We start from the raw sequence: 55,063 nt of genomic DNA, 5'->3' as shown, positions 1-55,063 counted from the left end.
GACAGGCTCTCGGCGCTGTCCATCATCTGGTTCAGGTAGTCGCGCCGCTGTTCCTCGGAGATGTCGGGCTGCTGCGCGAGCCGGCCCAGCCCGAGCAGGCCGTTGAGCGGCGTGCGGATCTCGTGGCTGGTGTTGGCCAGGAAGGCGCTTTTGGCGCGGCTGGCGGCCTGGGCTTCGTCCTTGGCATGGGCGAGCTGGTCTTCCACGCGGCGACGCTCGGTGACGTCTTCGATGATCCAGATGGTGCCGCCGCGGCTGGGGTGGGCGGGGTCGACGGCCTGGGCCATCAGGCGGGCCAGGAAGGTCGAGCCGTCACGGCGGCGCATGGTGCGCTCGGTCTCGACCTGGCCGCCGGCCGCCAGGCGCGGGCCGAGGTCGCGGCCGACGGCCTGCCACTCCTCCACCGTTGGCCAGACGACGCTGCCGTGCTGGCCGATCAGCGCGCCGCGCTCCCAGCCGAACATGGCCTCCACGCGCGGGTTGGCCAGCACGAACTGCTGGTCCCGCGTCAGCGTGATGCCGATGGAGGCGTTCTCCAGGATGGCACCGTGCACGAGGCGTGTGCGCTCGCTTTCCGACACGTCGCGTGCGTACAGCACCAGATAGTTCTGCCCGTCCATCTCGAAGGGCGCGACCGAGACCAGCATCGAGACGGCGCCGCCGTCCTTGCGGCGGAAGCTGATGGGCACGTTGCTGGCGATGCCGTCGCGGCGGATGGCCTCGCGGATCGCGCTGCGGTCCGCCGGGTTGTGCCAGATGCCGATCTCGTCGGCCGTGCGGCCCAGCACCTCGGAGCTGGCCCAGCCGGTCAGGCTCTCGAAGGCCCTGTTGACCATCGCATAGCGCCCGCTCTCGGCCTCGGTCAGCGTGATGACGTCGGGGCTGGTGGCCACCAGGTGCGACAGCAGGCCCTCGCTGCGGCGCAGCGCGTCCTGCGCGCGGCTCTGCTCGGTCTGGTCGGTGAAGAAGGTCAGCGTGGCCGGGCCGCTGGCCGTCTCGACGCGCACGCTGGTCGCCTGCACGAGGCGTCGGCGGCGCGACAGCGTGCGCAGGCGGTACTCGGCCATCGGCTGCATCGCGCCCGGCGCCAGGCCTTCCAGGCGGGCGGCCTGCTGGCGGGCGGTCTCGTCGTCGCCCGGCTCGTAGTGGCTGAACAGGTCCTGCCCGATCATGCTGGAGCGCTGTGCATAGCCGAACATGGCCATCGCTGCCGGGTTGGCGTCGACGACACGCCCCCAGCGGTGCAGCACCAGCGGGCTGGGCGAGCGGCGGAACAGCTCGCGGTAGCGCGTCTCGGTGGCGTGCACGGTCTGCTCGGCCGCCACCTCCTGCGTCACGTCCCGGCCCACGCCCCAGTAGCCGCGGAAGTTGCCCTGTACATCGAAGCGCGGCTCGCCGCTGATGGACACCCAACGCGTGCCGCCGTCGGTGCCGATGCGGCGCGCGACGATGCCGTGGAAGGGCCGGTGCGATTCGAGGTCGGCGCGGTGGGCGTCGAGCTCGTCGTCCGAAATGCCCAGGCCGCCGATCTCCCACGGCGTCTTGCCCAGGCGCGCGCTCAGGTCCAGGCCCGAGCTGCCGGGCCGCTCCTCGGCCACATGGGTGAAGCGGAACTCGCGGTCCATCTCCCAGTACCAGTCCACCGCCATGCCGAGCAGGCCACGGAAGCGCGCCGTGCGCTCGTCGGCCTCCGCCAGCGAGCGCTTGACCATCTTCAACAGCCCGATGCCGGCCACCAGGCCCGAGCCCAGCAGCGCGAACTGCAGCGTGGCGCGCAGCGCCAGGCTGGCCGAGGCGCCCGAATGCGTGGCCCAGCCCAGCGCCTCGGCGGCGCCCAGGCCCAGCAACGCCAGGCTGGCCAGCGCCGTCAGCACGGCGCCGGTGACGAGGCCCAGCAGGCCGGTCGCGAAGGCGATGACCAGGCTCATCGCCGGCAGGCTCAGCGACCACAGGCCCAGGTCGCGCGACACCGCGACGACGACCGGCAGCGCCAGCACCAGCGTCAGCATGGCCAGCGAGACCAGGAACTGCTCCTGGCGGCGCGGCCCGCGCGAGATCGAGATGAGGCGCAGCAGCGCGAGCGCCGCGATCAACAACGCCAGCGCCGGCGGCACCCAGCCGCCCGCCCACTCATGCGGCTGGCGGGTGAACCACAGCAGCAGCGCGACCGGCACCAGGATCGGCGCGCAGGCCAGCATGAACACGCGCGATGCATGCCAGCGCATGCTGCTCTGCAGGCGCAGGCGCTGCTGCTCGGGCGGCGCTGCATGGCCGACCAGGCTGCTGAGGTCGTCGTCGGCGCGCGGCATGTCAGCGCCGCCCGGCCGCCCGCAGGGGCTGCAACACCGCCTCGGGAGCCAGCGAGCGGCGTGCGACTGCGCGTGTGTACTGGCTCATGCTCAGGCCAGGCTTGCTCGGGTGGCCTCGGCGACGGCGCGCGCACGCGCGGCGAAGTCGGCGCCGTGCCCGGCATAGAGGACGGCGCGCGAGGAGTTGACGATGAGCGGCGCGCTGCGGCCCGCCGCCTGCACGACGGCCGCGGCATCACCGCCCTGCGCGCCCACGCCCGGCACCAGCAGCGGCAACGTCGGCGCGAGTTCTCGCACGCGGGCGATCTCGGCCGGGTAGGTGGCGCCGACGACGAGGCCCAGCTGGCCGTTGCGGTTCCACTGTGTCTCGGCGAGGTGCGCCAGGTGCTCGAACAGGCGCGGCTGCCCGGGCACGTCGGCCAGGCGCTGCATCTGCCAGTCGTCGCCGCCAGGGTTGGACGTGCGGCACAGCAGGATGACGCCCTTGCCTTCGTAGGCCAGATAGGGCTCGACTGAGTCGAAGCCCATGAAGGGCGACAGCGTCACGGCGTCGGCCTGGTAGCGCTCGAAGGCCTCGCGGGCGTACTGCTCGGCGGTGGAGCCGATGTCGCCACGCTTGGCGTCGAGGATGACGGGCACACCGGGTGCGACCTCGTGGACGTGGGCGATCAGCCGTTCCAGCTGCGCTTCCGCGCGATGGGCGGCGAAATAGGCGATCTGCGGCTTGAAGGCGCAGACCAGGTCCTTGGTGGCGTCGACGATGGCCGCGCAGAAATCGAAGATCCGGGACGCGTCGCCGGCCCAGGCGCCCGGCAGCTTGGCCGGCTCGGGGTCGAGGCCTACGCAGAGGCGGGAGTGGGAGCAGGCTTGCAGCTGGGCGATGAAAGTCATGGCGGGCGATTGTCGGGGTTGGCTCGCGCCCAGGGCATTGCCGGATGCCCTCGGACGCGGGCGTTCAGACGGACACCATCTGCCCGTTCAGCACGAATTCGGCAAAGGCAGCGGCAGGCAGCGGCCGACTGAACAGGTAGCCCTGCACGGCCTCGCAGCCGTGGCGGCGCAGGAAGTCGAGCTGGCCCGCCGTCTCGACGCCTTCGGCCAGCGTCTGCAGGCCCAGGGCGCCGGCCATGCGGATGACGGCGTCGACGATGGCGCGGTCTTCGGCGTCCTCGGTCAGGTCGCGCACGAAGGACTGATCGATCTTGAGCTTGCCGACGCGGAACTTCTTCAGGTAGCTCAGCGACGAGTAGCCGGTGCCGAAGTCGTCGATGGACAGGCGCACGCCGCGCGCATGCAGGTCGTTCATCACGGTGATGGCCACCGCCGGGTTGTCCATCGCGGCGCCTTCGGTCAGCTCCAGCTCCAGGCGCTCGGCCGGCATGCCGAGTTCGCCCAGCACGCGCGCGACGAGCTCGGGCAGGTCGTCGTGGCGGAACTGCACGGCCGACAGGTTGACGGCCATGGTCAGCTCGGGCAGGCCGGCGGCGTCCCAGCGACGCAGCTGCGACAGCGCCTCGCGCAGCACCCATTCGCCGATCGGCAGGATGAGACCGGTGGCCTCGGCGATGGGAATGAACTCGGCCGGCGACACCCAGCCCAGCTCCGGGTGGTGCCAGCGCAGCAGGGCTTCGGCACCGAGGATGCGCGCCGCGCCGCCGGCGCCGTATTCGCCATCGCCGCCATCGGCGTCGAGTGCGAACTGCGGCTGATAGTGCAGGCTGAGCTGATCGCGCTCCAGCGCTCGGCGCAGCGCGTTCTCCAGCTGCAGTGCGCGCGCCGACTGAGCCTGCATCTCGCTGGTGAAGAAGCGATAGGCGTTGCGGCCATCCTTCTTGGCGCGGTACATGGCCGCATCGGCGCACTTGAACAGCATGTCGAAGTCGTCGCCGTCGGTCGGGAACATCGCGATGCCCATGGACGGCGTCACCGTCAGCTCCTGCTGGTCGACCTGGAACGGCGCGCTGGCCAGGGCCATCAGCTTGGTGGCGAGGTGGGCAGCACCGGCGATGTCGGTCAGCGGCAGCACCAGGACGAATTCATCGCCGCCGGTGCGCGCCACCGTGTCCTGCTCGCGCACCGCCCCGCGCAGGCGGGCGGCGAGCTGCGTCAGCAGCGTGTCGCCGATGCGGTGGCCGAGCGAGTCGTTGACGTTCTTGAAATGGTCCAGGTCGAGGAAGAGCACGGCCAGCGGCTCGTCGCCGCGGCGGGCGATGTCGATGGCCTGGCTGGCGCGGTCGGCCAGCAGGTGGCGGTTGGGCAGGCCGGTCAGCGCGTCGAACATGGCCAGCCGCTGGGCGCGCGCCTCCGCGGCCTGCTGCTCGGCGACCTTCAGCTCCAGCGCGGCGACGGTCTGGCTGAGCTGCTCGGTGCGCTGCGCCACCAGCGCCTCCAGTTGCGCCTTGGCCTGCACCAGCTCCAGCTCGGCCTGCTTGCGCGCCGAGATGTCCTGCGTGATCCAGATCGAGCCACGCGACAGATCGCTGCGGTCGATGGCCTTGCTGCGCACTTCGCACCAGACGGGCGTGCCGTCCTTGCGGCCCAGCAGCATCTCGGCATGGAAGGCGTCGCCGCGAGCGAGCGGCGCATAGCACTGGTCCCCGGCGGCCTTCCAGGCTTCGTCGGACAGGTACCAGACGCGTGACAGCTGGCCGTCCAGCTCGCCAGGCTCGTAGCCGAACAGCTGCTCGAAGGCGCGGTTGCAGCGCGTCACGCGGCGGCCGCGCAGGAAGACGATGCCGACCATCGCATGGTCGAAGATCAGCTGCTGCTCGGCATGCAGGTCGTACAGCGCGGCGTCGGCCAGCTTGCGCTCGTGGATGTCGTCGACGATCCAGATCGAGCCGGCGGCCGGGTCGTCGGCATGGACGAGGCGGCCGGTCAGGTGGGCCCAGAACAGCTCGCCGTTCTGGCGCCGCATCAGTTGCTCGCCGCGAAAGGTTTCGCCGGTGGCCAGCACCGGATAGGCGCGGGCGCCCAGGCTGCGCGCGGCGTCCTCGGTTTCGTAGAGCCCGGCGCTCGGGGTGCCGGCGGCGGCCTCCGGGCTGTCGAAGCCGAAGATCTCGGCGTAGCGCTGGTTGCAGCGCACCACCATGCGCGACTTCACGAACACGATGCCCACGCCGGCATTGGCCAGGATGACGTCCAGCTCGCGCAAGACCTGGCTGAGCGCGGGTGTGTCGCTGGGGTCGGGCGCGGGGCTCATGAAGGGCGGGTGGGGCGGCGGGCGGGCGTGGCGCTGGGAGTTCCGGGCATGAACCGGTTATTGTCTTGTTTCATGCACATCCTGGACACCGAACGCTTGGCGCTGCGTGAATTCACACCGCAAGACGCGCCCTTCCTGCTGCGCCTGGTCAACGAGCCGGGCTGGCTTCGCAACATCAATGACCCCGGCGTGCGCAGCGTCGACGACGCGCTGGCTTGGGCCCAGGGCCGGCTCTTCAAGGCCTACCGCGAGCTGGGCCACGGCTTCTGGGCGCTGCAGCGCCGTGAGGACGGCGTGCTCGTCGGCATGTGCGGCCTGTTCAAGCGCCCGGCACTGCCCGAGCCCGACCTGGGCTACGCGCTGTTGGCCGAGCACGAGGGCCGCGGCTATGCGCTGGAGGCGGCGCACGCCTGCGTGGCGCATGCCAGGAGCGCGCTGGGCTGGCGCACGTTGATGGCCATCACGGCCATCGACAACCCGCGCAGCACCGGCCTGCTCGCCAAGCTGGGCTTCATCGAGCAGGGCCAGGAGATGCTGGAGGGCTACAACGAGCCCTCGCGCGTGTTCCGCCTGGTGCTTTAGGTCAGCGGGCGGCGCCGCGCTGATGCCACACCGGGCTGCCCCGAAGGCGGCTTAGATGCGCCGTGCCAGGTCTTGCGCCAGGCCGGTGTAGCTGCCCGGGCTCAGCTTCAGCAGGCGGGCCTTCTCGCCCTTGGGCAGGTCCAGCCCCTCGATGAAGGTCTGCAGCGACTCGCGCGTGATCGCCTTGCCGCGGGTCAGCTCCTTGAGCTGCTCGTAGGGGTTGGGCAGGCCGTAGCGGCGCATGACGGTCTGGATGGGCTCGGCCAGCACTTCCCAGGCGGCGTCGAGGTCGTCGGCCAGCGCGGCCTCGTTGACCTCCAGCTTGCCCAGGCCCTTGGCCAGCGAGTCGTAGCCCAGCAGCGCGTAGCCCAGGCCCACGCCCATGTTGCGCAGCACCGTGGAGTCGGTCAGGTCGCGCTGCCAGCGGCTCACCGGCAGCTTCTGCGAGAGGTGGGTCAGCACCGCGCTGGCCAGGCCGAAGTTGCCTTCCGCGTTCTCGAAGTCGATGGGGTTGACCTTGTGCGGCATCGTCGAGCTGCCGATCTCGCCCGCCTTGGTGCGCTGCTTGAAGTAACCCAGCGAGATGTAGCCCCAGACGTCGCGGGCCCAGTCGATCAGGATGGTGTTGGCGCGGGTGAACGCGTCGAACAGCTCGGCCATGTAGTCGTGCGGCTCGATCTGGATGGTGTACGGGTTGAACGTCAGCTTGAGCTGCTTCTCGATGACGGTCTTGGAGAACTGCTCCCAGTCGTGCTTGGGCCAGGCCGACAGGTGGGCGTTGAAGTTGCCGACTGCGCCGTTCATCTTGGCCAGCGGCTTCACGGCCGCGATGCGAGCACGCGCCGTGACCAGGCGGGCGACGACGTTGGCGATCTCCTTGCCCACCGTCGTCGGGCTGGCCGTCTGGCCATGCGTGCGGCTCAGCATCGGTACCGCGGCGAACTGGTGCGCCATCTTGCGCAGCGTCGCGACGATGCCGTCCAGCGCCGGCAGCATGACCTCGTCGCGTGCGGCCTTCAGCATCAGCGCATGGCTGGTGTTGTTGATGTCCTCGCTGGTGCAGGCGAAGTGCACGAACTCCGACGCTGCCAGCAGTTCGGGCTGGCCTTCGAAGCTGCGCTTGATCCAGTACTCCACGGCCTTCACGTCGTGGTTGGTCGTGCGCTCGATGGCCTTGATCTCTTCCGCATCGGCCTCGGAGAACTTCTTCACGAGCCGGCGCAGGCGCGAGCGCGCGGCGGACGACAGCGGCTTGAACTCCTTGAAGCCGGCGTCCGACAGCGCGATGAACCACTCCACCTCGACCTGCACGCGGCGGTGCATCAGCCCGTACTCGGACAGCAGCGGGCGCAACGCGGCGACCTTGGCGGCATAGCGGCCGTCCAGCGGCGAGAGGGCGCTGATGGCGGAGTATTCGGACGTGGTCATGGCGGGCCGGCGGGTCGTGGAAAACCCGCGATTCTAGTTTTGGGGTGCGGCCGGCCCTTCGGCCTTGAAGAAGGCGATGCGCTCGCTGTCGGCAGGGTGGGCGCGGAACGCAATCGCCAGCGGGCTCTCGGCGGACTCGCCGTACCTCTTGCGAATGCGCTCGAAAAAGACCGCCATGCGGGCCGGATCGACGCCACTGCGGCGCGCCAGCTCGCGGGCGAAGGCGTCGGCCTCGCGCTCGTGGTCGCGCCGGTAGCCGTTGGTGGCCAGCACCAGCGGCAGACCGTTCAGGAAGCTGGAGTAGTCGCCCAGCCACAACGCAGCTGCCGCGGCCACCACGCCGGCGCGAACGCCCGTCCGCATGCCATGGCGGTGCTGCACGTGGCCGGCCTCATGGGCCAGGATGGTCAGCACCGTGTCGGGCTCATCCTTCAGCAGCTCGATCAGTTCGTCCGTCACGCACATCTGGCCGCCGGGCAACGCAAAGGCGTTGGGGCCCAGCAATGCCGTCGTGCGGCGGAAGTGCAGCTGCCAGTGCTCAGGCACGGCCATGCCTGAGGCACGCCCGCTGGCCAGCATGCGGGAAAAGCGCTCGCGCCAGGCCTGCTGCTCGGCCTCGCTGAGCTGGCTGGGCCGCAGCCACTGCTTGTCGACCATCACCATGACCTGATCGCCAATGGGCTGCTCGGCGCTGAGCGGGATGCGCTCGACGAGCCGATCGCTCGCCCACGGCAGGCCCCACCGCCAGCCCGCCGCGAACAAGGTGGTGACAAGGGCCAGCGCGATCAGCGCCAGCTTCCAGCTGAGCTGCCAGCGCTCGATGAGCCCCGGCCGGTGTCCGGTGGCATCGGCCCAGGCGTCGAAGGCGGCAGCATCGGGAAAGCTGAGCACGCCGCCGCCCTCCAGCACCATCAGCCGCCGGCCGTGCCGCAGCCGTTCCGGCCATTGCACGCGGTGCAGCGGCAGCTGCTGGCCGCCGAAGTGCAGCTGGCCGTCCTGAAGCCGCACCTCGACGGGCTGCGCGAGGCCTTGCTGGCCGTCGAACCAGTGGGCGAAAAGGAAAGCGGCTGCGCTCATAGCCCGACGTCCATGCCAAAGAAGTCGCCCGCGACGTCGCCGGAGGCGTCGGCGTGCCGGCCGGCACGCGAGGCCGTCCAGGTCGCGGGGTCGGTGCTGCTGGCTATGCGCACGGCCTGCAATCGCAAGCGCGTCGTCGCCATCGCCGCGAATGGCCGGTACAGGCCCAGCGTGAGGACGATCAACAGCCAGTTCCTGAGGTTCAGCCGGGTCAGGCCCGTCAACTCGCTGTGGAAGCGCAGCGAGGCACTGCGGGTGTTGCCCCAGACGAGGTTCTGGATGCGCGCCGCGTAATAGGGCAACAGGCCGCCGGCGCCGAACAGGTAGAGCAGGCCGACACAAGCCAGTCCGAAGTAGCTTCGGGCGCTCTTCGCTTCGACACCACCAAAGTGAGCCAGGACCAGCAGGCAACCCGTGACGATGGCCGCCGCCACTATCGCCAGCAGGAACATCGCCACCCCGGCCATGACCGTTTTGAATCCGATGAAGTAGACCGACCGCGTGCGCAGCACGATCTCGCTGCGCTCGCCGGCGACGCGGTAGCCCCGGTGCTGGTAGCGCTTGAGAAGCACGGTGGACCACGGCGCCATCAGGCACAGCAGAGCCAGCGTCACCGCGAACCAGAACTGGCTGTTGACACCAGGATCACTGCTGGGGCCCTGCCCGTCGGGCACCAGGGCCGTCAGCACTGCCATCGGGATGTACACAGGCAGGTGAGCGAGATAGGCGCCGGTGAGCGAGCCCTCAAACCCGAAGCGCAGCCCACGCCAGCTCGTGTTGCCGAGGCGGAACTGCATCGATGCCCGCCACAGCGCCGGCCACACGACGCACAGCAGCACGAATGCCGGCAATGCCGCCGCGGGCGCGAACTCGCCGGCCAAGGTGTAGGCCAGCATCAGCACGGCCAGCAACACGAAGCCGCGGAACATCTTCCCGGCATCGCCGTGGAAGGCCAGCGCCTCCCCGTCGATCAGGGTGTTGGCGTAGAGATAGCGGATGCGCCGGATCTTGGCGAACGGCAGATAGAGCCCGCAGCTCAGCAGGATGAGCAACAGATTGATTGCCCAGATGCGGAAGTATTCGCTGCCGGAGCCGGTGAAGCGGACCTCCAGAACACGCGCCACAGGCTCGGCGTTCGGCGTGGGCTGATCGGCCGTCGTCGGGACGGCTGCGGCGGTGTTCATGGAAACTCCCTGAGTGAAGACGCCGCCGTCTGCTGCGGTGGCTGCCCGCGACTGTGGCATGGCCGCCAGCTCAGCCCGCGAAGTGATTGTTCACCGTTGACTGAAGAAGGCCACGCGCTCCGCGTCGGCGGGGTGGGTGGAGATCGCGATGGCCACCGGGCTGTCGCCCACGCCCGCGTGCTTCTTGGCCAGGCGCTCGAAGAACACCGCCATGCGCGAGGTGTCGGCGCCGCCCGCACGGGCCAGCGTGCGGCCATAAAGATCAGCCTCGCGCTCGTTGTCGCGCGAATAGGCGTTGCTCGCCAGCACGGCCGGCGCGGCGGCCAGCAGGGTCGAAAAGTCACCGACGACGACCGAGGCGACGACGCTGATCGCGCCCGCCCGCAGCACCAGCCGCAGGCCGTGCCGGTGCTGCACATGGCCGAGTTCATGCGCCAGCACCGTCATCACCGCGTCGGGCTCGTCGGCCAGCAGTTCCAGCAGCGCGTCGGTGATGACGATGTCGCCGCCCGGCAGTGCAAAGGCGTTCGGGCCGAGCGCCTTGCCGCCGTCGCGGAAATGGATTTCGAAGCGCTCGGGCACAGCCACGCCGCCCTCGCGGCGCGCGCGCTGCAGCATGCCGCTCCAGCGGTCCTGCCAGGCACGCTGCTGCGCTGGCGTCAGGCGGCTGGGCTCGAGCCACTCGCCGTCCAGGCTGCCCAGCAGATGCTCGCCCAGCGCCTGCTCGACGCGGCCCGGCAGCGCGTCGACCAGGTTGTCCACCGCCCAGGGCAGGCCCCAGCGATAGCCGGCAGCCAGGGCGGCCACCAGCAAGACCAGCGACAGCAGTGCCAGCCGCCAGCTCTGCTGCCACCGCACGACGGCGCTGTCGCCTTGTCCGGACGCGCGTGCCCAGGTGTCGAAGGCCGCCGCGTCGGCGAAGCTCAACAGGCCGCCGCCGGGCAGCAGGACCTGGCGCTGGCCGTGGCGCTGGCGCTCCGGCCAGGTCAGGCCGGCCAGCGGCGCGCTGTGGTCGCCGAAGTGCAGCGTCTTGCCGTCCAGCCAGACCTCCACCGGGCGCGCCCGGCCGCTGCGGCCGTCGAACCAGTCGCCGTTCAGCCGCGGTGCCTCCGCCATCACAGCCCCATGTCGATGCCGAAGAAGTCGCCGGCGATGTCGCCGGTCGCGTCCGCGTGCCCGGCGCGGGCGGCGGCCACCCAGTCGGCCGGGTCTTCATCGCAGCCGATGCGGACGGCCTCCAGCCGCAGTTGCGCGGTGGCGACCGCGGCGAACGGGCGGTACAGGCTCAACGTCAGCGCGGTCAGCAGCCAGTTCTTCAGCGTCAGGGCGAACAGGCTGCGGAACTTCAGCGTGCTCCTGAAGCCCAGCGCCTGGCTGCGCGTGCCGTTCCACGCCAGGTTCTGCATGCGCGCGGCGCCGTAGGGCATGACGACGGCGAACATCAGCAGGTAGCCCAGGCCGACGCCGATGCCGAGCGCCACCGTGCCCAGCAGCGCGCGGTTCGGGCCGCCCATGCCGCGCGCGAGGCCGACGGCCGCCGCCGCCAGCACACCCGTCAGGAGCATTGGCAGCAGCGCCATGCCGGCGGTCTTGAGCGCCAGCAGGTAGACCTTGGCCGTCGACAGCTTCACGCGGCCGTCCTGGCCGGCGATGCCATAGCCGTTGTGCTGGTAGCGCTTGAACAGCGCGAAGGACCAGGGCGCGAACAGCGTCATGCAAAGCGCGCCGACGCCGTACAACAAGACTGCGGGCGTGAACCCTGCCGCGGCGGTCGCAGCGGTGTCACGGCCGATCAGCAACCCGCCGCCGACGAGGGCGATGGCGGGCAGGTAGCTCGGGGCACTGGCCAGGTAGGCGTCCGTGAGCGAGCCGTCGAAGCGCATGCGCAGGCCGCGCCAGCTGGTGTTGCCCAGGCGGAACTGCAGCGAGGCACGCCACAGCGCCGGCCACACGGCGCACAAGATCAGGAAGGCGACGAAGGCCGCCGTGGACGAGAAGTGCCCCGCGGCGCTGTAGGTGCCCATCAGCACGATGAGCAGCAGGAAGCCGCGGAACATCTTCCACGGGTCGCCGTGGAAGCTCAGCGCCTGGCCGTCGACCAGGGTGTTCGCATAGAAATAACGGATGCGCCGCGCCTTGGCGAAGGGCAGGTACAGGCCCAGCGTGACGAGGATGAGCAGCAGGTTGACCGACCAGATGCGGAAGTACTCGCTGCCCGAACCCGTGAAGCGGATTTGGAGGACACGCGGCGCAGGTGGCAAAGGGGTGCAAGCCACGGCAGGGGCGGCGGGGACGGCAGGAACTGCGTCTGGGTCGTGCATGGGATCTCCCTGAATGATGGCCGCCGTCTGCTGCGGCGGGCCGGGCAGCACTCTGGCGGCGCGCCGCGCCGCTGGCAAGCCCCGTCTGGGGTGGCCTGTCGGCCCCAGCCGACAGGCCTTTTTCACGGCCGGCCCGCAGAGGGCCGCTCGCTAGAATCGTTTCGACCTGTGACCCGTGTTTGCCCCTATGACCGCGATGAAGTTGATCGGTTCGCTCACCAGCCCTTACGTGCGCAAGGTGCGCATCGTGATGGCCGAGAAGAAGCTCGATTACCAATTGGTGCTTGAAGATGTCTGGGGTAGCGATGCGATCCTGAAGATGAACCCGCTGGGCAAGGTGCCCTGCCTCGTCATGGAGGGCCAGGACTCGATCACCGGCGCCGTGTTCGATTCGCGCGTCATCGTCGAGTACATGGACACGCTCTCACCGGTGGGCCGGCTCATCCCCGAGCGCGGCCGCGAGCGCTGCGAGGTGCGCACCTGGGAAGCGCTGGCCGACGGCATCATGGACGCCGGCATCCTCGCGCGCATGGAGCGCGCCTGGGCGCACCGCCCGGCGGAACAGCGCAGCCCCGCCTGGATCGCCCGCCAGATGGGCAAGGTCAATGCCGCGCTGGCTGCCATGAGCCAGGGTTTGGCCGAGAAGCCCTGGTGCTCGGGCAACCATTTCTCGCTGGCCGACATCGCGGTGGGCTGCGCGCTGGGCTGGCTGGAGTTCCGATTCCCCGAGATCACCTGGCGCGAGACCTATCCCAACCTGGCCCGCCACATGGACAAGCTCTCGCAACGCCAGAGCTTCGCCGATACCGTCCCGGTGGCCTGAGCACCGCGGGACGGCCTCTCAGGCGATCAGCAGTTCGCGCGAGCGCACGTGCAGCAGGCGCACCACGCGCCAGATGCGGCGCTCGATCTCCGCCAGGTCCAGCTTCCACAGCGTCACGATCTCGGCCAGCAGCAGGCCCTGCGCCAGCAGCGTCAGCAGATGGCGGCTGGCCTGGTCGATCTGCCGCCCGGCGGGGCTGGCGTCGCGCGCGGCCGGGGCCAGGCTGGCGATGGCCAGGGGGCTGCGCTCGATGCCGAAGGCGGCCAGCGCCTGCCGGGCGAGCAACGGGCTGAACGCCGCGCGGCGGTCATGCAAACGCTGCAAGGCCTCGACGAGGCCAGTGCCGCTGCCGTTGTCGACGTGATAGGCGTTGGCGCCGGCGCTGAGGGCGGCGAAAAGCTGCAGGTCGTCGGCCGTCGGCGTCAGCAGCAGCAATTGCGGACGCACCGGCAGGCGGCCGAGTTCGTGGGCGACGCGCATCGCATGGGTGTCCGCCAGGCGCAGGTCGCTGGCGACGATGTCAGGCGCGAGCGTGGCGATTTCATCGAGGGCATCCGTCAGGTGGCTGCCGCTGCCGGCCAGTTCGATGCCCGCCGCCTGCAGCAGCTGCGAGCGCGTGCGCTGCAGCATGGGTTCGCTGAGACGGAGGAGGTAGACGGTGGGCATGTGCTGGCGATGTAACCGCCAAGATTGTGCGCGTTTTGACCCCGCATCCCCCTAACTTGAAACCGTCACCCCCCGCGTCCAGGCGGTGCAAACGGGCCCCTCGTCCAAGGTGTCGCTTGGCCGCGCATCAAGCCGGCCGCTTGGGTGCGCGCGGCGCTCGGCCCGCCACGATCAGGGCGAGCGCGCGATGCTGCCCTGGGGCGCGAAGCTGTGCGCGCTGGCCAGCGGCCAGTAGATCCGGAAGGTGTTGTGCGGCATCTCGCCGCGCAGCAGCGCGCCGGGCTCGACAAAGGGCAGCAGGTTGGCCAGCAGCCGCACCTCGTGCTTGTCCAGCCGGTGCACGATGTGCTGGGCCGTGATCTCCTGCGGGTGGCACAGCCCGGCGGCCTCGACCAGTTCCTTCAGCGCCTTCAGCGTGCCCTGGTGGAAGTTGGCGACGCGATGGGCCTTGTCGGGCACGTTGATGGCGCGCTGGCGCAGCGCATCCTGTGTCGTCACCCCGGTGGGGCAATGGCCTGTGTGGCAGGCCTGCGCCTGGATGCAGCCGAGCGCGAACATGAAGCCGCGCGCGGAGTTGCACCAGTCCGCGCCCAGCGCCATCAGCCGCACGATGTCGAAGGCGCTGGTGATCTTGCCGGCGCAGCCGAGCTTGATCGTGTCGCGCAGGCCCAAGCCGACCAGCGTGTTGTGCACCAGCAGCAACCCCTCCTGCACCGGCGCGCCGACATGGTTGGTGAACTCCAGCGGCGCCGCGCCCGTGCCACCCTCGGCGCCGTCGACGACGATGAAGTCCGGCGTGATGCCGGTCTCCAGCATCGCCTTGGCCACCGCAAACCACTCCCAGGGGTGGCCGATGCAGAGCTTGAAGCCGGTGGGCTTGCCGCCCGAGAGGTCGCGCAGCTGCTGGATGAACTGCATCATTTCGACGGGCGTCGAGAAGGCGCTGTGGCGGGCCGGCGAGATGCAGTCCACACCCTCCGGCACGCCGCGCGCGGCGGCGATCTCAGCCGTGACCTTGGGGCCGGGCAGCACGCCGCCGTGGCCGGGCTTGGCGCCCTGGCTGAGCTTGAGCTCGATCATCTTGACCTGCGGGTCGGCCGCGTTGGCCTGGAAGCGCTCGACGCTGAAGCTGCCGTCGTCGTTGCGGCAGCCGAAATAACCCGAGCCGATCTCCCAGATGAGGTCGCCGCCGTTGGCGCGGTGGTGCACGCTGATCGAGCCCTCGCCGGTGTCGTGCGCGAAACCGCCCAGCTTGGCGCCCTTGTTCAGCGCCAGGATGGCGTTGGCCGACAGCGCGCCGAAGCTCATCGCCGAGATGTTGAAGACGCTGGCCGAATAGGGCTGCGCCCGGCCCGCGCCGATGGTGATGCGGAAGTCGTGGCTGGTCAGGTGGGTGGGCATCAGCGAGTGGTTGATCCACTCGTAGCCACGCGCGCCGGTGTCGAGCTGCGTGCCGAAGGGCCGCTGGTCGGGGGCGCCCTTGGCGCGCTGGTAGACGATGGAACGCTGCGCGCGCGAGAACGGCGCGGCGTCGTTGTCGCCTTCGACGAAGTACTGGCGGATCTCCGGCCGGATGAACTCCAGCAGGAAGCGCAGGTGCCCGATGACGGGGTAGTTGCGCAGGATGGAGTGGTGCTGCTGGCGCGAGTCGCGCAGGCCCAGCAGGGCCAGCGCCAGGAAGACCACCATCAGCACCGCGTCGCCGAGGCCCGCCGTCCAGCGGATGGCGAAGAACAGCGCGAGCAGCCCGCACAGCAGCCAGGTCAGGTATCGCAGCGGGAAGTGCTCGTTGATGCGACGGGTCCAGCGCGGCCAAGCAAGCATGAGCGTCCTCTCCTCCGTGACCGGCGCATGCTAAGCCCGCTGGCCCGCACAATCGACGCGCGTCAACCCTCAAGGTTCTGTCGATGAAGTCTTTGTTCTCAAAACTCGGCTGGCTGTTCTCCAAGGCCTGGTGGCTGCTCGACGGCACGCGCCGCGCGCTGATGAATCTCTTCGTGCTGCTGCTGATCGTCATCGTCGTCACCGCGGTGATGACCCGCGGCCCGAAGCCATTGGCCGACAAGACCACGCTGGTGCTCAAGCTCGACGGCAACCTCGTCGAGCAGTTCTCCGGCAGCCCGCGCGAGCAGCTGATGGCCCAGGCCCAGGGCCGGGGCGTGCCCAGGCAGACGCGGCTGCGCGACGTGCTGGCCGCGCTGGAGCAGGCCGCCCGCGACGACCAGATCAGCGCCGTGCTGCTGGATGTCGACGAGCTGGGCGGCGCGGGCCTGGCCGGCCTGCACGAGGTGGCCGCCGCGCTGCAGCGCTTCAAGAAGAGCGGCAAGCCGGTGCTGGCCTATGCCGACAGCTACAGCCAGCGCGGTTACTTCATCGCCGCGCAGGCCGACGAGGTCTACCTGCACCCGATGGGCATGGCCATGCTGGAGGGCTTCGGCCGCTGGCGCACCTATTACAAGGACGCGCTGGACCGCATCGGCGTGACGGCCCACGTCATCAAGGCCGGTACCTACAAGAGCTTTGGCGAGACCTACACCGCCAACGGCCCGAGCCCCGCGACGCTGGAGTCGGAGGGCCTGGTCTATGGCGAGCTGTGGACGGGCTTCACGGCCGCCATCGAGGCCGCACGCAAGCTGGAGGCCGGCAGCATCGCCAAGGACATCGAGGCGCTGCCGCAGCGCCTCGCCGCCGTGAAGGGCGACCCGGCCCAGCTGGCGCTGCAGGCCAAGCTCGTCGACGGCCTGAAGACGCGCGACCAGATGCGCGAGCTGCTGATTGGCAAGGGCGCCAAGGACGAGCAGAGCAAGAGCTTCCGCCAGGTGGGCCTGGGCGACTACCTGGCCTACGTGAAGGATGCCGGTGCGCCGACGAAGCTGCAGCCGGGCATCGGCATCGTCGTGGCCGAAGGCGAGATCGTCGACGGCGAGGCCGGCCCGGGCCGCATCGGCGGCGACTCGACGGCGCGGCTGATCCGCAAGGCGCGCGAGGACGAGGCCATCAAGGCCGTCGTGCTGCGCGTGAACTCGCCCGGCGGCAGCGCCTTCGCCTCCGAGATCCTGCGCCGCGAGCTGGAGCTGACGCGCCAGGCCGGCAAGCCGGTCGTCGTCTCCATGGGCGACGTGGCGGCCTCGGGCGGCTACTGGATCTCGATGAGCAGCGACGCCGTCATCGCCGATGCCGGCACCGTGACCGGCAGCATCGGCGTGTTCGGCATGCTGCCGACGGCCGAAGGGCTGATGGACAAGCTGTCGCTGCACACCGGCGGCGTGCGCACCACCTGGCTGGCCGGCGGCTACGACGCGCGCCGCCCGCTGGACCCGCGGCTGCAAGCCACCGTGCAGGCCAGCATCGACCATGTCTATGCCCGCTTCACGGGACTGGCCGCGCAGGCGCGCAAGAGCACGCCGGACAAGATCGACGCCGTCGCCCAGGGCCGCATCTGGACCGGCGCGCAGGCCAAGGAGCGCGGCCTGGTCGACCGCATCGGCAGCTTCGACGACGCCGTGCAGGCGGCAGTGCAACTGGCCAAGCTGGAGGTCAAGGCCGGCGAGAAGCCGCGCCTGGCCTACGTGGAGCGCGACCTGAGCCGCCGCGAAAGGCTGCTGGCGTCGTTGACCGACGTGATGGCGCCGTCACTCGTGCAGGCGCTGGGCCTGGATGCGCTGCCGGCACCTGCCGTCGAGGAACTGGCGACGCTGCGGGAGCTGGCGAAGCAGTCGGCGCAGGGTCGCTGGGAACGCGCCGCCGCCGTGCACTGCCTGTGCGGCGCGCCGTAGTTCAGTACACCGGATCGGGCAGCTTTTCCTTGGCGACGACGCGCTGCGTCGCCTCGCGCTCGAAGACCCGCTTCAGATACGCGCCCAGCGCCGGCCGCGTCTTGGCCGGGTTGGCCTGCATGCGCGTCCAGCGGCACAGCATGAAGGCCAGCGGGTCGACGGCCGTGTACTGCTCGCCCAGGAACCATGGGCCGCCGTGGCGGACGAGCTCGGCGTCCATCTGGTCCAGCATCGGCGCGACCTGCGCCTCGGCGCGCGCCTTCACCTCGTCGGCGTTTGTCGCCATCCGGTCCGGGTAGAAGTAGTGGATCAGCATGGCCTGCAGCGTGTTCGTCAGCCAGACCATCCACTTGTAGTACTGCGCCCGCTCGGGCGTGCCGGGCGCCGGCGCAAAGCCGGGGTGGCAGTCGGCCAGGTGCATCAGGATGGCGGCCGTCTCGTACAGCACCAGGTCGCCGTCGACCAGCGTCGGGATCAACCCGTTGGGATTGAGCTTCAGGTAGGCCGGCGACTTGTGCTCGTTGTTGGCGCGGTCCACCTGGCGCAGCGTGTAGGGAATGCCCATTTCCTCAAGCAGGATGTGGGGCGCGAAGCTGGCGTTGCTGGGGTAGTAGTGCAGTTCGATCATGGGCGTGCGGCGGCGACAACGGAGCAACGAACTTTACGTGGGCGCAATGCCGCCGCAGTGCACGCGGCGCAGTCTGGCGCCGTTGGGAATGCCTCCCGGCTTCTGGTCGAAGACATGAAGACTTTGTTTCATACCACCGCTGCGGCCCTGCTCGCGCTGTGCGCCACCCTGCCCGCCCATGCCGACGTGCGCGTCCGCGCCAACATCGGCATGGTGTTCGACAACCGCTACCACCACGACCACTACTACCCGGCGCCGGGCTACGTGGCGCCGCGCGTGCCCCATGGGGCCATCGTCGTCGGCGCCGGCCCGGGCCGCTACTGGTTCCACGGCGGCGTCTGGTACCGGCCGTATGGCGGCAGCTACCGCGTCGTGCAGCCGTCCGTCGGCATCGTCATCCCGCTGCTGCCGCCGTCCTATGTGACGCTGACGCTGGGTGGGCTGCCGTACTACTACGCCAACGGCGTGTACTACCGGCCGGTGCCGGAAGGCTATGTCGTCACCGCGCCGCCGCCCGAGGCCGCGACGGCCCAGGTCATGCCGGCCCCGCCGCCCCCGCCGCCGAAGGCCGACCCGGTCATCTACCCGCGCAACGGCCAGTCGCCCGAGCAGCTGGAAACCGACCGTCGCGACTGCAACCGCTGGGCGACGACGCAGCCGAATGCGCAGGCGGACAGCAGTGTGTTCAACCGCGCCGTGGACGCCTGCATGGACGGGCGCGGGTACACGATGAAGTGAGGATCAGACCGCGCAGCCGGGCTCGGCACGAGCGCCGGCCGCGCGGTACCGCACCGCCGTCATCTCCGCCAGGATGCTCAGCGCGATCTCCGGCGGCGTGCGCGCGCCGATGTCCAGGCCCACGGGGCCGTGCAGGCGGTCGAGCTGCTCGTCGGTCAGCCCGAAATGCTCGGCCAGCCGCGCCCGCCGCTTGGCCTGGTTGACGCGCGAGCCGATGGCGCCGACGTAGAAGGCTGCGCCGCGCAAAGCCTCCATCAGCGCGAGGTCGTCGAGCTTGGGGTCGTGCGTCAGCGCGACGATGGCCGTCGCGCCGTCGGGCTTGAAGGCCATCACGACGTCGTCCGGCATGTCGCGCGTCAGCGTGACGCCTTGGAGCGCGAAGCCGTCGGCGTACTCGGAGCGCGGGTCGCACACGGTCACGCCGTAGCCCAGCGCCAGCGCCATCTGCGCGAGGTAGTCGGTCATCTGCCCGGCGCCGATGACGAGCAGCCGCCACTGCGGGCCGTGGTGGCTGATGAGCTGCATGTCGGACAGCCGCAGCATGTCGGCGCCAGGTTCGGCATCGGCCAGCGTGACGGCGCCGGTGGCCAGGTCCAGCGTGCGGCGCACCCGCTCGCCGCGCGTCAGCCGGGCCAGCAATTCATCGATGCCCGACTGCGGCCCCAGCGGCTCCAGCATCAGCTCCAGCGTGCCGCCGCAGGGCAGGCCGAAGCGGCGGGCCTCCTCGGCGCCAACGCCGTAGCGCAGCGGTGTCGGCTTGTCGATCGCCAGGCTGCCGGCGCGCAGTTGGGCGACGAGGTCGTCCTCGATGCAGCCGCCCGACACCGAGCCCGCAATCAGCCCGTCATCGCGCACCGCCACCAGCGACCCCACCGGCCGCGGCGCGGAGCCCCAGGTGCGCGTGATCGTGCCGAGCACGACGCCGCGCGACTCGGCGCGCCAGCCGGCCGCCGTGCGCAGCACGCTCAGGTCGAGGTTGTCCATGGACCGTGTGTTCCCAGCTTGAATTTCCGCGAGGGTAGCCGTCAATCACAAGGCCCGCCTGCAGGGGGGCAATGCCTGACGACGACGCCCCGCTCAGAAGCTGGACCCCGGCTGCTTCAGGAACTCCAGCTCTTCGGCCGTGGAGGCGCGGCCGAGGATGGCGTTGCGGTGCGGGTAGCGGCCGAAGCGGTCGACGATGGCCTTGTGCCTCAGCTCGAAGTCGTGCGTGCCCTGCGGCGCCCTGTCCTTCATGAGCGGCTCGCCCACGGCGTGGATGGCGGCGGATTCGCTGTGCATGTAGGGCATGTAGAGGAAGGGCCGCTGCTCGAACTGCAGCTGCAGGTCGGCGCCGGCGGCGACCGCCTCCTGCGCCAGCGCCAGCGCCAGCGGGTCGGCCGCAAAGGCCAGCGGCGTGCCCCGGTGGATGTTGCGGGCGAACTGGTCCAGCACGATGACCTCGGCGAGCCGCCCCTCGGGCGTGGCGCGCCAGGCGAACAGCTCGCAGCGCTTGGCCTGCTCGTGCAGCGCGCCGAAGCGGGTGCGAACCAGCGCGTCGAACGCCGGGTCGACCTTCCACCACTGGGCGGGCTGGATCTCCTGGAACCAGAAGGCGAGGACGGAGCCCGGCATGGCGCTCAGCCTTTGCGCCCGAAGGCCAGCAGCAGGCCGCCCACCGCAATCGCGCCTACGCCCAGCCACACCGGCAGGTTCACCGTCTCCTTCTCCTTGGCCGACACCTCCAGCGGGCCCAGTTTCACGACGGTGCTGTCCTTGGTGTAGCTGAAGCTGCCCATGGCCAGGGCGGCGGCGCCGGCGACAAGGAGCAGCACGCCGACGATCTTGGTGAAGTTCATGTCAAGCCTTCCAAATGGAGTTGAAGGCGCAGCTTAGGGCCTCACCAGGCGTAACTCGCCCCCAGCAACCCGTAGTTCACGCCACCCTGCGGGCCGCGGCTGCGGCCGATGCCCGGTGTCAGCGTCCAGCCCGCGCCGGCATGGATCGCCGCCTTCACCTGCGCGCTGCGCAACGTGCCGCCGTCGTGCAGGCGGTCCTGCATGACCTCGCCGTTGAGCGCCACCTGCTCGCTGACGCGGTAGGTCGCGCCCAGCTGGTGGCTGCGGTCCAGCGCGGCCTCGTCGCGGTTGATGGCCGTGACGCGGTTCTGCTGCAGCAGCGGCACGCCGGCCAGCAAGCCGCCGTTGCTGCTGGTTGTCTGCGTGGTCGTGGTGTAGCGGTTGTGCATCGTCGCGCCGTAGACGCTCAAGCGCGGCGTCACCGCGACCGCGCCGTGCACGCCCACGCCGTGGCCGCGAAGGCGCTGCTCGACCGGCGTGGCCACGCCCGCGCCGCTGGCCGCCAGCGTGCCGCGTGCCTTGGCATGGCGCTTCACCGCGTCGACACCGACGTTGACGCCGCCCACCGGCCGCCAGTCCGCCGCGGCGGCCCAGTCGGTCTGGCGCAGCGCATCGCCGTCGCGGCGCTGGCTGGCGTTCAGGCTCGCCTGCCAGGCCTTGCCCGCCACGCCCGCGCCGACCGAAACCTGCCCGGGCTTGTAGCGGTTGCCACTGGCCGCGTCGCGGCTGCGCGACTGGCCCACGCCGGCCTGCACCCATGCGTGCTGGCCCACCGGCAGGCTGAGCGCGGCGGCGGCGCTCTGGTTGCGTTGGCCGTCGCGCTGCACGGCCACGTTGACGGCGCGCTTGTCGGCATTGGGTGCGGCGTCTTCGGCGTGGGCGAGGCCGGCCATCAGCAAGGCGGCAACGGCGAGAGTGGGTTTGTTCATGAGCGGGCTCCGTGTCGGTGCTGAGGGTCGAAGCGACCCTGTCAACCCGACAACGCCGGCTGCACCGCGTTTCTTCCCGGGCAGATGTAAGCAGACGCAGGCGGCCGCTTTCGGCGTTGGCTGGAAGCCGTCCTACAGGCCAGCGGCGCGGCGTCCGCTGCATCCCGTCCCAGTGGCTGCATAGATTCCGGTTTCGGCGGTGCGCATCCGGCGCTACCGCTTCCGTTGAAAGGACCAGCCATGAAGATCTCGAAACTTGCTTCCCTCGTCGTCATCGGCGCCCTGGCGGCCCCGCTGGCCAGCCATGCAGCGGACAACAAGCCCGAGGGCACGACCAAGACCTGGGTCAAGGACTCGGTGGTGACGACCAAGATCAAGACCCAGCTGGCTGCCAGCAAGGTCTCGTCGCTGGCCACCGTGCACGTCGACACCGACGCGAACGGCTGGGTGCAGCTGACTGGCAAGGTCGCCAGCCAGGCCGAGAAGGACCGCGCCGAGAGCATCGCCAAGGCGGTGGAAGGCGTGAAGTCGGTCGACAACCAGCTGACCATCAGCCCGAAGTAATCGCACCGAAGTCATTGCGCCCCCCGGCCATGCGCTCGCGCTGCCCGCCAGGCCCCGCCGCCTCGCGGGCAGCGCCTTCTGAAGTGGGCCGTCCAACGGCGTCGCCGCCAGAATCGCCGCATGAACCTCACCGGCCAGCAGACCCTGCCCGTGTCTCAGGCCGACGCCTGGGCGGCACTCAACGACACCGCGATCCTGCAGGCCGCCGTGCCCGGCTGCGAGGCCATCACGCCCACGGGCCGGCATGCCTTCGACGTGCGGATGGCCGTGTCCATCGGGCCGGTGAAGGCGCGGTTCAAGGCCAAGCTGCGGCTGGCCGACCTGGATCCGCCGAAGGGCTACCGCCTGCGCTTCGAAGGCTCGGGGGGCGCAGCCGGCCACGGCAAGGGTCAGGCACTGGTGGCGCTGCGGCCCCTGTCCGCGCACCGCACGCAGCTCAGCTACGACGTGACGGCCAGCATGGGCGGCAAGTTCGCACAGATCGGCGCTGGCCTCGTCGACCTCGTGGCGCAGAAGCTGGCCGAGGACTTCTTCGCGCGCTTGCAGGCGGCACTGGCCGAGCTGCATCCGCGCCCTGCGGCAGCACCCGCGCCGGCACCCGCTGCGTTGTCGCCGGACCGGCTGCAGCGGCTGCGCGGCTGGCTGCGCCGGCTGTTCGCCTGAACCGGCTTTGCAACATCGGCGCGGCGCTTGGTGACAGCCTGCAACGCGGGCGGGTTCACGCGCAAAACCGGTCGGTACAATTTCACGTGTCCGAAGCAACGGGCCTGCTCATGCGCAGGCCCGTTCTTTTTGTGCCATGAAAAAACTGCCCCTACGTCCACTTCGCCCGCTCGGGGCGGCAGGGCGGCGCTGACATGTCCACGCCGTCCCGTCGCCTGCCGCACATCGACGCCCTCAAGGCCGTCGCAGCCCAGGTCATCGTGCTGCACCACCTCGTCAGCTACGGCCCGATCTCCCGCGCCGCCCACGAGGCACTCCCGCAACTGGCCGGCCTGATGCACGAGTACGGCCGCATGGCGGTGCAGGTCTTCCTCGTCGTCGCCGGCTACCTCAGCGCGCGCGGCCTGTCGCCGCGCGGCGGCGCACTGCAGGCCGCCGTGCCGCAGCTGCTGTGGCGGCGCTACCTGCGCCTGGTGCTGCCCTTTCTCGCCGCGCTGGCGCTGACGCTGGGCGCCTGCGGCCTCGTCGCCTCGTCCTGGCCCGAACTGGTGCCGGCCGACATCAGCGCCGGCCAGCTGTTCGCGCATGCGCTGCTGCTGCACGACGTGCTGGGCTACGAGGCGCTGACCGTGGGCGCCTGGTATGTCGCCATCGACCTGCAGCTGTTCGCGCTGCTCGTGGGCCTGCTGTGGCTGGCGCGGCGCGGCTGGCGGCATCCCGGCCGCCTCGTCGTCGGCCCGCTGCTGGTGGCCGGCGTCGCGCTGGCCTCGGCCTTCGTCTTCAACCTCGACCCGGCGCTGGACGCCTGGGCGCCGTACTTCTTCGCCGCCTATGGCCTGGGCGCGCTGGTGCACTGGCTGACGCTGTGGCGCCATGGCCGTGCCGGGCTGGTGCTGCTGGCCGCGGCCATCTGCATGGCCTTGATGTTCGCGTGGCGCGACCGCCTGGCGCTGGCCCTGGCCACCGCGCTGTGGCTGGCCTGGGCCGAGGCGCGCCGGGCGCAGGGCCGCTCGGCGCTGCCGGCGTCCTGGAATCCCACGCTGGCCGCGTGGGCCACGCCGTCCTATGCGCTGTTCCTGCTGCACTTCCCGGTGCTGCTGCTGACGAATGCGCTGCTGGCCAACGCGGCGGATGCGACGCCCGAGATGGGCCTGCTGCTGCTCGTCGTGACCTGGGCGCTGGCGAACTGGCTGGCCCTGCCCTTCCACCGCTGGGTGGAGGCCCCGGCTTCGCGCTTCGACCCGCTGGCCTGGCTGCCGCGGCCGCGCACCGCCTGACCCCGACGTTCCTTCAGGGCTCGCGCCGCGGGCCGTGGACAGGCTTCAGATGCCCACGCGCTGCCGGCGCGGCCGTGGCGGACTGGGCGGCTTCAGAAAGTCCGGACAGGATGCCGCACTGGTCCGCGGGCCGTGCGGCGCCGCAGCGCTGGCGCAGTTCCTTGAGCTGGCGCTCCAGCGAGCGCAGCTCCTTGATGCGCCGGGCCACATGCCCGATGTGCTCGTCGAGCAGCGCGTTCACGTCGCCGCAGTCCTCGGCCGGCCGGTCCTTGAACCGCAGCAGCACGCGCACCTCGTCGAGCGACATGTCCAAGCTGCGGCAGAAGCGGATGAACTGCAGCCGCTCCAGGTGCTGCCCTTCGTAGAGCCGGAAGTTGCCCGCCGAGCGCGCCGGCGGCGGCAGCAGGCCCTCGCGCTCGTAGAAGCGGATGGTGTCGATCGCCGTCTCGGTGGCGCTGGCCAGCTCGCCGATCTTCATGGCCGGGCCTTGCCGAAGTCGGCGTTGAGCAGGCGCAGGCCGTTGGCCACGACCAGCAGGCTGGCGCCCATGTCGGCGAAGACCGCCATCCACATCGTCGCGGCCCCGAACACCGCGAGCACGAAGAACACCGCCTTCACGGCCAGCGCGAACGCGATGTTCTGCCACAGCACGGCGTGGGTGCGGCGGGACAGCCGGATCACCATCGGGATGCGCCGCAGGTCGTCGTTCATGATGACCACGTCGGCCGCCTCCATCGCCGTGTCCGTGCCGGCGCCGCCCATCGCGAAGCCGATGTCGGCGCGGGCCAGCGCGGGCGCGTCGTTGATGCCGTCGCCGGTCATGCCGGTGGGGCCGAAGCGCTGCTGCAGCGCCTGCACCGCCTCGAGCTTGTCCTCGGGCAGCAGTTGGGCGCGCACCTCGCCGATGCCCGCCTGCGCGGCGATGCTCTGCGCCGTGGCGGCGTTGTCGCCGGTCAGCATGACGGGCGTGACGCCCAGCGCCACCAGCTCCGCGACGGCCTCCCGCGACGAGGGCTTGAGGGTGTCGGCGACGGCGAACAGCGCGATGGCGCCTTGCGCGTCCGCCAGCAATGTGACGGTGCGGCCCTGCGCCTCGTGGCGGTCCAGCGCGGCCTGCAGCGCGGCACTGCCCTGGCCACGTTCCTCGATGAGGCGCTGGTTGCCCAGCACAAAGGTCTCGCCGCCCACCACGCCCTGCACGCCGCGTCCGGCCAGCGCCGTGAACTGATCGACCTCGGCGGGCGCGGCGTCCAGCCCCGCGGCGATGGCCCGGGAAACCGGATGGTCGGAGCGGCCGGCGAGGCTGGCGGCCAGGCGTTGGGCCGCGGCGGACTCGCCGCGCAGCACCTGCTGGTCGACAAGGCGTGGCTTGCCTTCGGTGATGGTGCCGGTCTTGTCGAGGGCCAGCGCCTTCAGCCTGCGGGCGTCTTCCAGGTAGGTGCCGCCCTTGATCAGGATGCCGCGCCGGGCGGCCGCGGCCAGCGCGCTGACGACGCTGACGGGCGTGGCGATCACCAGCGCGCAGGGGCAGGCGATGACGAGCAGCACCAGCGCCTTGTAGAGGCCTTGCAGCCAGGTCGCGTCCGACAGCAAGGGCAGCAGCACGGCCACCGCCACGGCCAGCACGAAGACCGCCGGCGTGTAGACGGCCGCGAAGCGGTCGACGAAGCGCTGCGTCGGCGCGCGCGAGCCTTGCGCCTGCTCGACCGCATGGATGATGCGCGCCAGCGTCGTGTTCGCGGCCACGGCGGTGACGCGGAACTCCAGCTCGCCGGTCGCGTTGATGGTGCCGGCGAACACCGTGTCGCCCATCGCCTTCTCGACCGGGATGCTCTCGCCGGTCACCGGTGCCTGGTCGACCGCGCTGCTGCCGCGCGTGACGGTGCCGTCCAGCGGCACGCGCTCGCCAGGGCGGATGCGCACGACGGCGCCGGCCGCGACGGCCGCGGCGGGCTGCGGCGCCCAGCTGCCGTCGGGCTGCTGCACGATGGCCTCTTCCGGCGCCAGCGCCATCAGGCCCTTGATCGCGTTGCGCGCCCGGTCGACCGAGCGCGCCTCGATCAGCTCGGCAATCGCATAAAGCGCCATCACCATGGCCGCTTCCGGCCACTGGCCGATGAGGAAGGCGCCGGTCACGGCCACCGTCATCAGCGCATTGATGTTGAGCCGCGCATGGCGCAGCGCCGCCAGGCCCTTGGTGTAGGTTTCGACGCCGGCCAGGCCAATGGCGGCGACGGCCAGCACCATGCCCAGCGCCTGGCTGCCGCGCCCACCGGGCAGCAGGAACTCGACCGCCTCGGCGGCGATCGCGAGCAGCAGCGCCAGGCCCAGGCGGCCCGCACCGGCGCCAATGCCGTGCTCGTGCTCGTGCAGATGCGGCGCCGCCGCGGTCGTGGCCTCCACGGGCTCGGGCTTGAAGCCGGCCTTGCGGATCGCGTCGAGCGCCTGCGGCAGCACCGCGTCCGGCGCCGCGATGGTCAGCCGCCGTGCGCCGAGCTGGAAACCCAGCGACGCGATGCCGCCGATGGGCTCCAGCGCGCGGCGGATCTCGGCCTCCTCGGCGGCGCAGTCCATCGTGGCGATGCGGTAGGTGTGGCCGCCGGCCGGCGGCGTGGCGGCGGCCGGCGCCTCGGCGCCGGCGCAGCTGCCGCAAACGCTGCCGGAGCAGGCAGCCTCGCGCGGCGGGGTGTCGTGGAGATGAGCCATGCAGGCATTGGAAACCCTGTAGCCGCTCCAGTGTCAAGCGCACCGCGTCAACACCGGGGCCGGGCGGCCGGACCCCGTGCTAATGTGGCGCGCCTCCCGAGAAGCGCCCCATGACCAGCCCACCCAACGCCGTGACGCCGAGCCGCGAGCAACTGCTGCACAACCTCTACGAAGCCGCCGAGCTGGAGCACAACCTGATGTGCACCTACCTCTATGCGGCCTTCAGCCTGAAGCAGGGCGAGGCCGAGGGCCTGCGCGCCGACGAGGCGGCGGCGGTGGAGCGCTGGCGGCGCGAGATCACGGCGGTGGCCGTCGAGGAGATGGGCCACCTCGTGGCGGTGTGGAACATCACCGCGGCGCTGGGCGGCGCGCCGCGCTTCGGCCGCGGCAACTTCCCGCTCGACCCGGGCCACCTGCCCGCCCGCGTCGTCGTCAAGCTGGCGCCATTCAGCGACGCGACGCTGCAGCACTTCATCTACCTGGAGCGTCCGGAGGGCAGCGCCGAGACGGACGGCGAGGGCTTCGCCACCGAGCGGCTGTTCACCCGCGGCTCGGCCGCGCCGCGCGTCACGCCGATGGCGCGCGACTACGACACCGTGGGCCATTTCTACACCACGCTGAGCGCCGACCTGCAGGCCTTCGTCGCCGCGCATGGCGAGGCCGCCAGCTTCTGCGGCGAACGCGGCCTGCAGATGGGGCCGAGCGAACTCAACCTCGGCGGCGCCCGCCCGGTGCTGTGCTCCAAGACGGCGCTGGCCGCCTTCGACGCCATCGTGCGGCAAGGCGAAGGCGCGCCGAGCGACAGCGAGAGCTCGCACTACCAGCGCTTTGCCGCCATCCGCACGGAGCTGGCCCGGCTGCGCGCCGCCAACGCCGGCTTCCAGCCCGCCTGGCCGGCAGCCACCAACCCCGTGCTGCGCCGCCCGCCGAAGCCGGAAGGCCGCGTCTGGCTGGAGAACCCGGCCGCCGCGGCGACGGTGGACGTCGCCAACGCCAGCTACGGCCTGATGCTGCGCCTGCTGGCGCAAAGCTACCTGCTGCCCAGCCCGTCGACCGAGAAGGGCTTGCATGTCGACCTGGCGCTGGGCCTGATGCGCGCCTTCACGCCGCTGGCCGAGCATGCCGCCCGGCTGCCCGCCGGCCCCAGCAACCCGGACTGCCATGCCGGCGTGAGTTTCACGACGCTGCGCGACGCCGCCGCCATGCCGCCGGGCCCGGCCGCGCGCCGCTTCGTCATCGAGCGCCTGGGCGAGCTGGCCGACGCCGCGGCCGCGCTGCACGCGGGCGAGCAGGCCGAGCGCACCGGCCGCGCGGCCCGCCAGCTGCAGACGCTGCGCGAGCGCGCCGGGCGCGGGCTGGACCTGGACGCTCCCGTGAGCGCACCCGCCGTGGCCGCGGCGCCGCCGCCCGCGCCACCGCTACCAGCCGCCGCGGTCAGCGACGGCATCGAGGTCGTGCAGGGCGACAAGCTTGAGTTGCGCTTCGAGGCGCAGCGCTGCATCCATGCGCGCTTTTGCGTGACGGGCGCGCCCAAGGTCTTCCTGGCCAATGTGCAGGGGCCGTGGCTGCACCCGGACGCGATGCCGGTCGAGCGCCTCGTCGACATCGCGCACGCCTGCCCGTCCGGCGCCATCCAGTACCGCCGCAAGGACGGCGCGGCCGACGAGGCGCCGCCGCCGGTCAACCTGCTGTCGGTGCGCGAGCACGGCCCCTACGCCATCCGCGGCGCGCTGGTGCTGCGCGGCCAGGCGCTGGGCACGCGGGCGACGCTATGCCGCTGTGGCGCGAGCAGGAACAAGCCGTTCTGCGACGGCAGCCACCATGACGCCCACTTCGACGCTACCGGCGAGCCCGAGACCGGCATGCTGGGCCTGCCGACCGACATGCCGCCCACGCGCGACGGCCGCATCGACATCGAGCCCGAACCCAACGGCCCGCTGCAGCTGCGCGGCGCCATCGAGGTGCTGAGCGGCACCGGCCGCATGGTCTGCCGCGTCTCGCAGGCGCGGCTGTGCCGCTGCGGCGGCAGCGCCACCAAACCCTTCTGTGACGGCACCCACACCCGCAATGGCTTCAGCGCCGACTGACCCCGGCGACACCGGCGCGGCGCTGCGCCGCATGGCGGCGCGCACGCTGGTCTGGATCGTCGTCATCGTGGGCGGCGTGGCTGCGGCCATCGGCGCCACCGAGACCGCGCTGGGCCTGCGCGCGCTGTGGGCCAGCCAGCGGCTGAACATCGGCATCGCGCTGCTCGCCGTCGGCGCCCTGGCCGCGCTGCTGTGCCGTACCGGCCGCCCGCGGCTGGCGACGACGCTGGTGCTCGGCGGCACGCTGGCGGCCCTGGTCGTGCATGCGGCCTACATCGGCCTGGGCGTGCACACGCTGATTCTGGCGGCCGGTGCGCTGCTGATCGCGCTGGCCGGCGGCGTGGCCGGCAACGCGGCGGCCGCGCTGCTCGCGGTGCTGTATCTCGCGGCCATCGCCGGCCTGGGGGCGATGGAAGCGCAGGGCCTGCTGCCGGGCATGAAGGCGCCCGTGCTGCCCCAGCTGCAGGACCGCGTCGTGGCGCATGTGCTGATCGCCGTCGGCGGCCTGGCGTCGGCGCTGCTGCTCAACCGCATCCTCGGCGCCGCGCTGGCCCGTGCCATCAGCGAGGAGGTGCGGCTGGCGCGCCTCGTGCAGGCCTCGCACAACTGGGCCTGGGAGGCCGACGCCAACTTCCACGTCACGTCGCTGTCCGACGAGTTCGAGGCGCTGTCCGGCCACAAGCGCGACGATTACCTGCGCATGGGCCAGGAAGGCGGCGCGATGCTGGTGCGCGATGCCGACTACCAGGCCCTGCTGGAGGACATTCGCGAGAAGCGCGCCTACCGCGACCGCATCAACGGCTTTCGCGCGCCCGACGGCCGGCTGCTGTGGACGCTGAGCTCCGGCGAGCCGGTCTTCGACGCCGCCGGCCGCCACACCGGCTGGCGCGGCGTCAGCCACAACATCACCGGCGAGCGCCTGGCGCTGCAGCAGCACCAGCGCACCGCCAGCATGCTGGACAAGCTGCTGCGCGCCAGCCCCGATGCGATCTGCGTCGCGCGCATCGACGATGGCCGCATCCGCTTCGTCAACTCGGGCTTCTGCACGCTGGTCGGCCGCGATCGCGACGACCTGATCGGCCGCTCGGGCCGCGAGCTGGGCCTGTGGCCCGACAGCAGCGAGCCCCGGCGCCTCGCCGCCGAGCTGGCCGTCACCGGCATCGCACGCGACTTCCGCTCCGCCATCCTCGTGCGCGGCGAATGGCGCGACCTGCTCGTCTCGGCCGCGTCGCTGGACTGGGACGGCGAGCCCGCGACCATGCTGATCGGGCGCGACATCACCGAGCGCGAGCGCGCCCGCATCGAGGCCGACGCCATCCTGGAGCACGCCAGCGTCGGCATCGCGCTGACGCGCGGCGAGCACTTCGAGCGTGTCAACCACCACTGGCAGCAGATCTTCGGCGGCACCGATCCCCGGCTGGCCGACGGCAGCGCCGGCCTGCCGCCGGCACAGGAGATCGCGAGCGCCGCCCAGGCCTTCGAGCGCGAGTTCATCCGCCCCGACGGCCGGCGCATCACCGTGCGCTTCAATGCCCGCGGGCTGCCGGCGCTGAGCGGCCGCAGCGAGCGCGACGCCGACCGGGCGACGCTGTGGGTGGCCGAGGACGTCACCGAGCACCGCCGCCAGCAGGGCGAGCTGCAGGCGGCCAAGCAGCAGGCCGAGAGCGCCAGCCACGCCAAGAGCGCCTTCCTGGCGACGATGAGCCATGAGATCCGCACGCCGCTGAACGGCGTGCTGGGGCTGGCGCGGCTGCTGCAGCAGGCCGGGCCGGACGATGCGCAGCGCGAGAAGTACCTCGCCCATCTCGTCGGCGCCGCCGAGTCGCTCAACGAGATCGTCTCCAACGTGCTGGACCTGTCCAAGATCGAGGCAGGTCATCTGGAGCTGGAGCACATCGAGTTCGACCTGCATGCGCTGGCGCAGGCGAGCTTCGAGGGCTGCGCCGCGCTGGGCCGCGAGCGCGGCCTGGACATGCAGGTCGACATCGCGCCGGACGTGCCCCGCCTCGTCCTCGGCGACCCGTTGCGGGTGCGGCAGATCCTCGCCAACTTCCTGGTCAACGCGCTGAAGTTCACCGAGCGCGGCCACATCCGCCTGAGCCTCGCGCCGGCCGGCGCGGGGCGCGTGCGGCTGGCCGTGCAGGACAGCGGCATCGGCGTGCCGAAGGCGCTGCAGGCGCGGCTGTTCAACCCCTTCGCGCAGGCCGACGACTCGACGACGCGCCGCTTCGGCGGCACGGGCCTGGGCCTGTCCATCTGCCGCGAGCTGGCCGCGCGCATGGACGGCACCGTCGGCGTGGACAGCGACGGCGCGACCGGCTCCACCTTCTGGGCCGAGCTGGCGCTGCCCAAGGCGCTGACCATCGACGACACGGCCACGCGGCGGCGCATCCCGATCCCGCCGCGCCACCCGCTGGCCGGCCAGCGCCTGCTGGTCGCCGAGGACAACCCGGTCAACCGCCTCATCATCGCGGCGCTGCTGCAACGCCTGGGTGCGGAGGTGATCGAGGCCGAGGATGGCGAGGAGGCCGTCGCGATCGCCCGCGCCGAAGGCCACCGCCTGGACGGCGTGCTGATGGACCTGCACATGCCCAAGGTCGACGGCCTGGAAGCCACCGCGCTGCTGCGCGCCGACCCGGCGACGGCCAAGCTGCCCATCCACGCCTTCACCGCCGCAGTGCTCGACCAGGAGCGCCAGGCGGCGCTTGCCGCCGGCATGAACGGCTTCATCGCCAAGCCGGTGGCCGAGGCCGAGGTCATCCGCGTCCTCGGACGGGTGTGAAGCCCCTCGCCCAAACTCACCCCGCTGAACGCGGGTGCGCTTGGTCGGTCCCGCGGGGACGGCGATGCATGCGGCATTGAGCCGCACGCATTCGCCAAAGGCGGGCCGGCTTGGGGCGGCCCGGCGCTCGGCCCGCGAAAACCTTGTCATTGAGGAGATCACCATGCCCATCCGCATCGTTCAGCTCGGCAGCCCACGCGCGAAGGACGAAGGCACGCGCATCGGCACCGTGCGCCGCCCGCCGCGCGGCGTGCCCAAGGCGGAGTTCGCCAAGCGCGACTACTACGACGTCTGGTTCCCCAACCTCGCGCCCAGCCTTGAGACGATGAAGCTGGGCCAGGCGGCCGAGACGGACGCCGAATGGAAGGCCTTCACGAAGAAGTACCGCGCCGAGATGGCGGTGCCGGAGGCCCAGCATGCGCTGGCGCTGCTGGCCACGCTGTCGGCGCAGACCCACTTCTCGGTGGGCTGCTACTGCGAGGACGAGGCGAGATGCCACCGCGCCATCCTGCGCACGCTGCTGGCCGACCAGGGTGCCGTGCTGAAGGATTGACCTCGCCGAGAATCCCGCCTCCGCGCCAGCCTTCCTCGCCATGACGACCGTCTGCCCCAAGTGCCGCCATCTCCGCCCCGCCGACACGCCCGCACCGGCATGGCAGTGCCCCGCCTGCGGCGTCGCCTATGCGAAGGCGAACGCCCATGCAATGGCAGACACGTCGGCAACGCCACGCAGCACGCGCCATGGCGCCGCACCGGCCAGGGCCGGCCTGCCCTGGCGCGCCATCCTGACCGTGCTGGCCATCGTCGCCGGCGTCTACTGGGGCCACCAGGCGCACCTCGACAAGCGCGGCCCGGGCGACCTGTTCGGAAAGGCCGGCGCGATGGACGAGACAGCCGTGCGGCAGCTGGCAAGTTCCGTGCGGGCGGAGCAGGTGGTCATGTACTCGACGACCGAGTGCGGCTATTGCACCCAGGCGCGCGGCTGGTTGACCGACCACGGCTTTGCGTTCACCGAATGCAACATGAGCCGCGACGCCCGCTGCGTTGATGAGTTCAACGCATTGAAGGCCACCGGCACGCCCTACCTGGTCGTGCGCGGCCCGCGCGGCGAGCACCACATGAAAGAGGGCTTCGACAGCGACGAGCTGCTGGCGGCGCTGAGCAGCTGAAGCCGGCCTGGGCATCGCGATTGCCGGCCTGAAGGGCCCTTGAAAGGAGTCCCTCATGGCCCGAGACCTCAACGCCGATTGCATCGCCGCCTGCAACGCCTGCGCCGATGCCTGCGACCACTGCGCCACCGCCTGCCTGCAGGAGGCCGACATCAAGCCCATGGCCCACTGCATCGCCCTGGACATGGAATGCGCGGCCCTGTGCCGGCTGGCCGCGTCCAGCATGGCCCGCGGCAGCGAGTTCGCCAAGCGGATCTGCGGCCTGTGCGCGCTGGTCTGCGACGCCTGCGCCGAGGCATGCGCACGGCACGAGCACGAACATTGCCGGGCCTGCGCCGCCGCCTGCGTGGCCTGCGCGGCGGCATGCCGCCGCATGGCGGCGGTTTGAGTCCGTCCTGCCGCCGACACAGCGTTTCGGGCCGAGCGCCGGGCCGCCCCAAGCCGGCCCGCGCAGGCGGCGCAGGCGGCTCAATGCCGCATGCGTCGCCGTCCCCCCGGGGGACCGACCGGGCTCGCCCGCGCTCAGCGGCGCGAGACCGGGCGAGGGGTCAACACTCCTCGCGTTTGCGGTTCATGTCCGCCAGCGTCTTGCCCGGCTCGTCGCGGAAGGTTTCCTCCAGCGCCTCCAGCGTCTCGACGCGGTCGACGCGGAAGCTGCGGAAGTCGTTGCGCAGCTCGCACCAGGCCGACAGCGTCCAGACCGGGCCCCAGAACAGGCAGGCCAGCGGCCGCACGACGCGCTCGCTCTTCACACCGCCCAGGTCCAGGTAGCCCACCCTGAGCTTGCGGCGCGCCTCCGTCGCCTCCCGCATGGCCGTCAGGTGGGCGCTGGTCTGCGGGTCGAGCGCCGGCAGCGGCGCATACAGCGCCAGGCTTTCGGCGGCCGCACGGGCGTCCAGCGGCAACACCGCGAGGATCTTGGAGAGCGCGTTCTCGGCCTGCCGCGCTAACGCCGCGTCCAGCCGGGACTCGGCCATGCGCACGGTCGCGACCAGGGCTTGCGCCTCCTGCTTGCTGAACATCAGCGGCGGCAGGTCGAAGCCGACCCGCATGCGGTAGCCGACGCCGGCCTCGCCCTCGATGGGCACGCCCTGCTGGGCCAGCGCGGCGATGTCGCGGTAGACGGTGCGCATCGACACCTCCAGCCGCTGGGCGAGGTAGTCGGCCGTCGTGAGGCGGCGGCCGCGGATGAGCTGGACGATCTGGAAGAGGCGGTCGGCACGGCGCATGGGCGCGCATTGTGTGGCAGCGGGCCTGCCCCTTGCGAAAGTCGTGCGAGGAGCCTCATGCCTCGGCCTCGCTGGGGTCGTCCGTGCGACGCCGCTAGCGCGGCGCCAGCCCCATCGCGTCCAGCCGCAGCAGCACCTCGGTGCGGCGCTCGCGGGCGATGTCGCGCCAATCACGACCCTCCTGGGCGCCGAGCAGCGCATAGACGAGGTTGCGGCTGGCGCCCGGCCAGCGCGCCTTGATGCGGGCGTAGGCGTCGAAGGCATCGCAGCTTCGCAGCCGGTCCGGCGTATCGATGCCGATGGCGGCCAGCTGCTCGCGGCTCCTGGGCCCGAGGCCCTGCCAACCCGCGCTCACGACATCGCTGTGCAGAGTTCCACCAGCGTGCCGTCCGGGCAGCGCACATAGGCGACGGTCTGGCCCCAGGGCTTGATGACGGGCGCGGCCAGGGCCTTCGCGCCGGCCGAGACCGCCTTGTCAAAAGCCGCCTGCACGTCGGTCACCGTGAAGCCGATCTCCATACCCAGCGGCCGCGGGCTGCTGTCGGCGGCGACATAGTCGTGCTGCACGCTGTCGCGCGCGGTGGCATGGTCGACGAAGGCGAGCTTGACGCCGCCGGCACCGGTCTCGACCTCACCATAAGCGCCGCTCTCATGCAGGAAGCGGGTCGGCAGGCCGAAGGCCTTGTCGAAGAAGGCCAGCGACGCGCTGACGTCGGGCACGAAGACGAGGGTGTAGGCAAAGTTCATGAGGCGCTCCTTGGGGTTGAAGGCACGCATGCTGCGCCGGGTCGCCTGTCAAGCCGTGTCAGGAGCGGCGGGAGATGTCCGCGTCAGTCAAGCCTTCCTCATCGCCGCCTCGCCTTCTAGGGGGCGACGGGCGCAACCCGTCGCGCGAGCCCCGCTCTAAAGTCGCCGCTCCACCGAGCGAGCCGGGACTGCTCGCACCCTTTCAGGAGACATCCATGCAAGTCCGAGCCGATCGATCCCTTGCCGCCCGCGTGCCGCGCCGCGCCCCGCGGGGCCGCTGGTGCGCCCGCGCCGCCGCCACGCTGGCCCTGGGCCTCGCCGCCGCGGGGTCGCAAGCCGCGCCTGTCACTGGCGAGCTGCAGCTGGCGGGCGTCTTCAACCTGAGCAGCGCCGGCCTGGACTTCTCGCCCGCCGGCGGCGGCACGGGCAGCTTTTTCGTGCTGGCCGGCACGGGCACCTTCGCGTCGCTCGTCGGCACCATGGGCACGGTGCTGGACGTGGCGCCGGGCGTCGCGGTGAACAGCAACCTGCTGAGCTTCGCGGCAGCGCCGGGCGTGCACTTCGATTCCACTGCGCTGCTGCCCGCGAGCTTCGGCTCGGCGCTGTGTTTCTCGCCGGCAGCCGCGGGCCAGATCTGCTCGCCCCCCGGCTCGGCGGTCAACCTGGTCAACCTGTCTGCCAGCGCGTCGACGCTGTCCATCGCCGGCACGGGCGTCTTCGTCAGCGCCCAGGGCGAGGCAACGCCCTACGTCGGCGTGCTCACGACGCAGTTCGCCAACCTGTCCTACCAGCAGCTGCTCGCCACGGTGGCCGGCGGCGGCACGGTGACGGCCAGCTATTCCGTCACCCTCGCCCCCGTCCCGGAGCCTGCGTCCTAGGCGCTCGGCCTGGTGGGGCTGGCCGTCGTCGCCGGCGTGGCCAGGCGGCGTGCGCGGCGTTGAGGGTTGCCTGAAGGCGGCCTGACATCGTCGGGACCCATGCGGCCCTCTCAATTCCCGCGGGCTGACTGCCAAAGGTCCTTCTGCTGATCCAGATGCCGGATCAGCGCGTTGGCGATCTGGCGGTCGTCCGCCACGCTCGGATGCCAGTCGCAGCCGGACATGCCCAGGCCGGGAACGGGCACGAAACCGACGCGCGCCTGCCCGGCGCGCTTCGCCAGCTCCGCGACGCGCGCCACTTCGTTCTGGAGTTCCGAACCGTCGGCAGCGGCGATCCACAGCACGATGTAGGCGCCCGGATGGCGCCGGCGCAGCTCGTCGATGAACCGGACATAGGTGGCCTCGTAGGCCTCGCGCAGCTGCTCGCGGGTGGTCCAGCGCTCGCCGGGGTTCAGCGCGGTCGCGAAGTCGTTCGTGCCCAGGCTGATGGCGATGACCTGCGGCCGCCAGGCCGCGTCGCTGGCCTTGCCGCTCTTGTCGAAGAGGGCGAAGGGGTAGGCCTCGGGCAGCGTGTCCGCGGCAAAGCCGTTGAAGTTGCGCACGATGCCGCGGCCGGAGATGGCGTTGGCTTGGTAGTCGGCGCCGTAGTGCGCAGCCACCAAGGCCGGGACGCCTCGCGACGTGTCGGTGGTTGCCCAGACTTCGGCCTGCGTGCACTCGCGTCTGGCCGACAGGTTGCCGTAGCCGACGGTGTGGGAATCGCCGATGAACTCGACCTGCCGGCTGCGGCGCGGCAGCGCGGCCGGCCGGGCGCCGGCCCCCAGCAGGAAGCCGCCGAACGCGGTGGGGCCGCCCTGGCTTTCGCTGGCCACGGTGGTGCGAAGCAGGTGCTCGCCGCCGCGCTTGAACCGGGACACGCGGTACAGGCCAGGGGCCGGCTTCACCAGCGCGACCGCCTCGTCGGCGTCGACGCTCAGGCGCAGGCTGACCTCGCCCGTACCGACGCGGAAGTACACCTCGTCACCCTGGAAGGCGGTCTCGAAGTACGTGCCGGGCCACTGGCGCAGCCAGGTCCCGTCGGCCTGGGTGACCGCGCGCCCGTGCACATGGGCCGCGGCCGGCTTCAGCCCCGCCGGCTCGGCCTCCATGCGCACCACCTCCTGGGCGACCGCTGCCGCGTCATGTGCCAGCACGCAGGCCACCAAAGCCCAACGCAGCCGCGCCCGCCAACCGACCATGGCTTTTTGCATCGATCCCTTCCTCTTCAACTTCAACGTCATCCGGTTCATTCCGCCGCGCCAGTACCCGCGGGGCGGCAGCATAGAGGGCGCCGTCGAGGCAATGGTCCAATCCGGTCATGCAAGCTTTCCTGATCGCCACCGGCCTGGTGGCCCTCGCCGAGATCGGCGACAAGACCCAGCTCCTCGCCTTCATGCTCGCGGCGCGGTTCCAACGGCCCTGGCCCATCGTGCTGGGCATCTTCGTGGCGACCGTGCTCAACCATGCCGCCGCCGGCGCGCTGGGCAGCTGGCTGACCGGCGTCATCGGCCCGGTGGCGCTGCGCTGGATCCTCGGGCTGTCGTTCCTGGCGATGGCGGGCTGGATGCTGATCCCCGACAAGCTCGACGAGGACGAGGCGCCCAAGCCCGGCCACGGCGTGTTCGTGACGACACTGGTCGCCTTCTTCCTGGCCGAGATGGGCGACAAGACCCAGATCGCGACGGTCGCGCTGGCGGCGCGCTTCCCGGCCGACTTCATCGGCGTCGTCGCCGGCACGACGGCCGGCATGATGCTGGCGAACGTGCCGGCCGTGCTGGTCGGCGGCAAGCTGGCGCAGAAGCTGCCGGTCACGCTGGTGCACCGCGTGGCCGCCGTCATCTTTGCGGCGCTGGGGGTGGCGACGCTGGCTGGCGCCGGCGAAGGCCTGGGGTTCTGAGGGCGCTGCTCGGGATATCCGGGCTAGCATCGCGCCGCCATTGACACGCCCAGGGAGGGCATCGCATGACGTTCCAGGATTCCATCCGCACCTGCTTCAGCAAGTACGCCGACTTCTCGGGCCGCGCCGGCCGCTCGGAGTACTGGTGGTTCGCCCTTTTCCTGATCGGGCTCTACATCGTCGTGTCGCGGCTCAGCACGGTCGCCTACTGGGTGGTCGTGCTCGCGACCTTCCTGCCCTCGCTCGCATCCGCCGTGCGCCGCCTGCACGACACCGGCCGCAGCGGCTGGTGGCTGCTGCTGAACCTCGTGCCCTTCATCGGCTTCATCATCGTGCTCGTGCTGCTCGCGCAGGAGAGCAAGGAAGACGCGCTGGTCGCCTGACCGCCGTCAGTCGGCGAGCACCTGGCGCACGGCCTTGTCCCACTGCGCCAGGCGCGCGCCGGCCTCGTCGCGCGACATGCGCGGCTCGAAGGACCGGTCCAGCTGCCAGAGGGCGCCGACCTCGTCGGGCGACGCGTAGATGCCGGCGCCGATGCCGGCCAGCAGCGCCGCGCCCAGCGCCGTCGTCTCGATGACCTTGGGCCGCAGCACCGGGATGCCGAGCAAGTCGGCCTGGAACTGCATCAGCAGGTCGTTGGCGCTGGCGCCGCCGTCCACGCGCAGCTCGGTCAGGCGCGCGTCGGCGCCGAGGTCCGCGTTCATCGCCGTCAGCAGTGCGGCGCTCTGGAAGGCGATGCTCTCCAGCGCCGCACGGGCGATGTGGGCCTGCGTCGTGCCGCGCGTGAGGCCCAGCAGCGCACCGCGTGCATCCGGCCGCCAGTAGGGCGCACCCAGGCCCGCGAAGGCCGGCACGAACATGATGCCGCCGGCATCCGTGACGCTCTCGGCCAGGGCCTGCACCTCGCCGCTCCCGCCGATGGCCTTGAGCCCGTCGCGCAGCCACTGCACCACCGCGCCGCCGACGAAGACGCTGCCCTCCAGCGCGTACTGGGCGGTGCCATCGACCTGCGCGGCGCGCGTCGTCACCAGGCCCTGCGTGGACATGTGCGCCTGTGCGCCGGTGTGCATCAGCAGGAAGCAGCCGGTGCCGTAGGTGTTCTTGGCCTGGCCGGGCTGCAGCGCCGCCTGGCCGAACAACGCCGCCTGCTGGTCGCCCGCGATGCCCGCGATGGGCACGCCGAACTCGGCCGCCTGGCCGAAGACGCCGGCCGACGGCCGCACCTCGGGCAGCAGGCTGCGGGGCACATCGAAGGCACGCAGCAACTCGTCGCTCCAGTCGCCGCGATGGATGTCGAACAGCAGCGTGCGGGACGCATTGCTGGCGTCGGTCGCATGCACCTTGCCGTCGGTCAACCGCCACAGCAGCCAGCTGTCGACAGTGCCGAAGGCCAGCTCGCCGCGCGCGGCGCGTTCGCGCGCGCCAGGCACCTCGTCGAGCAGCCAGCGCAGCTTGGTGGCCGAGAAGTAAGGGTCCAGCAACAGGCCGGTGCGGGCGCGGATCATCGGCTCCAGGCCCTGACGCCGCATCTGCTCGCACAGCGGCGCGGTGCGGCGGTCCTGCCAGACGAGCGCGCGGTGCAGCGGCCGGCCCGTGCGCCGGTCCCACAGCACCGTCGTCTCACGCTGGTTGGTGATGCCGATGGCCGCCACCTTCACACCCGCCTTGGCCAGCGCCTCGCGCGCGCATTCGAGCTGGCCGGTCCAGATCTCCTCGACGTCGTGCTCGACCCAGCCGGGCTGCGGGAAATGCTGCGTCAGCTCCCGCTGCGCCGTGGCCAGCAGGCGGCCGTCGCGGCCGAAGACCATCGCGCGAGAACTGGAGGTGCCTTGGTCCAGCGCCAGCAGAGCATCCATAGTCATCCCTTGGAGTGAGTGCAGGCGCGATTCTGACGGCGCCGCCGCCCACGAGCACGCCGGGCTTGCGNTGATGTGGGGGTTGGTGTTTGTCGCGCCGCTGATGCTGCCCGACTATCCGCCCGCACTGCTGACGACCGGCCGCTACCTGGCCTTCGGCCTGATCGCGCTGCCGCTGGCGCTGATGGACCGCGGCAACCTGCGCGAATTGCGCGCCGCCGACTGGTGGACGGCCGTGCGGCTGAGCGCGGTCGGCAACTTCCTGTACTACCTGACGCTGGCCGCCGCCCTCCAGCGCGCGGGCGCGCCGCTGCCGACCATGCTGATCGGCACGCTGCCGGTCGTCATCGCCATCTGCGCCAACCACCGCAACCGCGTGCGCGACGGCCAGCTGCCGTGGCGGCGGCTGTGGCCAGGGCTGCTGCTGATCGCCGCGGGCCTGCTGCTCGTCAACCGTACCGAGCTGGCCGCGCTGCAGGCGGCCGGCGCCGGCCCCGAGGACTTGCGCCGTTATGCCGAGGGCGGCCTGCTGGCCGTCATCGCCGTGGCCTGCTGGACCTGGTATCCCATCCGCAACGCGGACTGGCTGCGCGAGCATGCTGACCGAAGCCCCAGGGCGTGGGCGACGGCGCAAGGCCTGGTCACGCTGCCGATGGCCCTCATCGGCATGGCCGCCGTGGCGGCCATGCAGGCCCTTTGGCCGGGGCTGCTGATGCCTGCGGGCTTCGACTGGCCGCTGGGGCCGCAGCCGCTGCAATACATCGGCCTGATGCTGGCCATCGGCCTGTGCTCCTCATGGCTGGGCACGCTGTGCTGGAACGAGGCCAGCCAGCGGCTGCCGACCTCGCTGTCGGGCCAGCTCATCGTCTTCGAGACGCTGGCGGCGCTGGCCTATGCCTTCGCCTGGCGGCAGCAGGTGCCGCCGGCCGCCACGCTGGCGGGCATCGCGCTGCTGGTGGCGGGCGTGGTGTCGGCGCTGCGCATCAAGCCGGTGGCGGCGCACTGAAGACGTCGATCACCCGCTGGCCGTCGAAACCGTCGGCCTCGCCCTTGCGCACATGGCCGCGTGCGTTGCTGACGATGCGGGTGGCGCCGATCCGGTAGTCGTGCCGGCAGTGCAGGTGGCCGTGCAGCCACAGCTGCGCGCCCGCCAGCAGGTCCTCGTCGTTGTTGCAGAAGCTGGCCGTGCCGGGCTGGCGGCCGTAGCGCGGGTCGGCGCTCTTCAGGCTGGGCGCGAAGTGGGTGACAGCGACGGTCGCGTCCCAGTCGCCCGTTGAATTGCCCCGCGCCAGTTCGCCGGCCAGCCAGGCGCGGCTTTCCAGCGCGAGCTTGCGCACCGCGTCGACATCGAAGACCTCGCCGTGCCGCGTGGCCTGCATGACCTTCTGGAAATAGCCGCCGGCGCGCATGGCGCGCTCGCGGCCCGCGGGGCCGAAGGCGTCGAAATCGCACCAGCGGGTGCAGCCGACGAAGCGCACGCGGCGGCCCTGGGCGTCGGCGAGCACGGCCGATTCGTCGTCGAGCATGCGCAGGCCCAGCGCCGTCACGTGGGCGCGCAAAGCCTCGCGCGCATCGTCCACGTCGCGGCGGTCGAACTCGTGGTTGCCGGGCACGAACAAGATGGGCACCGGCCAGCCGCGAAACAGCTCGAAGCTGCGCCAGGTCGTGTCGATGTCGCCGGCCAGGACCAGCAGCTCGGCGCCGGGCGCCGGCGTGGGGACGTAGCTCTCGGTCTCCAGGTGGAGATCGGAGAGAAGTTGCAGCTTCAATTGCTTCCGTGGCAGACCTTGTACTTGCGGCCCGAGCCGCAGGGGCAGGGGTCGTTGCGTCCGACCTTGGGTGTGTCGCGCCGGATGGTCTCGACGCGGTAGCGCTCGGCCTCCGTCAGGTCGGCCAGGTCGGCCACCGTGACGACCAGCTCCTCGATGGCGTCGTCCAGGTCCTTCAGCGGATGCTCGCGGTCCAGCGTCGCGACGACCTCCTTCTCCTCCGGCGTCTCGGCCGGCAGGTGGCGGTACAGGCGGGCCAGCGCCGCGGCGACGTCGTCGTTGGGCATGTCGGCCAGCTCGGGGAAGCACAGCGCCGCATGCTGGAAGCCGGCGACCCACGGCATCAGCGCACGCGAGATCGGGCCGAGCGCGTCATAGCTGGCGCGCGCGGACAGTTCTTCCTCGCTGGACCCCTCGGGCAGCGGGTCGGGGGCCTGGTCCTCGTCGATCTCGAGGATGACAGGGTCGAACCAGCCATCCTCGGCGAGGCCCCGGGTCAGCGCGGCGTGGCGGCGTTCGACCAGCTGGGTCAGCTGGTCCAGCCAGCCGGCGTCCACGGTCTCGGGCAGCAGGCCGCCGTCGTAGTCGAAGATGTTGGGCAGCCACTCGTCCGTCTCGATGAGGCGGGGCTGCACGATGACGCCACACAGGTAGCCGTCGAGCATCGACGCGTCCAGCGGCTGCAGCGGCTCCGGCGTCGCGGCGAGGAGTTCGTCGAGTTCGGCGAACTCGGCGTCGGTCAGGTCTTGGGTGGTGCTCATGCGGGCATTGTGGCGCGCCGGGCCGGATCCGGTGCCCCGCTCCGGCGGATTCGTCAGGTCGCTCGAACCACGAGCTCGGTTGGCATGATCTCGCTGGCCGCGCCCTGGCCGCCGATCAGGTCCAGCACCTTGCGCGCCAGCAGCACGCCGCCGTGGTGCCAGTCCTGGCGCACGCTGGTCAGCGGCGGCGCGAAGCTCATGGCCGCGGGCGAGTCGTCGTAGCCGATCACCGAGACCGCGTCGGGCACGGCCAGGCCCGCGTCGGTGAAGGCACGCACGGCGCCCATGGCGAGCAGGTCGCTGGCGGCGAACAGGCCGTCGGGCGTCTTGCCACCCTTGGCGATGTGCGCCTGCACGGCCGTGAAGCCGGCGCCGAAGGTGAAGGCCGCCGGCGTCAGCGTCTGCGCCTTCAGGCCGGCCTTCTTCAGCGCCTTGACGAAGCCCTGCTGGCGGTCGCGGATCTCGGCGTGGCGCACGTCGCCGAGGAAGCACAGCTCGCGCCGGCCCAGAGCGATGAGGCGCTCGGCCGCGCAGGCGCCGCCATGCGCGTTGTCGCCGCCGACGACGACGGCATCGCCGCGGCCATGCTCGGCGCCCCACACCACCAGCGGCAGGCCCATCGCCGCGGCCGACTTGACCGCCGAGCCGTTGGCGCCCTGGCCCAGCAGGATGACGCCGTCCGCCGACGCCGCCATGCCCTGGCCGGGGCTCTGCATGGCCGACAGCAGCACGCTGTAGCCGCGCGAGGTCAGCTCCTGCGTGATGCCGCCCAGCAGCTGCAGCGGGTAGGCGTCGGTCATGGGCCGGTCGGTGTCGGGCTGCATCTCCAGCATGACGGCCACCATGTGGCTGCGCCGCAGCCGCAGGTTGCGGGCATGGTGGTTGAGGCGGTAGCCGGCGGCCTCGGCCAGCGTCTTGATGCGCTCGCGCGTGGCCGGTGTGACGGAGGGGCTGTCACGCAGCGCACGCGAGACCGTGATGGTGCTGACGCCGGCCAGCGCGGCGATCTGCTCCATCGTGACGGGTTTGCTCTCCGTCATGCCACCTTCTGTTCCAGGACGTAGTTCGCGCCGTCGTACTGCCCCAGCCGCTCCACCAGCAGCGGCAGGCACTCGGCCAGCTCGTCGTGCAGCGTGAACGGCGGGTTGACGACCAGCATGCCGCTGCCCAGCATGCCGAAGCCGCGTTCGTCGGCCTGGGCCACCGTCAGCCGCGCATGCAGCCAGCCCTTCTTGGCCATCGCGTCGGCGCTGGCCTTCAGGCGCGGCAGCATCTGGGTCGACTCCAGCAGCTGCAGCTGTGGGTACCAGATCATGATGACCGTGTCGGCCGCGCGCTCCAGCGCCTCGCGCAGCGCGGCGAGCACCTTGGCGTAGTCGCTCTTGATCTCGTAGGACGGGTCCATCAGCAGCGCCGCGCGGCGCGTGGGCGAGGGCAGTTCAGCGCGGATGGCGGCGAAGCCGTCGGTGTCGCGCACCTGCGTCTGCGGGCGCGACTCGAGGTAGCTGGCCAGGATGCGGTGGTCGGTCGAGTGCAGCTCGTAGGCGCGCAGCCGGTCGGTCTCGCGCAACAACAGGTTGGCGATGGCCGGCGAGCCCGGGTACTGGCGCAGCTGGCCGTCGGGGTTGAAGGCGCGCACCAGGTCGACGTAGTCGGCCAGCGGTGCGGGCAGGTCCTGGCGGTCGTAGAGCTTGGCGATGCCCTCGCCGTACTCGCCCTTCTTCTGCGCATAGCGGCCTTCGACCGAGTAGCCGCCGGCGCCGGCGTGGGTGTCGATCAGCGTGAAGGGCTTGTCCTTCTCGCACATGTAGCGCAGCACGCGGGTCAGCACCAGGTGCTTGAGGACGTCGGCATGGTTGCCGGCATGAAAGGCGTGGCGGTAGGCGAGCATGGCCCGATTGTCCAACGTGACTCGCTAACACAGCCCCATCAACCCCGCACGACGGGGGAAAGCGGCGCCGCAGCTAGCCTTGCGGCCATCGTTTTCGCCTCCATTTCAACGCCATGCCTACCCTCTTCGACCCCGTCCGCTTCGGCGACATCCAGCTTGCCAACCGCGTCGTCATGGCGCCGCTGACGCGCAACCGCGCGCGGCAGCAGACGCCGCATGAGCTCCATGTCGAGTACTACCGCCAGCGCGCCGGCGCCGGCCTGATCATCACGGAAGCCACCCAGATCCGGCCCGACGGCCAGGGCTATTTCGACACGCCGGGCATCCATTCGCCCGAGCAGGTCGCCGCCTGGAAGCGGGTCACGGACGCCGTGCATGCCGAGGGCGGCAAGATCGTCGTGCAGCTGTGGCATGTGGGCCGCATCTCGCTGCGGAGCCTGCAGCCCGGCGGCCAGCAGCCGGTGTCATCGACGAACCGCGCGGCCAAGACCAAGACCTATGCGGCCTATGGCGAACTGGTGCCGACCGACGAGCCGCGGGCGCTGGCCACGCACGAGATCCCGCAGCTGGTCGCCGACTACGTGCAGGCCGCGAAGAACGCGATGGCGGCCGGCTTCGATGGCGTCGAGGTGCACGGCGCCAACGGCTATCTGCTGGACCAGTTCCTGCGCGACAGCGCCAACGACCGCACGGACGCGTACGGCGGCCCCGTCGAGAACCGCGCGCGCCTGCTGATCGAGGTGATGACGGCCATCGCCGACGCCATCGGCCCGGGCCGCACCGGGCTGCGGCTGAGCCCGGTGACGCCCAGCAACGACATCGGCCAGGACAGCGATCCGCAGGCCCTCTTCAACCATGTGGCCGACCAATTGGCGCCGCTGAAGCTGGCCTTCCTGGAAGTGGTGGAGGGCGCGACCGGCGGTGCGCGCGACAACGTGCCGTTCGACTACGCCGAGCTGCGCCGCCGCTTCGTCGGCCCCTACATCGCCAACAACGGCTACGACCGCGCGACGGCGCTGGACGCGGTGGCCAGCGGCCATGCCGATGCGGTGGCCATCGGCCGGCCGTTCATCGCCAATCCGGACCTCGTCGAGCGGCTGCGCGACGACCTGCCCTGGGCCGCGCCGCAGAAGGAGACCTTCTACGGCGGTGGGGCCGAGGGCTACACCGACTATCCCGCCGCCAGCCAGGCCTACGCCTGAAACGCGCCGGGGTGCAGGGCCGGCCCGGCCCGTGGCGTCGTGCCATGCGGGTGGCGGTACTCGCGCACCGGGCTCAGCCTGAGCCCCTCGGCCTCGCCCATGTCCTGGGCCTTGCCACGCAATGGTGAGCCGGGTGCGAGCCTGAAGTCCTCGCGCGACGCGCGCACGAACTCGTCCCAGTCGGCCGCGAAGTTGGCGCGCCGCGTCCAGTGGCCGTCCGCGGCCAGCTTCGGCGTGCCGACGAGCAGGTTGTTGGCCAGCATCACCTCGGCCCGGGGCGGCGTGACGCGCAGCCAGATGCCGCCGCCGGGCCGCTGGTCCACCAGCGTGTTGTGCACCAGGTAGAGCGCCTGCCGGGGCCACTTGGCGCCCTCGACGCCGAAGGAGATGACGTGCGGGTTCTCGGTCGTGGAGCTCTGCATGATGAGGTTGCCCATGACGACGGCGATGCCGCCGTTGGGGAACTCCAGCTCGTAGCTCGCGCGGCCGCCGATCTCGTCGGTGATGCGGTTGTAGAGGATGTGGTTGACGGCCGCGCGGCTCTTCAGCAGGTGGCCGATCAGGCCACCGTGGAAGTAGCTGCCCGTCACGGCCAGGCGCTGGATGGCGCCGACGTAGAGGTTGTGCGTGAGACCGCTGCGCAGCGGGATGGGGCCGAACTCGCAGTCGACGATGTCGAGTTCGATGGCCTCGTCGTTGGCCGTCATCAGGCCGTTCTCGTTGTCGCGGAAGCTGCAGTCCACCAGCGTCAGCGAGCCGGCCTCGACGCGGATGCCGGCGCCGTTGCGGTCGGGCACCGTGCAGCCGATGAAGTCGAAGCCTTCCATGCGTATGCGTTGCGCGCGCGTGACGAACAGGCCCTTGCCCTGCACATGCGCGCCGGCGGCGATGACCCGCACGCGGCCGCCCACGGCGCGCAATGTCAGGTCGTGTTGCGACCAGGCCGCCACGTCGGCGATGTAGTCGCCCGCGTCCACCTCGACCACCATGCCGTCCCGGGCCTGGCGCGCGGCCGCCGCCAGCGACTTGACGGCCTGGCGCGGACCGACTTGCAGCACCGGCCGCGCCTGCGCCGCGAAAGGAAACAGTCCCGCCGCGGCTATCAGCTCGCGGCGGCGCATCAGGGCTTCTTCCCCATCTTGGCCCTGAACAGCTCGACGACACCGACCTCGCGTGGCCCGGGGACCAGCTCGAAGTCCTGCCCCGCGGCGATGCTGCCTTCGCGCTTCACGGCCAGGTAGAAGCCGCAGTAGCCACTCTGCGCCATCAGCTTGGCGGCCTGGTTGAAGCCCATGTGGGCGTTGAACTTGAAGCAGGGGTAGCGCGGCTCCGAGACGACCAGCTCGCAGTCCGGAAAGCGCAGCACGTCGCCCAGCCAGGCCTTGGCCTCGAGCAGGCCGGTGATCGTCAGGTTCTCGCCCATGTCGCCGGGCTGCAGCGCCCCCGCCACCTTGGCCTGGCCGCGCACCGTTGACCAGAAGGCCTGGTGCTCGTGCGGGTAGGCGTAGACGGCCTTGGCCAGGCCGCCATGCACGGTCGGGTCGGCCTGCTCGTCGCCTTCCAGGCCCAGCGGGCCGACGGCGACGGCGCCGCTCCGACGGCGCTTGCGGATGGCGGAATCGAGCGCCAGGCCCGAGGTGGCGACGAAATGCTCGACGCGGGCGGTGTTGACACTGAGCAGGTGCATGACCCCATTGTCCGGGAGGCTGGGGCAGCCATTTCGGCGTCTTCGCCTACAAGAAGCGCCCCCGTGGGGCAACTAGGCTTCGGCCTCAAAAGACTTCAAGGGAGAGCGCATGACTGCACTCGACAGTGGCGCCAGGGTTTGGGCGGGTCTCGCCGTCACCCCATCGAGCGAACTGATGTTCATCGTCGGCGTGCTGCTGGCCGGGGCCCTGGCCGGTGAATTCATTGCCGCGACGACGCGGCTGCCGCGCGTGGTCGGCTACACGCTGGCGGGCTGCTTCGCCGCCGCCTTCGGCCATGGCGTGGCCATGCCGCTGAGCGGCGCCGCGCAGACGGTGACCGACCTGGCGCTGGGCCTGCTGCTGTTCGAGATCGGCAGCCGCGTGCACCTGCGCTGGCTCAAGCGCAACCCGGGCCTGGCCGCCACCAGCCTGGCCGAGGCGCTGTTGAGCGCCGTCGCGGTTGCGATCGTGCTGCGGCTGTTCGATGTCAGCTGGCAGACGGCCGTGGCCTGCGCCATCCTGGCGATGCCGGCGCCGGCCGCGGTGTCGGGCCGCGTGGCGCTGGAGCTGGGTGCCGAGGGTCAAGTCACGCAGCGGGCCACGCTGCTGACGGCGCTGAACACGCTGTATGCCGTCGTCGCACTGACGCTGATGCGCACCTGGTGGGCGGCTGACGACGGCGGCAGCCTGCCGCAGGCGCTGGCGGGCCTGGCGATCTCGCTGCTGACGACGCTGGGCGTGGCCGCGCTGCTGGCCGGCGCGACCTATCTCGCCGCGCGCCGCCTGGACCTGCGCAACGAGAGCGCCGCGCTGCTGCTGTTCGGGCTGGTCGCGTTCGCCATCGTCGCGGCGCGCTCCATCGGCGTGTCGACACTGCTGATGCCCTTGCTGGCCGGCCTGCTGCTGAGCAACACCAGCGAGCGCCCCTGGGTGTGGCCGCGTCACTTCGGCACATCGGGCGGCGCGCTGGTGCTGATGCTGTTCGTCATCGCCGGCTCGGCATGGACGCCCAAGATCCTCGTGGCCGGCGGCTTTGCGGCGCTGGCCCTGCTGGCCGCGCGCTTCCTGGCCAAGACGGCGGTCATCGTCGCCCTCGCGCCCATGGCCAAGGCGAGCTGGCGCCAGGGCCTGGCGCTGTCCATCGCGATGACGCCGCTGTCGGCGACGGCGCTGGTCATGCTCAGCGAGCTGATGCGTGCCGAGCCCGAGCTGGCCGCCGGCGCCGTTCCCATCATCCTGGCCAGCATCGCCGTGCTGGAGCTGATCGGCCCCATCGCCGTGCAGTTCGCGCTGCGGCTGGCGGGCGAGCTGCCGCCCGCGCCCAAGCGGGCGCCGCGCAACAAGGAAACGAAGTCATGAGCCTGGGCGTCTTCTCGAAATCGCAGCCGCTCACCCTCGGCGTCGAGCTGGAACTGCAGATCGTCAACAACGACGACTACGACCTCGCGCCCGTGTCGGGCGACCTGCTGAGGCTGATGAAAAAGCACAGCATCCCCGGCAACGTGACGCCAGAAATCACCAGCAGCATGATCGAGCTGTCGACCGGCGTGTGCCAGGGCTTCAGCCAGGTGCTGTCGGAGCTGGGCCAGATCCGCGATGCGTTGGTGGACTCCGCCGAGCGGCTGAATGTGAGCCTGTGCGGCGGCGGCACCCATCCCTTCCAGCACTGGAAGCGCCAACGCATCTTCGAGACGCCGCGCTTTCACGAGCTGTCGTCGCTGTACGGCTACCTGTCCAAGCAGTTCACCATCTTCGGCCAGCATGTGCACATCGGCTGCCCGAGCGCCGACGAGGCGCTGGTGCTGCTGCACGGCATGAGCCGCTTCATCCCGCACCTGATCGCGCTGGCAGCGTCATCGCCCTTCGTGCAGGGCGAGGACACAGGCTTCGACTCCGCGCGGCTGAACTCGGTGTTCGCGTTCCCGCTGTCGGGCCGCGCGCCCTTCGTGCAGAACTGGAACGACTTCGAGACCTACTTCACCAAGATGACGCGCACCGGCGTCGTCTCGGGCATGAAGGACTTCTACTGGGACATCCGCCCCAAGCCCGAGTTCGGCACCATCGAGGTCCGCGTGCTGGACACGCCGCTGACCATCGAGAAGGCTGCGGCCATCGCCGGCTTCATCCAGTGCCTGGCGCGCTGGATCACCGTCGAGAAGCCGTTCACGCTCAGCGAGGACGACTACCTGCCCTACACCTTCAACCGCTTCCAGGCCTGCCGCTTCGGGCTGGACGGCACCTTCGTCGACCCCGAGACCGGCGAGCACCGTGTGCTGCGGGACGACCTCATCGCCGTGCTGAGCCGGCTGGACACCCATGCCGGCGACCTGCACGCCGAGGCCGCGCTGCAATACCTGCGCCGCGAGATCAATGGCGTCGGCAACGACGCGGCCTGGCTGCGCCGCATCGAGGACGAGAACCACCTGCTGCCCGAGGTGGTGCGCCGCGCCACCAAGCGCTGGCACGGCTGAGGCCGGCCTGCAACGCGTTCGCTCATGCCCAGCGGCAAGCCGCCGCCTTGGGCGCCCAGGCGCCCAGGCGCTCAGCGGACGCCGCGCCGCCCTGCCAGCCAGCCGATCGCGCCGAGCCCGGCCAGGAACAGGGCGTAGGTTTCCGGCTCGGGGACGGCGCTGACGGACACATTGAACACCGTGTCGCGCACGGCCGTGCCGGTGGCCACCAGGCGGTAAGTGCCGGCGCTGATCGACCCGTTCAGCGATGACATGGCGAATCCGCCCAGCACGCCCGCGAAGGTATCGCTGAGGACCACGTTGTTGCCAGCGTCGAAGACGTCGATATTGACGCCCACCAGGCGCGGGCCAAGCCCGGCGGCCGTGGAGAGCTGCCATGACGCCAGGCCGGTCAGGCTGGTGACACCCGCACCCAGCGTGAAGGTGATGCTCTGGGACATCGCGCCGGTTTCCTGCGTCACCGTCGTATCCAACAGCAGCGTGTCGCCGGCTGCGAACGGGGTTGAAAGCACCGCCGTGGCGTTGAGCACGTTGAACTCCACGACCTTGGTCACGGCATGCGCCGGAACCGCCATGGCGCCGACCACGGCGACGGCCGATGCCAGCGCTGCCTTTTGGAACCCTGCAAACCCAGCCATTGCCATCTCCTGTTGCGGGCCGCACGGCCCCAGCCGTGCGGTACTCCGAGCAGGAAACATAGGTGAGGCCGCCAGGCGAACAACTTCCAACTAGGGGTCATACCCCCATCCGCGGGGGCTACGTCGACGCGCCCTGGATGGCGGATGCGCCAGCTTCGAGCCAACGGCCCTGACAGTGCCCCTTCGACAAACCAGCTTGCGCTCGACGTTCAAGACGGACGCTTCAATGGCGGAGATGTTCTCGCCCGCCATTGGGTTTGCAAACCCTCGGAGTTGCATGAGGTTTCACCGGGACTTCGCGTAAACCCGATCACCACTTCGCGGCCCTGATAGGGCTGCAGCCCGCGTCCGCATGGGCTTATTCGTGTTTTGCATGACCCCACCGACCTCGGCGGTTACGGCGTGATTACATTGGATTCGACAATCCGCCTCCCGCGTGCGGTGTGCTTGGGCCAGCTTGCGACAGCTGACCCAAACACATTCCCATGATTGGAGCTTTCGCCATGAACCAACCCGCCATGCAGGGCCTGCGCCTGAACCTGCCCGCCTATGTGAAACACGCCCGGCTGATCGCCTGGGTGGCCGACATCGCCGCCCTGACCGAGGCTGCGGACGTCTACTGGTGCGACGGCAGCGCCGAGGAGTACCAGCGGCTGTGCGACCAGCTCGTCGCCGCCGGCACCTTCAAGAAGCTCAACCCCGAGCTGCGCCCGGGCAGCTACCTCGCCAATTCCGACCCCAGCGACGTTGCCCGCGTGGAGGACCGCACCTTCATCTGCTCGCAGAACAAGGATGACGCCGGCCCGACCAACAACTGGATGGCCCCGGCCGAGATGCGCGAGCTGCTGCAGACCGGCGACCAGGCGCTGTTCAGGGGCTGCATGCGCGGCCGCACGCTGTACGTGGTGCCGTTCAGCATGGGCCCGCTGGGCTCGCCCATCGCCCACATCGGCGTGGAGCTGAGCGACAGCCCGTACGTGGCCGTCAACATGCGCATGATGACCCGCATGGGCCGCCCGGTCGTCGAGCTGCTGGGCACGGACGGCGACTTCGTGCCCTGCGTGCACACCGTGGGCGCGCCGCTGCAAGACGGCCAGGCCGATGTGAGCTGGCCCTGCAACAAGACGAAGTACATCGTCCACTATCCCGAGACGCGCGAGATCTGGAGCTACGGCTCGGGCTACGGCGGCAATGCGCTGCTGGGCAAGAAGTGCTTCGCGCTGCGCATCGCGTCCACCATGGGGCGCGACCAGGGCTGGCTGGCCGAGCACATGCTGGTGCTGGGCGTCGAGAACCCGCAGGGCAAGAAGTACCACGTGGCCGCCGCCTTCCCGAGCGCCTGCGGCAAGACCAACTTCGCGATGCTGATCCCGCCGGCCGCGTTCGACGGCTGGAAGATCACCACCATCGGCGACGACATCGCCTGGATCAAGCCGCATGCCGATGGCCGCCTGTACGCCATCAACCCCGAGGCGGGTTACTTCGGCGTCGCGCCGGGCACCAACTCGCACACCAACCCCAACTGCATGGCCAGCCTTGAGCGCGACGTGATCTTCACGAACGTGGCGCTGACCGACGATGGCGACGTGTGGTGGGAAGGCATGACCGACACGCCGCCGGCCCACGCCATCGACTGGCAGGGCAAGGACTGGACGCCCGAGATTGCCAAGGCCACCGGCGCCAAGGCCGCGCATCCGAACGCCCGCTTCACGGTCGCCGCCACCAACAACCCGGCGCTGGACGCCAACTGGGACAACCCCGCCGGCGTTGCCATCGATGCCTTCATCTTCGGCGGCCGCCGCTCCACCACCGTGCCGCTGGTGACCGAGGCGCGCAACTGGACCGAGGGCGTCTACATGGCCGCCACCATGGGCAGCGAGACCACCGCCGCGGCCGCCGGCCAGCAGGGCGTGGTGCGCCGCGACCCGTTCGCGATGCTGCCCTTCATGGGCTACAACATGGCCGACTACTTCCAGCATTGGCTGGACCTGGGCGCCAAGCTTGAGGCTTCGGGCGCCAAGCTGCCGGCCATCTACTGCGTCAACTGGTTCCGCAAGGGCGCCGACGGCAAGTTCGTCTGGCCCGGCTACGGCGAGAACATGCGCGTGCTGAAGTGGATGCTGGACCGCCTGGAAGGCACCGGCGGCGGCGAGGAGCATGTGTTCGGCGTGACGCCCGGCTACGGCGCCCTGAACTGGCAGGGCCTGGACTTCTCGCAGGCGCAGTTCGACACCGTCACCCGCATCGACGCCGCCGAATGGCAGGCCGAGATGAAGCTGCATGACGAGCTGTTCGCGCAGCTGGGCGCCAAGGTGCCGGCCGCGCTGCCCCAAACCAAGGCGCGCATCGAGGCGCGCCTGGCGGAACTCGGCTGAGGTCCAACCGCCGCCGTGACACGGGCGCCCTCGGGCGCCCGTTTTCTTTGCGGCCATGCACCGCCTGCCCGAACGCGCAGGCCGCCCGGCATCGCCGCGCCAGCGCAAACCATGTCATCGATGTCACACCGCCGCCACACTGGTGTTTACCCAAATGACATCGATAACATTTGCCAGCAAAGTCCGCCCATCGAAAGTCGGTGACGGCCGCGCCGGCAACTCGTGTCGCAGAACAACTCTCGGAGACAACCCATGCAAAGCCACCACGCCGCGCCGCGCGCCAGCGCCAGCGCCAGCGCCAGCGCCAGCGCCCGCCACCCCGCCCTCCGCCCGCATTGGGCCGCCCTGGCCGCCGCCCTGCTGTGCGGCGCCGCCTTCGCCCAGGACGCCACCCAGTCCGCCGCAACCAAACCCGCCGCCGAAGCGCCGGAGACGAAGGAACTCGAAGCCGTCGTCGTCACCGGCACCGCCCGCCGCGAGGGCGTGCGCAAGCTCGAAGCCGGCTTCTCCATCACCACCGCGACGGAAGAGCAGATCAAGCAGGCCGCGCCCACCAGCACCGCCGACATCCTCAAGACCGTCCCCGGCATCTTTGTCGAGACCTCGGGCGGCCAGGCCGGCGCCAACATCCGCGTGCGCGGCTTCCCGACGCCGGGCGACGGCCCCTATTCGACCTTCCAGCTCAACGGCGCGCCGCTGTACCACCTGCCCACGCTCTCCTTCTTCGAGCACTCGCAGCTGTTCCGCCTGGACGACACCATCGACCGCATGGAAGTGCTGCGCGGCGGCCCCAGCCCCATCTTCGGCAGCGGCCAGCCGGGCGTGACGGTCAACTTCATCCAGAAGGACGGCCGCAGCCCCGAGGCCGGCCTGCGCATCACCACCGGCACCGGCAACCTGAAGCGCATCGACGGCGTCTACGCCGGCAAGCTGAGCGACCAGTGGAACGTGATGGTGGGCGGCTTCTGGCGCCGCAGCGACGGCGTGCGCGACACGCAGTTCCCGGCCGACGACGGCGGCCAGGCCAGCGTGGTGCTGAGCCGCAAGCTCGAAGGCGGCAGCCTGCAGTTCTATGCCCGCGCGCTGCGCGACCGCAACGCCTTCATCACCGCCATCCCGGTCGTCGGCGGTGCCGACGGCAAGAGCGTGTCCAGCTATCCCGGCTTCAATGCCAGCAAGGACTACTTCTACGGCAACGAGCTGCGCCACATCGTGCTCGAAGGCGGCCGCGCCACCGGCCGCACCTTGCCCAACGGCCGGCCCGAGATCCTGCGCGAGGCCATCACCAAGGACCTGGCCGAAGGCCGCGGTGCCAACGTGCAGACCTATGGCGCCAACCTCGACACCAAGCTGGGCGACTGGACGCTGACCAACAAGCTCAGCCACACCACCGGCGACACACCGACCTACGCCCTCTTCTCCGGCGCCAACCCGCAGCTGCTCTCCAGCTACATCACGTCGCAGGTGACGGCGGCCAATGCCGATGCGGCAGTCGTCGCCGCGGCCGGCGGCGTGGCCACCACCGGCACCGCCACCTTCACCAACGGCGGCGGCGCGGTGGCCGGCAGCACGCCCGTCATCGTCAACGGCATGTGGGCCGTGGACAAGGCGCTGCGCTCGACGAGCAACGAGACCCGCCTGTCGCGCGAGATCGCGCCGGGCAACAACCTGACCGTGGGCCTGTACCTGGCCGGCTACAGCTCGCACGACGTGTGGACGCTGGGCCAGGCGCAGCTGATGACCGTGCAGCCGCACGCCCGCCTCATCGACGTGCAGCTGGACAACGGCGTGCGCGCGTCGCGCAACGGCTACGTCACGCCGCCGTTCTCCTTCAACCTCGATGCGAACTACAGCGGCGACACGCACGCCTTCTTCATCGCCGACGAGTGGCAGATCAACAAGCAGCTGCGCGTGGACCTCGGCGCGCGCCGCGAGACGCAGCGCATCACCGGCACCATCGCCAACGTCAGCAACGGCGACCTCGATGCCGACCCGACGACGATCTACAACAACAACCTGTCGTACTTCAACGGCACGCAAACACTGATCGACAGCAAGCTCAGCCGCAGCTCCTTCACGGCCGGCGCCAACTACGCGTTCAGCCGCGAGTTCAGCGCCTTCATCCGTGCCAACAAGGGCCACCGCCTGCCCGACTTCGACGTGCTGCGCGGCCGCGGCGCCAACGAGACCAAGGACTCGGTCGAGGACATCACGCAATACGAGATCGGCCTGAAGACGGCGACCAAGCTGTACAGCGCCTTCCTGACGGCGTACCAGAACCGGCTGACGAACTCGCAGACGCAGCAGTTCACGAACGCAGGCAACGTGGTGCTGCGGCCGAACAGCAAGGCGACGGGCGTGGAGTTCGAGCTGGCGCTGCGGCCCGGCGCAGGCTTCGAGATCATGGCGACGGGCAACTTCCAGGACGCGAAGTACAAGGACTTCCAACAGTTCACCGGCAACCGCGTGGAACGCGCGCCGAAGTTCCAGGCGCGGTTGACGCCGAGCTGGCAGACGCAGACGGGCTTCGGCCAGCTGCGTGCGTTTGCGACGTTCAGCCATGTGGGCGAGCGGTTCGCGGACCAGACCAACACGTTGAAGTTGCCGGCCTACCGCACGGTGGACGCGGGCGCGGTATTTGCGATGGACAACGGGTTAGAGGTGCGGCTGACGGGGACGAACCTCACCAACAAGATCGGGCTCACGGAGGGGAACTTCCGGGTGCCGGGGCAAGGGGTTGGGCAGGATGGGGTGTTCCTGGCGCGGCCGTTGTTTGGGCGGGCGTATGAGCTGAGCGTCGGCTTTCAGTTCTGAGTTTTGACGGGGTATGGGTTGATGCGCTGGGTTGATGTCTGGAGCAATGGGGCGCTAGG

The 55,063-nt window shown here is 70.8% G+C and carries 50 protein-coding genes (1 of these 50 running past the window's edge); 21 read left to right on the top strand and 29 right to left on the bottom strand.

The annotated features are described in order from the left end of the window. The 3 genes from ASD35_RS00355 to ASD35_RS00345 form a co-directional block, all read right to left on the bottom strand. On the bottom strand, positions 1 to 2,309 hold the 5' portion of the coding sequence (locus tag ASD35_RS00355; RefSeq protein WP_056872920.1) for a PAS domain S-box protein. It extends 1,003 nt beyond the left edge of the window; 2,309 of the gene's 3,312 nt are visible here — the first part of the coding sequence; the start codon lies at positions 2,307 to 2,309; the stop codon falls past the left edge of the window. 90 nt (positions 2,310 to 2,399) lie between these two features. Beyond that, the gene (gene pyrF, locus ASD35_RS00350) at positions 2,400 to 3,200 is read right to left on the bottom strand and encodes an orotidine-5'-phosphate decarboxylase (RefSeq protein ID WP_056872919.1); all 801 of its coding nucleotides are present in this window, start codon (positions 3,198 to 3,200) and stop codon (positions 2,400 to 2,402) included. A gap of 64 nt (positions 3,201 to 3,264) precedes the next feature. Beyond that, positions 3,265 to 5,511 (bottom strand): bifunctional diguanylate cyclase/phosphodiesterase, encoded by a 2,247-nt coding sequence (locus ASD35_RS00345; protein ID WP_056872918.1) that lies wholly within the window; start codon positions 5,509 to 5,511, stop codon positions 3,265 to 3,267. Positions 5,512 to 5,583: 72 nt separating this feature from the next. Between ASD35_RS00345 and ASD35_RS00340 the strand changes: the two genes are divergently transcribed. Continuing rightward, on the top strand, positions 5,584 to 6,093 hold the full coding sequence (locus tag ASD35_RS00340; RefSeq protein WP_056872917.1) for a GNAT family N-acetyltransferase: 510 nt from the start codon (positions 5,584 to 5,586) through the stop codon (positions 6,091 to 6,093). 51 nt (positions 6,094 to 6,144) lie between these two features. On the opposite strand, the gene purB is transcribed toward ASD35_RS00340, so the two are convergent. The 5 genes from purB to ASD35_RS00315 form a co-directional block, all read right to left on the bottom strand. Next, positions 6,145 to 7,521, bottom strand: a complete 1,377-nt coding sequence (gene purB, locus ASD35_RS00335) for an adenylosuccinate lyase (protein WP_056872916.1) — start codon at positions 7,519 to 7,521, stop codon at positions 6,145 to 6,147. A 33-nt stretch (positions 7,522 to 7,554) separates the two neighbouring features. Continuing rightward, the gene (locus tag ASD35_RS00330; RefSeq protein ID WP_056872915.1) at positions 7,555 to 8,598 is read right to left on the bottom strand and encodes a M48 family metallopeptidase; all 1,044 of its coding nucleotides are present in this window, start codon (positions 8,596 to 8,598) and stop codon (positions 7,555 to 7,557) included. Beyond that, positions 8,595 to 9,782 carry a YjgN family protein gene (locus ASD35_RS00325; protein ID WP_056872914.1) on the bottom strand — a complete coding sequence of 396 codons (1,188 nt, stop codon included), beginning with the start codon at positions 9,780 to 9,782 and terminating at the stop codon, positions 8,595 to 8,597. The genes ASD35_RS00330 and ASD35_RS00325 overlap by 4 nt, the downstream gene beginning before the upstream one ends. A gap of 90 nt (positions 9,783 to 9,872) precedes the next feature. Continuing rightward, on the bottom strand, positions 9,873 to 10,898 hold the full coding sequence (locus ASD35_RS00320; protein ID WP_056872913.1) for a M48 family metallopeptidase: 1,026 nt from the start codon (positions 10,896 to 10,898) through the stop codon (positions 9,873 to 9,875). Beyond that, entirely contained in the window at positions 10,898 to 12,103 is a 1,206-nt protein-coding gene (locus ASD35_RS00315; RefSeq protein WP_082579784.1) for a YjgN family protein, read from the bottom strand. The genes ASD35_RS00320 and ASD35_RS00315 overlap by 1 nt, the downstream gene beginning before the upstream one ends. A gap of 196 nt (positions 12,104 to 12,299) precedes the next feature. Here ASD35_RS00315 and ASD35_RS00310 point away from each other — a divergent pair, with 196 nt between their 5' ends. Next, positions 12,300 to 12,926, top strand: a complete 627-nt coding sequence (locus tag ASD35_RS00310; RefSeq protein ID WP_056873387.1) for a glutathione S-transferase family protein — start codon at positions 12,300 to 12,302, stop codon at positions 12,924 to 12,926. Between the two features lie 18 nt (positions 12,927 to 12,944). Here ASD35_RS00310 and ASD35_RS00305 read toward each other — a convergent pair whose 3' ends face one another. Together ASD35_RS00305 and ASD35_RS00300 are read right to left on the bottom strand one after the other, a co-directional pair. Then, complete coding sequence (locus ASD35_RS00305) at positions 12,945 to 13,592, bottom strand: response regulator transcription factor (protein ID WP_056872911.1); 648 nt, start codon at positions 13,590 to 13,592, stop codon at positions 12,945 to 12,947. 171 nt (positions 13,593 to 13,763) lie between these two features. Continuing rightward, positions 13,764 to 15,416, bottom strand: coding sequence for an FMN-binding glutamate synthase family protein (locus ASD35_RS00300; protein ID WP_056872910.1), 1,653 nt, complete (start codon positions 15,414 to 15,416; stop codon positions 13,764 to 13,766). Positions 15,417 to 15,499: 83 nt separating this feature from the next. Between ASD35_RS00300 and sppA the strand changes: the two genes are divergently transcribed. Then, a complete protein-coding gene (sppA, locus tag ASD35_RS00295) occupies positions 15,500 to 17,368 on the top strand; it encodes a signal peptide peptidase SppA (protein ID WP_056872909.1) in 1,869 nt (622 codons plus the stop codon). Position 17,369: 1 nt separating this feature from the next. Here sppA and ASD35_RS00290 read toward each other — a convergent pair whose 3' ends face one another. After that, positions 17,370 to 17,996 (bottom strand): glutathione S-transferase family protein, encoded by a 627-nt coding sequence (locus ASD35_RS00290; RefSeq protein ID WP_056872908.1) that lies wholly within the window; start codon positions 17,994 to 17,996, stop codon positions 17,370 to 17,372. 114 nt (positions 17,997 to 18,110) lie between these two features. On the opposite strand from ASD35_RS00290, the gene ASD35_RS00285 reads away from it, so the two are divergent. Then, entirely contained in the window at positions 18,111 to 18,734 is a 624-nt protein-coding gene (locus ASD35_RS00285; protein ID WP_056872907.1) for a DUF6515 family protein, read from the top strand. A 3-nt stretch (positions 18,735 to 18,737) separates the two neighbouring features. On the opposite strand, the gene ASD35_RS00280 is transcribed toward ASD35_RS00285, so the two are convergent. The 4 genes from ASD35_RS00280 to ASD35_RS00265 form a co-directional block, all read right to left on the bottom strand. After that, entirely contained in the window at positions 18,738 to 19,718 is a 981-nt protein-coding gene (locus ASD35_RS00280) for an XdhC family protein (RefSeq protein ID WP_056872906.1), read from the bottom strand. A gap of 93 nt (positions 19,719 to 19,811) precedes the next feature. Then, positions 19,812 to 20,348, bottom strand: a complete 537-nt coding sequence (locus tag ASD35_RS00275; protein WP_200955996.1) for a DUF924 family protein — start codon at positions 20,346 to 20,348, stop codon at positions 19,812 to 19,814. Positions 20,349 to 20,353: 5 nt separating this feature from the next. After that, positions 20,354 to 20,572 carry a hypothetical protein gene (locus tag ASD35_RS00270; protein ID WP_056872905.1) on the bottom strand — a complete coding sequence of 73 codons (219 nt, stop codon included), beginning with the start codon at positions 20,570 to 20,572 and terminating at the stop codon, positions 20,354 to 20,356. A gap of 41 nt (positions 20,573 to 20,613) precedes the next feature. After that, complete coding sequence (locus tag ASD35_RS00265; RefSeq protein WP_056872904.1) at positions 20,614 to 21,501, bottom strand: hypothetical protein; 888 nt, start codon at positions 21,499 to 21,501, stop codon at positions 20,614 to 20,616. Positions 21,502 to 21,741: 240 nt separating this feature from the next. On the opposite strand from ASD35_RS00265, the gene ASD35_RS00260 reads away from it, so the two are divergent. The 3 genes from ASD35_RS00260 (at position 21,742) to ASD35_RS00250 (ending at position 24,005) form a co-directional block, all read left to right on the top strand. Continuing rightward, positions 21,742 to 22,065 (top strand): BON domain-containing protein, encoded by a 324-nt coding sequence (locus tag ASD35_RS00260; protein ID WP_056872903.1) that lies wholly within the window; start codon positions 21,742 to 21,744, stop codon positions 22,063 to 22,065. 120 nt (positions 22,066 to 22,185) lie between these two features. After that, positions 22,186 to 22,728 carry a CoxG family protein gene (locus ASD35_RS00255; RefSeq protein WP_056872902.1) on the top strand — a complete coding sequence of 181 codons (543 nt, stop codon included), beginning with the start codon at positions 22,186 to 22,188 and terminating at the stop codon, positions 22,726 to 22,728. A 194-nt stretch (positions 22,729 to 22,922) separates the two neighbouring features. Then, on the top strand, positions 22,923 to 24,005 hold the full coding sequence (locus tag ASD35_RS00250) for an acyltransferase (RefSeq protein ID WP_056872901.1): 1,083 nt from the start codon (positions 22,923 to 22,925) through the stop codon (positions 24,003 to 24,005). A 13-nt stretch (positions 24,006 to 24,018) separates the two neighbouring features. Here ASD35_RS00250 and cadR read toward each other — a convergent pair whose 3' ends face one another. After that, positions 24,019 to 24,483: a Cd(II)/Pb(II)-responsive transcriptional regulator gene (gene cadR, locus ASD35_RS00245; RefSeq protein ID WP_056872900.1), complete on the bottom strand. Its 465-nt coding sequence runs from the start codon at positions 24,481 to 24,483 to the stop codon at positions 24,019 to 24,021. After that, positions 24,480 to 26,711, bottom strand: a complete 2,232-nt coding sequence (locus tag ASD35_RS00240) for a cation-translocating P-type ATPase (protein WP_056872899.1) — start codon at positions 26,709 to 26,711, stop codon at positions 24,480 to 24,482. The genes cadR and ASD35_RS00240 overlap by 4 nt, the downstream gene beginning before the upstream one ends. Positions 26,712 to 26,821: 110 nt before the next feature. Between ASD35_RS00240 and ASD35_RS26280 the strand changes: the two genes are divergently transcribed. The 5 genes from ASD35_RS26280 to ASD35_RS00215 all read left to right on the top strand — a co-directional run bounded on the left by ASD35_RS26280 (position 26,822) and on the right by ASD35_RS00215 (position 33,137). After that, positions 26,822 to 28,798: a ferritin-like domain-containing protein gene (locus tag ASD35_RS26280; RefSeq protein WP_082579783.1), complete on the top strand. Its 1,977-nt coding sequence runs from the start codon at positions 26,822 to 26,824 to the stop codon at positions 28,796 to 28,798. Further along, a complete protein-coding gene (locus tag ASD35_RS00230) occupies positions 28,779 to 31,580 on the top strand; it encodes an ATP-binding protein (protein WP_056872898.1) in 2,802 nt (933 codons plus the stop codon). The genes ASD35_RS26280 and ASD35_RS00230 overlap by 20 nt, the downstream gene beginning before the upstream one ends. A gap of 163 nt (positions 31,581 to 31,743) precedes the next feature. Continuing rightward, the gene (locus ASD35_RS00225) at positions 31,744 to 32,133 is read left to right on the top strand and encodes a DUF488 domain-containing protein (protein ID WP_056872897.1); all 390 of its coding nucleotides are present in this window, start codon (positions 31,744 to 31,746) and stop codon (positions 32,131 to 32,133) included. A 40-nt stretch (positions 32,134 to 32,173) separates the two neighbouring features. Then, the gene (locus ASD35_RS00220) at positions 32,174 to 32,749 is read left to right on the top strand and encodes a glutaredoxin family protein (protein WP_056872896.1); all 576 of its coding nucleotides are present in this window, start codon (positions 32,174 to 32,176) and stop codon (positions 32,747 to 32,749) included. A 55-nt stretch (positions 32,750 to 32,804) separates the two neighbouring features. Beyond that, positions 32,805 to 33,137: a four-helix bundle copper-binding protein gene (locus tag ASD35_RS00215; protein WP_056872895.1), complete on the top strand. Its 333-nt coding sequence runs from the start codon at positions 32,805 to 32,807 to the stop codon at positions 33,135 to 33,137. A 160-nt stretch (positions 33,138 to 33,297) separates the two neighbouring features. Here ASD35_RS00215 and ASD35_RS00210 read toward each other — a convergent pair whose 3' ends face one another. The 3 genes from ASD35_RS00210 to ASD35_RS00200 form a co-directional block, all read right to left on the bottom strand. Then, positions 33,298 to 33,978 (bottom strand): YafY family protein, encoded by a 681-nt coding sequence (locus tag ASD35_RS00210; RefSeq protein ID WP_056872894.1) that lies wholly within the window; start codon positions 33,976 to 33,978, stop codon positions 33,298 to 33,300. A gap of 94 nt (positions 33,979 to 34,072) precedes the next feature. Then, a complete protein-coding gene (locus ASD35_RS00205) occupies positions 34,073 to 34,333 on the bottom strand; it encodes a TfoX/Sxy family DNA transformation protein (protein WP_162254400.1) in 261 nt (86 codons plus the stop codon). Continuing rightward, the gene (locus ASD35_RS00200; protein WP_056873384.1) at positions 34,330 to 34,725 is read right to left on the bottom strand and encodes a VOC family protein; all 396 of its coding nucleotides are present in this window, start codon (positions 34,723 to 34,725) and stop codon (positions 34,330 to 34,332) included. The genes ASD35_RS00205 and ASD35_RS00200 overlap by 4 nt, the downstream gene beginning before the upstream one ends. Before the next feature lie 215 nt (positions 34,726 to 34,940). Between ASD35_RS00200 and ASD35_RS00195 the strand changes: the two genes are divergently transcribed. Continuing rightward, positions 34,941 to 35,603: a hypothetical protein gene (locus ASD35_RS00195; RefSeq protein ID WP_157275284.1), complete on the top strand. Its 663-nt coding sequence runs from the start codon at positions 34,941 to 34,943 to the stop codon at positions 35,601 to 35,603. A 110-nt stretch (positions 35,604 to 35,713) separates the two neighbouring features. Here ASD35_RS00195 and ASD35_RS00190 read toward each other — a convergent pair whose 3' ends face one another. Beyond that, positions 35,714 to 36,853: an SGNH/GDSL hydrolase family protein gene (locus ASD35_RS00190; RefSeq protein WP_056872891.1), complete on the bottom strand. Its 1,140-nt coding sequence runs from the start codon at positions 36,851 to 36,853 to the stop codon at positions 35,714 to 35,716. Positions 36,854 to 36,960: 107 nt separating this feature from the next. Between ASD35_RS00190 and ASD35_RS00185 the strand changes: the two genes are divergently transcribed. Together ASD35_RS00185 and ASD35_RS00180 are read left to right on the top strand one after the other, a co-directional pair. Next, entirely contained in the window at positions 36,961 to 37,539 is a 579-nt protein-coding gene (locus tag ASD35_RS00185; RefSeq protein WP_056872890.1) for a TMEM165/GDT1 family protein, read from the top strand. 65 nt (positions 37,540 to 37,604) lie between these two features. Further along, a complete protein-coding gene (locus tag ASD35_RS00180) occupies positions 37,605 to 37,922 on the top strand; it encodes a DUF805 domain-containing protein (RefSeq protein WP_056872889.1) in 318 nt (105 codons plus the stop codon). Positions 37,923 to 37,928: 6 nt separating this feature from the next. Here the strand turns inward: ASD35_RS00180 and glpK are convergent, their stop codons facing one another. After that, entirely contained in the window at positions 37,929 to 39,395 is a 1,467-nt protein-coding gene (gene glpK / locus ASD35_RS00175) for a glycerol kinase GlpK (RefSeq protein WP_082579780.1), read from the bottom strand. Between the two features lie 73 nt (positions 39,396 to 39,468). Between glpK and ASD35_RS00170 the strand changes: the two genes are divergently transcribed. Continuing rightward, on the top strand, positions 39,469 to 40,401 hold the full coding sequence (locus ASD35_RS00170; RefSeq protein WP_056872887.1) for a DMT family transporter: 933 nt from the start codon (positions 39,469 to 39,471) through the stop codon (positions 40,399 to 40,401). On the opposite strand, the gene ASD35_RS00165 is transcribed toward ASD35_RS00170, so the two are convergent. Genes ASD35_RS00165 through ASD35_RS00150 form a run of 4 tightly spaced genes read right to left on the bottom strand, consistent with a single transcriptional unit; the run spans position 40,379 to position 43,816 of the window. Further along, positions 40,379 to 41,164, bottom strand: a complete 786-nt coding sequence (locus tag ASD35_RS00165) for a metallophosphoesterase (protein ID WP_056872886.1) — start codon at positions 41,162 to 41,164, stop codon at positions 40,379 to 40,381. The genes ASD35_RS00170 and ASD35_RS00165 overlap by 23 nt on opposite strands. After that, a complete protein-coding gene (locus ASD35_RS00160) occupies positions 41,161 to 41,925 on the bottom strand; it encodes a YecA family protein (RefSeq protein ID WP_056872885.1) in 765 nt (254 codons plus the stop codon). The genes ASD35_RS00165 and ASD35_RS00160 overlap by 4 nt, the downstream gene beginning before the upstream one ends. Before the next feature lie 53 nt (positions 41,926 to 41,978). Then, a complete protein-coding gene (locus ASD35_RS00155; RefSeq protein ID WP_056872884.1) occupies positions 41,979 to 42,965 on the bottom strand; it encodes a substrate-binding domain-containing protein in 987 nt (328 codons plus the stop codon). Beyond that, positions 42,962 to 43,816, bottom strand: a complete 855-nt coding sequence (locus ASD35_RS00150; protein WP_056872883.1) for a 23S rRNA (adenine(2030)-N(6))-methyltransferase RlmJ — start codon at positions 43,814 to 43,816, stop codon at positions 42,962 to 42,964. Before ASD35_RS00150 ends, ASD35_RS00155 begins: the two co-directional genes overlap by 4 nt. A 113-nt stretch (positions 43,817 to 43,929) precedes the next feature. Here ASD35_RS00150 and ASD35_RS00145 point away from each other — a divergent pair, with 113 nt between their 5' ends. Further along, the gene (locus ASD35_RS00145) at positions 43,930 to 45,018 is read left to right on the top strand and encodes an alkene reductase (RefSeq protein WP_056872882.1); all 1,089 of its coding nucleotides are present in this window, start codon (positions 43,930 to 43,932) and stop codon (positions 45,016 to 45,018) included. Here the strand turns inward: ASD35_RS00145 and ASD35_RS00140 are convergent. Further along, the gene (locus ASD35_RS00140) at positions 45,009 to 46,139 is read right to left on the bottom strand and encodes a hypothetical protein (RefSeq protein ID WP_056872881.1); all 1,131 of its coding nucleotides are present in this window, start codon (positions 46,137 to 46,139) and stop codon (positions 45,009 to 45,011) included. The genes ASD35_RS00145 and ASD35_RS00140 overlap by 10 nt on opposite strands. Next, positions 46,139 to 46,705, bottom strand: a complete 567-nt coding sequence (locus ASD35_RS00135; protein WP_056872880.1) for an MOSC domain-containing protein — start codon at positions 46,703 to 46,705, stop codon at positions 46,139 to 46,141. Before ASD35_RS00135 ends, ASD35_RS00140 begins: the two co-directional genes overlap by 1 nt. Positions 46,706 to 46,814: 109 nt before the next feature. Here ASD35_RS00135 and ASD35_RS00130 point away from each other — a divergent pair, with 109 nt between their 5' ends. After that, the gene (locus ASD35_RS00130; protein ID WP_056872879.1) at positions 46,815 to 48,065 is read left to right on the top strand and encodes a cation:proton antiporter; all 1,251 of its coding nucleotides are present in this window, start codon (positions 46,815 to 46,817) and stop codon (positions 48,063 to 48,065) included. Beyond that, on the top strand, positions 48,062 to 49,177 hold the full coding sequence (locus ASD35_RS00125) for a YbdK family carboxylate-amine ligase (protein WP_056872878.1): 1,116 nt from the start codon (positions 48,062 to 48,064) through the stop codon (positions 49,175 to 49,177). The genes ASD35_RS00130 and ASD35_RS00125 overlap by 4 nt, the downstream gene beginning before the upstream one ends. A gap of 71 nt (positions 49,178 to 49,248) precedes the next feature. On the opposite strand, the gene ASD35_RS00120 is transcribed toward ASD35_RS00125, so the two are convergent. Further along, a complete protein-coding gene (locus ASD35_RS00120) occupies positions 49,249 to 49,815 on the bottom strand; it encodes an FxDxF family PEP-CTERM protein (protein WP_056872877.1) in 567 nt (188 codons plus the stop codon). A 503-nt stretch (positions 49,816 to 50,318) separates the two neighbouring features. Between ASD35_RS00120 and ASD35_RS00115 the strand changes: the two genes are divergently transcribed. Then, the gene (locus ASD35_RS00115) at positions 50,319 to 52,190 is read left to right on the top strand and encodes a phosphoenolpyruvate carboxykinase (GTP) (protein ID WP_056872876.1); all 1,872 of its coding nucleotides are present in this window, start codon (positions 50,319 to 50,321) and stop codon (positions 52,188 to 52,190) included. 252 nt (positions 52,191 to 52,442) lie between these two features. After that, complete coding sequence (locus ASD35_RS00110) at positions 52,443 to 55,004, top strand: TonB-dependent receptor (protein ID WP_056872875.1); 2,562 nt, start codon at positions 52,443 to 52,445, stop codon at positions 55,002 to 55,004. Positions 55,005 to 55,063 lie beyond the last annotated feature (59 nt).

It is taken from the genome of Pelomonas sp. Root1444, assembly GCF_001426885.1.
Lineage (GTDB): Bacteria > Pseudomonadota > Gammaproteobacteria > Burkholderiales > Burkholderiaceae_C > Pelomonas.
Note: the sequence above shows the minus strand (reverse complement) of the source record. Positions and strands in the feature narration are given on the sequence as shown.

Excerpts from the sequence above, each read along its gene's own strand:
- pyrF (WP_056872919.1), bottom strand. The coding sequence starts at position 3,200 with ATGACTTTCATCGCCCAGCTGCAAGCCTGCTCCCACTCCCGCCTCTGC.
- ASD35_RS00345 (WP_056872918.1), bottom strand. The coding sequence starts at position 5,511 with ATGAGCCCCGCGCCCGACCCCAGCGACACACCCGCGCTCAGCCAGGTC.
- ASD35_RS00340 (WP_056872917.1), top strand. The coding sequence starts at position 5,584 with ATGCACATCCTGGACACCGAACGCTTGGCGCTGCGTGAATTCACACCG.
- purB (WP_056872916.1), bottom strand. The coding sequence starts at position 7,521 with ATGACCACGTCCGAATACTCCGCCATCAGCGCCCTCTCGCCGCTGGAC.
- ASD35_RS00330 (WP_056872915.1), bottom strand. The coding sequence starts at position 8,598 with ATGAGCGCAGCCGCTTTCCTTTTCGCCCACTGGTTCGACGGCCAGCAA.
- ASD35_RS00325 (WP_056872914.1), bottom strand. The coding sequence starts at position 9,782 with ATGAACACCGCCGCAGCCGTCCCGACGACGGCCGATCAGCCCACGCCG.
- ASD35_RS00320 (WP_056872913.1), bottom strand. The coding sequence starts at position 10,898 with ATGGCGGAGGCACCGCGGCTGAACGGCGACTGGTTCGACGGCCGCAGC.
- ASD35_RS00315 (WP_082579784.1), bottom strand. The coding sequence starts at position 12,103 with ATGCACGACCCAGACGCAGTTCCTGCCGTCCCCGCCGCCCCTGCCGTG.
- ASD35_RS00310 (WP_056873387.1), top strand. The coding sequence starts at position 12,300 with ATGAAGTTGATCGGTTCGCTCACCAGCCCTTACGTGCGCAAGGTGCGC.
- ASD35_RS00305 (WP_056872911.1), bottom strand. The coding sequence starts at position 13,592 with ATGCCCACCGTCTACCTCCTCCGTCTCAGCGAACCCATGCTGCAGCGC.
- ASD35_RS00300 (WP_056872910.1), bottom strand. The coding sequence starts at position 15,416 with ATGCTTGCTTGGCCGCGCTGGACCCGTCGCATCAACGAGCACTTCCCG.
- sppA (WP_056872909.1), top strand. The coding sequence starts at position 15,500 with ATGAAGTCTTTGTTCTCAAAACTCGGCTGGCTGTTCTCCAAGGCCTGG.
- ASD35_RS00290 (WP_056872908.1), bottom strand. The coding sequence starts at position 17,996 with ATGATCGAACTGCACTACTACCCCAGCAACGCCAGCTTCGCGCCCCAC.
- ASD35_RS00285 (WP_056872907.1), top strand. The coding sequence starts at position 18,111 with ATGAAGACTTTGTTTCATACCACCGCTGCGGCCCTGCTCGCGCTGTGC.
- ASD35_RS00280 (WP_056872906.1), bottom strand. The coding sequence starts at position 19,718 with ATGGACAACCTCGACCTGAGCGTGCTGCGCACGGCGGCCGGCTGGCGC.
- ASD35_RS00275 (WP_200955996.1), bottom strand. The coding sequence starts at position 20,348 with ATGCCGGGCTCCGTCCTCGCCTTCTGGTTCCAGGAGATCCAGCCCGCC.
- ASD35_RS00270 (WP_056872905.1), bottom strand. The coding sequence starts at position 20,572 with ATGAACTTCACCAAGATCGTCGGCGTGCTGCTCCTTGTCGCCGGCGCC.
- ASD35_RS00265 (WP_056872904.1), bottom strand. The coding sequence starts at position 21,501 with ATGAACAAACCCACTCTCGCCGTTGCCGCCTTGCTGATGGCCGGCCTC.
- ASD35_RS00260 (WP_056872903.1), top strand. The coding sequence starts at position 21,742 with ATGAAGATCTCGAAACTTGCTTCCCTCGTCGTCATCGGCGCCCTGGCG.
- ASD35_RS00255 (WP_056872902.1), top strand. The coding sequence starts at position 22,186 with ATGAACCTCACCGGCCAGCAGACCCTGCCCGTGTCTCAGGCCGACGCC.
- ASD35_RS00250 (WP_056872901.1), top strand. The coding sequence starts at position 22,923 with ATGTCCACGCCGTCCCGTCGCCTGCCGCACATCGACGCCCTCAAGGCC.
- cadR (WP_056872900.1), bottom strand. The coding sequence starts at position 24,483 with ATGAAGATCGGCGAGCTGGCCAGCGCCACCGAGACGGCGATCGACACC.
- ASD35_RS00240 (WP_056872899.1), bottom strand. The coding sequence starts at position 26,711 with ATGGCTCATCTCCACGACACCCCGCCGCGCGAGGCTGCCTGCTCCGGC.
- ASD35_RS26280 (WP_082579783.1), top strand. The coding sequence starts at position 26,822 with ATGACCAGCCCACCCAACGCCGTGACGCCGAGCCGCGAGCAACTGCTG.
- ASD35_RS00230 (WP_056872898.1), top strand. The coding sequence starts at position 28,779 with ATGGCTTCAGCGCCGACTGACCCCGGCGACACCGGCGCGGCGCTGCGC.
- ASD35_RS00225 (WP_056872897.1), top strand. The coding sequence starts at position 31,744 with ATGCCCATCCGCATCGTTCAGCTCGGCAGCCCACGCGCGAAGGACGAA.
- ASD35_RS00220 (WP_056872896.1), top strand. The coding sequence starts at position 32,174 with ATGACGACCGTCTGCCCCAAGTGCCGCCATCTCCGCCCCGCCGACACG.
- ASD35_RS00215 (WP_056872895.1), top strand. The coding sequence starts at position 32,805 with ATGGCCCGAGACCTCAACGCCGATTGCATCGCCGCCTGCAACGCCTGC.
- ASD35_RS00210 (WP_056872894.1), bottom strand. The coding sequence starts at position 33,978 with ATGCGCCGTGCCGACCGCCTCTTCCAGATCGTCCAGCTCATCCGCGGC.
- ASD35_RS00200 (WP_056873384.1), bottom strand. The coding sequence starts at position 34,725 with ATGAACTTTGCCTACACCCTCGTCTTCGTGCCCGACGTCAGCGCGTCG.
- ASD35_RS00195 (WP_157275284.1), top strand. The coding sequence starts at position 34,941 with ATGCAAGTCCGAGCCGATCGATCCCTTGCCGCCCGCGTGCCGCGCCGC.
- ASD35_RS00190 (WP_056872891.1), bottom strand. The coding sequence starts at position 36,853 with ATGCAAAAAGCCATGGTCGGTTGGCGGGCGCGGCTGCGTTGGGCTTTG.
- ASD35_RS00185 (WP_056872890.1), top strand. The coding sequence starts at position 36,961 with ATGCAAGCTTTCCTGATCGCCACCGGCCTGGTGGCCCTCGCCGAGATC.
- ASD35_RS00180 (WP_056872889.1), top strand. The coding sequence starts at position 37,605 with ATGACGTTCCAGGATTCCATCCGCACCTGCTTCAGCAAGTACGCCGAC.
- glpK (WP_082579780.1), bottom strand. The coding sequence starts at position 39,395 with ATGGATGCTCTGCTGGCGCTGGACCAAGGCACCTCCAGTTCTCGCGCG.
- ASD35_RS00170 (WP_056872887.1), top strand. The coding sequence starts at position 39,469 with ATGTGGGGGTTGGTGTTTGTCGCGCCGCTGATGCTGCCCGACTATCCG.
- ASD35_RS00160 (WP_056872885.1), bottom strand. The coding sequence starts at position 41,925 with ATGAGCACCACCCAAGACCTGACCGACGCCGAGTTCGCCGAACTCGAC.
- ASD35_RS00155 (WP_056872884.1), bottom strand. The coding sequence starts at position 42,965 with ATGACGGAGAGCAAACCCGTCACGATGGAGCAGATCGCCGCGCTGGCC.
- ASD35_RS00150 (WP_056872883.1), bottom strand. The coding sequence starts at position 43,816 with ATGCTCGCCTACCGCCACGCCTTTCATGCCGGCAACCATGCCGACGTC.
- ASD35_RS00145 (WP_056872882.1), top strand. The coding sequence starts at position 43,930 with ATGCCTACCCTCTTCGACCCCGTCCGCTTCGGCGACATCCAGCTTGCC.
- ASD35_RS00140 (WP_056872881.1), bottom strand. The coding sequence starts at position 46,139 with ATGCGCCGCCGCGAGCTGATAGCCGCGGCGGGACTGTTTCCTTTCGCG.
- ASD35_RS00135 (WP_056872880.1), bottom strand. The coding sequence starts at position 46,705 with ATGCACCTGCTCAGTGTCAACACCGCCCGCGTCGAGCATTTCGTCGCC.
- ASD35_RS00130 (WP_056872879.1), top strand. The coding sequence starts at position 46,815 with ATGACTGCACTCGACAGTGGCGCCAGGGTTTGGGCGGGTCTCGCCGTC.
- ASD35_RS00125 (WP_056872878.1), top strand. The coding sequence starts at position 48,062 with ATGAGCCTGGGCGTCTTCTCGAAATCGCAGCCGCTCACCCTCGGCGTC.
- ASD35_RS00120 (WP_056872877.1), bottom strand. The coding sequence starts at position 49,815 with ATGGCTGGGTTTGCAGGGTTCCAAAAGGCAGCGCTGGCATCGGCCGTC.
- ASD35_RS00115 (WP_056872876.1), top strand. The coding sequence starts at position 50,319 with ATGAACCAACCCGCCATGCAGGGCCTGCGCCTGAACCTGCCCGCCTAT.
- ASD35_RS00110 (WP_056872875.1), top strand. The coding sequence starts at position 52,443 with ATGCAAAGCCACCACGCCGCGCCGCGCGCCAGCGCCAGCGCCAGCGCC.